This window comes from Streptomyces sp. NPDC028289 (assembly GCF_055565975.1).
On record NZ_JBVHTI010000006.1, the window covers coordinates 1 to 55,635 of the forward strand.

Genomic DNA, 55,635 nt, shown 5'->3' on the forward strand with positions numbered 1-55,635 from the left:
ATCCGCGCCAACTGCCTCAGCCCCGGCATGATCGACACCGAGGGCTCGCGGGGCGACCTGCTCGCCGCCGACCACCCCATGCGGACCATCGCCCGCCACATCCCACTCGGCCGGGTGGGCCTCCCCGACGAGGTGGTAAACGCGGCCGTCTTCCTCGCCTCCGACGAGGCCTCCTACATCACCGGCGCCAACCTCGTCGTCGACGGCGGCTGGTCGACCGTACTCCCCGGTTGAAAGGACCTGTTATGGACAAGGTCTGCGCGAGCGCCGAGCAGGCGGTCGCCGACATCCCCGACGGCGCGACGTTGGCCGTCGGCGGCTTCGGACTCAGCGGCATCCCCGCCGTGCTCGTCCAGGCCCTGTACGACCAGGGCGCAAGCGGCCTGGAGGTGGTGTCGAACAACTGCGGGGTGGACGGCCGCGGTCTGGGCGTACTGCTCGAGGTGGGCCGCATCGCGCGGGTGACCGGCTCCTACGTCGGCGAGAACAAGGAGTTCGCCCGCCAGTACCTGGCCGGTGAGCTGGAGGTGGAACTGGTTCCGCAGGGCACGCTGGCCGAGCGGCTGCGCGCCGGAGGCGCCGGCATCCCCGCCTTCTACACCCCGGCGGGCGTGGGCACCCAGGTCGCCGACGGCGGCCTGCCGTGGCGGTACGCGGCCGACGGCACTGTCGCGGTGGCCTCGCCGGCCAAGGAGGTCCGTGCCTTCAAGGGGCGTTCGTATGTCCTGGAGCACGGCATCACCACCGACTTCGCCCTGGTCCGTGCCTGGCGCGGCGACCGGCACGGCAACCTTGTCTTCCGCCGTGCCGCCGCCAACTTCAACCCGTTGGCCGCGATGGCCGGCCGGGTGACGGTCGCGGAGGTCGAGGAGCTGGTGGAGCCGGGTGAGCTGGCCCCGGACGAGGTCCACCTGCCGGGCGTCTTCGTCCAACGGGTGGTCCATCTGACAGCCGACCAGGCCATCGACAAGCACATCGAACGCCTTGCGATCTCCGCGTCTTCGACCCGAGGGACGGTATGACCATGAGCTGGACTCGCGAACAGATGGCCGCCCGGGCCGCCGTCGAACTCACCGACGGCTCCTACGTCAATCTCGGTATCGGCCTGCCCACCCTGATCCCGGGCCATCTCCCGCCCGGCGTGCATGTCGTCCTGCACTCGGAGAACGGGATCCTGGGCACCGGCCCGTATCCGACCGAGGACGAGGTCGACCCGGACCTCATCAACGCCGGGAAGGAGACCGTCACCGTCCTGCCGGGCGCCTCCTTCTTCGACTCGGCGCTCTCCTTCGGCATGATCCGCGGCGGCCACATCGACACCGCCGTGCTGGGTGCCATGCAGGTCTCGGCCGTCGGCGACCTGGCCAACTGGATGATCCCCGGGAAGATGGTCAAGGGCATGGGCGGCGCGATGGACCTCGTCCACGGCGCCCGCCGGGTCATCGTGCTCATGGAGCACACCGCCAAGGACGGCAGTCCGAAGATCCTCAAAGAGTGCACGCTGCCGTTGACCGGTGAGCGGTGCGTGCATCGGATCGTCACCGACCTGGGCGTCCTCGATGTCACACCGCACGGCCTCGCCCTCGTCGAGACCGCCCCGGGTGTGACCGTCGAGGACATCACCGCCCGCACCGAGGCCTCGCTGCACATCGACGCGGCCATCGCCGCCTGCTGACACATCGGGGACGCCGGACGAAGTCAGGACGGGATTCTCCTACGCGTTCCGAGCCTGGCGCAGGATGGGCAGCAGGGGGCCGGTGCCGACACAGGTGAGCAGCCCGCCCGCGTGCACCAGGAGCACGGCGTCGTGGCCCAGGATCATCAGCAGGAAGCCTGCTCCGCACACGCCGAAAACCGCAGGCAGCTTGCGCTGGGGACTGCCTGTCAGCGAGGCGAAGACAACGCATCCGGCCACCTGGCGGCGCTGGTGATCGCGATGACCATGCCGATGAGGCCGTGGACGTCACGCCCATGTCATTCAGCAGAATCGGCGTAGCCACCGGCACGGTGTAAGAGACCACGGCCCCGAAGACCGTCACCAGGCAGATCCCCGTCAGCCGCAGAAGGGAGAGCCGCCGTGGCTGGACGGCGGTGCTGTCTGCAGGCATGGGCGGGGCGTCGAACGGGGGCATACGGGATCTCCACGAGGGTGGCGGCGACGGTGTGCTTCTCGCCGCCACCGTGGCCGTGCCACGCCGAGGGGCATCACCGCACCCGAAGGGGAACGCCCCCTGCGCGAGCGGGCCTCAGGAAGAGGCCCGACTATGGGACACACCCCTTCCGGTGCCTATTTCCTGGGTGATAGCGATCCTTGATCGTGCTGATCCGGTCTCTGACTGCACGCGGCTACGTGCCGGGGCGCGGCATGTCCTGTTCGGTCCAGATGCACTTGCCGTCGTGGAGGTAGCGGGCGCCCAGCGTCGGGAGAGGGCAGCCACGAGTTGCAGTCCACGACCGCCCTCGTCGGTGTACGTGGTGTGGCGGATACGGGGAGTGCTGAGGCTGCCGTCGTAGACCTCGCAGATCAGCGACCGGCTGCGCAGCAACCGGAGCCGGACAGGGCCCTTCGCGTGCCGGACCACATTGCCGATCAGCTCACTGACCAGCAGCTCGGTCGTCATCACCGAGGGCCTGGTCCGCCTGGTAGCGGGTGGAGTCAGGCTCGGGGGAGCAGAACTCGGGCCGCCAGCGCGTCTCATGGAACATCGCAGGCAGCACCGAGCCGAGTGGCGTTTCCTGGGAGAAGTAGGTGACTCCGCCCACACACACGGTGCGGTACCCGTGCATGGCGAGTCCGTCGAGGAGATTCGGGGCGTCGAACACGAACGTCTCGGGGTGAACCTCCTTGAAGGCCGGCGGACGGCATTCCCACAGGCGGCTCGGCTGCTCCGGCTGTGGCAGCTTGGGCAGGAAACCGGAGAAGAACGCCATGTGCGCGGGCAGGGTGAACGTCCCGGGTGTCTGGTGTCGTTCCCACTGCCCGCCGGGCAGCAGTCCAGCGAGGCGGGGAGTGCGGCCGTTCTCCACCGCGTGTGGGCGACGTCGTGACGCAGGGAGTCGAACGTCACGAACAAGATGTTGGTGGCGGAGTCGATGATCTGCGCTGCGTCGATCACGAGCGGCCTCCGGCGGTCGGAACGGGGGTCCACGGCGCGATCGTGCCTTTGGCCTGGGAGTTCACGGGACGAGGAACGCGGTCCTTGGCGATGAGGCCGCGGATGGTCGCGAGCCCGCTGGTGTTATCCAGGAGCGTGCCCCGCGGGGTGTACAGGCTGATCCGTACGGTGGTGACGTCACCGGCGGTCTCCGAGGACAGCCACGCACCTGGGGACTCAATGGCGCTCAGTTCGGCCAGGAGTTCCTCCTCGGGCTGCCATCCGAGGTAGCGAACGGTGCAGGCGTAGTGCTGGGCGTTGATCGCGCCTTGGCGCAGGCGGTCAGCGAATTCGGGCGCTGGCCGGGTGTCCGTCGTGGGCCACAGCGAGGCGAGAGGCCTTGGCGGTGACCACCAGGCAGGCGCCGAGCCACCACCCGACGCCCTCGTGGATCTGGCCTGGGTACTGCGCGACTGCGCCGCCGTCACGGATGACGGCGGCCGTGTCGATGGGGTTAATCAAGGCGGCGCTCCAAATCGGCGGTGACCCAGTCGGCCAGCTCCGCCGGTGACTTGTCGTCGGTGTCGAGCCAGACCGAGGTGTCGTCCTTCTAGGCCACCCGGGCGAAGCTGGCGAGCAGCCGCGGGAGCCGATCGGGAACGTTGAACAGATCGGTGTGGCGGCTGCTCCAGTCCCTGGCCAAGAACGCCGGACTGCCCCCGCGCGGACCACACGGCACCAAGGGCGACGCCATCACCCACGCCCTGGCCAAGCCGGTCGCTCGCCCCGACAAGATCCAGCGCTGGGCCGACCACAAGGACTCCCGCACCACGCAGCGCTACAACCGGCGCAAGGAACTCCTCGACGACAGCCCTGGCTACAGCGTCGGCGCCGACATCGCCGGCGCCCTCGCCCACGAGGACTCCTGATCCACCATCACGGCTGGGGAGTGAGGCCACTCCGCTATGCGACGGCGGCTGGCTTCTGCGCCCCCGACCGTGCCTAAGCTGTGAATCACTCCTGGTGTTCCGTGAAGTCGGCGAACCGAGAAACGGTGTCGCAGAAGCCCGGTCCTCAGTCCTGCTAGCGGGTGAGCGGCAGGAGTCGGGCGAGTGCCTGCTTGCAGTTCGCCGCGGTCCGGGCCGCTGCTTCCTGTACTGCCCTGGCGCCTCGGTGGGGAGCTGCGCTGTTGCGTAGAACGCAAGTTCTTTCAAGGCGGCATCCCGGAGCTCCAGAGGGAGGTCGAGAACATCACGCTCCTCGACGGTGAACTCCCCGTACTGACGCTTCGCGAATTCCCGGACCATTCGCCCCTTCGGATCCTCGGCCGACATGATGTGACTGAGGATGACGTTCTTCTTCATCGTCACGGAGACGTTCGACATGTCCACGACTCAGGGCGCCTGCTTGTCCGACTTGCGCGGCTTGCCCTGATTTTCTCGGCTCATGCGCGGACCATATCGGCCCCGGAGGCTCTGCGCTGACCGTTCACTCCCAGGGGGTTGCCCGCGGGGCTCCGCACCTGCTCCGGCCTCCTGGGTAGGCTCCGGGCGCGGGTAAACGAGGGCGCCTGAGAGTGGGGTCATCATGCCGGTCAAGGACGGGTGCCCGAGCTGCGGCGCTCGGCGCGAGGGCAAGGATCGTTGGGGCGCGTGCGCGAAGTGTGGGGCTCGGCAGCGCTGAGCCGGCGGGCAGGTGTCGGTGTCGGTGTCACAAGCTTGCTTGCACAGGGGTCAGGGCTGATGCGTTCTCAGTCGGCGAGATGAGCTGATCGCCTGCGTTCCTGCAGCCGCAGGCCAGCCTGGTAGTCCCGGCGCAGTACTGCACCGGCCTCCCCTCAGAACCGTGCTGGCCCTTCGTCCGTTCAGGCGAACCCTGTCGATTCCGTGTCCTCGCCGCCACGTGTCGTCCTTGTCGAGACCGACACCGCTTGGCGCGTCGTGCGTCAGGTGCGGAAGTAGGACCCGGCGTCCAGGTCCTGGATGAGGCTGGGCCCACTTGGCGCCCAGCCGAGGAGTTCCTGTGTGCGAGTGCTGGAGGCGGGGATGTCCATAGCGAAGAAGCGGCCGATCCAGCCGAAGTGCTTCTGTGCGTCCTGCGGTGCGATCGAGGTCACGGGAACGTCGAGTCCTCGTCCGATGGCCTGTGCGATCTCCCGTGTGGGGACTCCCTCCTCGCTCACCGCGTGCAGGAGCGTTCCCGCCGGGGCCTTCTCCAGTCCCAGGCGGGTGATCTGCGCGGCATCTGACCGGTGGACCGCCGGCCAGCGGTTCGTGCCGTCGCCGACGTAGCCCGCGACCCCTTTCTCACGGGCAATCGCGACCAGGGTCGCGATGAACCCGTGGTCGCCGTCGCCGTGCACGGTCGGGGCGAACCGCACGCTGACCGTGTTCACGCGGCGATCGACGTACTCCAGCGCGAGGTTCTCGCTGCCGCCTCGGGGGGACTCCAGGCCGTGGAACGGTGACCTGTCGTCCTCGGTCGCCAGCCGGCCCTGCGCCGGGCCGGCGACGCCGGACGCCAGCAGGAACGGACGGCCTGATCCGGTCAGGACGTCGCCGATCGCCTGCACGGCGGCCCGTTCGGCCTGATTGGAGACGGCAGGGTTGTTGAAGTCGTGCTTGTTGGCGAGGTGGAGGACGGCGTCAGCGGTCGCGGCGCCCTCCCGGATGCTGTCGAGGTCGTCGAGGTCGCCGCGGCGGACCTGGGCACCCTTCGCGTCGAGGGATTCGGCCGCGGTATCGGAGCGGGCGAGCCCGACCACCTCGTGGCCGGCGGCGAGCAACTCGTCGACTGTGGCCGAACCGATCCACCCGGATGCTCCGGTGACGAAGACGCGCATGTGAATGATCTCCTTCGATACTCAAGCCTGGTGAGCGAGGCAAGCGATGTCAGTTGCTGACGTCAGTGACTGTCGTCACTGTAGCTGTCATGTCAGCTGCTGTCATCACTAGAGTGGTGGGCATGGTGCGATGGGAGCCCGGGGCGCGGGAACGACTACAGGCAGCGGCGATGGACCTCTACATCAGTCGCGGCTACGACAGGACGACCGCGGCCGACATCGCCCAGGCCGTCGGTCTCACGGAGCGAACGTTCTTCCGCCACTTCGCCGACAAGCGTGAGGTGCTTTTCAGCGGCCAGGAGCTGCTGGAGCAGGCGTTCCTGGACGGCGTAGCTGCGGCTGCGCCGGACGCGTCACCGCTCAAGATGGTCGAGTCCGCCCTGTCGGCCGCGGCGCCGTTCTTCTCGACCGAGCGCCGCGACCACTCCAGGCGGCGGCAGAGGATCATCTCCGAGAATCCCGCGCTGCAGGAACGGGAGTTGTTGAAGTTGGCGGGGCTGGCCACGGCGGTCGCTGCCGCCCTCCGATCGCGGGAGGTTCCCGAGGCGACGGCCACGCTCGCCGCGGAATCCGGGGTGACCGTGTTCGGCGTAGCCTTCGGGAAGTGGATCGCCGAGGGTGAGGAGCGGTCGTTCCTCGACATCGAGCGCGAGGTGTTGGGCGAGCTCGTGGCGATGGCCGTCGGTGCGACGTGATCAGTGTAGCGATGGACCAACCGGGTGAACTACCCGACGACGTCCTGGCCTCGCGGTAGTGATCACTACTGCGTTCGGACCTCGGCGCCGGCCCGGCATGTCGTGCGCGCTGTGGGCGAGAGGGATGGCGTCGACGAACCGGCCGCCGAGCTGATGGCGTCCGGCTATATGGCCAGCCTGCGGATGTGCGATGAGGTGAGCGCCGGCAGTGTGGCGGCCGGTTCGCAGTCCACCGGCACCTTCGGGTTCCCCAGCACGAGGCGTGCCAGATCGGCGTGGCGACCTTGCGTGGCGCCGGCACTCAGGTCGGACGATCAGGGCTGATGCGTTCTGACCTCAGTTGGCGAGATGAGCTGATCGCCTGCGTACGCGCGGTCCCGTGGGACGGTTCGCCCGGTTCGGCAACGAGAGACGCGACCCCCGATGATCAAGGTTGCTGAAGCCTTTGATCACGAACAGGGGTCGCGTTCGCGTGCTGTCCCCCTGATCAGTGTCCTGCAGCGCCACTACGAGGGCATCGACTCCGCCTGCCCGGATCCGGAACCGTCGCAGTTCGCTTCCCTGGCCCAGGTCTTGGAGCAGATACCTGATCCCCGCCGGGTCCGGGGCCGCCGCTACCGCCTGGACTCCCTGCTCGCGCTGTGTCTGGTCGCCGTCCTCGGCGGAGCCGCGTCCCTGGCCGCCATCTCCCGCTTTCCGTCGATGCCGACTCCAGTCTGCGCGAACGACTCGGACTTGACTCCAGCACACCGAACGCCTCCACGCTGGGACGACTGTCCCGCCTGGACGGCGACGCCCTGGACGACGCCGTGGGCGCTTGGCTCGCCCGGTACGCCGCCGACCCGGTCGACGAACTCGGCGACAGGCTGGTCGGCCTGGCCGTCGACGGCAAGACCGTGCGAGGATCCCGCACCGACAGCAGCGCGTCCACCTGCTGGCTGCCGCGCTGCACTCCTGCCAGACCGTGATCGCCCAGCGCCAGGTCGCCACGAAGAGCAACGTAATCCCCGCTTTCGCCCCGCTGTTGGACCGGATCGACCTGCGCGGCGTCGTCGTCACCGCCGACGCGATGCACACCCAGCGCGCCCGCGCCGAGCACGTCATCACGGCTGGCGGCCACTACCTCCTGGTCGTCAAAGGGAACCAGAAGAAGCTGCGTCGGCAACTGCGGCGCCTGCCCTGGCGGGAAATCCCTCTCCAGGCCCGCACCACTGGGGCGGGGCACGGCCGCCGAGAGGTCCGTCGCCTGAAGGTCTGCACCGTCCAGCCGGGCCTGCTCTTCCCCCACGCCGTCCAGGCCATGGAGATCAAACGCCGCCGCACCCACCGCAAGACCAGCAAGGTCGAGACGAAGACCGTCTACGCGGTTACTAACGACCTCGTGCACGGTTGGCCGTGGCACATCGAGGTGTGTGGCGTTGTTGGTGTTCACGCTCGGAGGGCGTGGTCGAGGGTGGCGGTCCGCTGGTGTGAGAGCAGACCGGCGACGGCGTGGACGATGTCACTCATGTGTTCGCGTCGGCCATGGTGGCGGGCGAGAGCCCGCCAGTTCTTCAGGTGGGCAATGCCGTGCTCGACGCGGATACGCCGTGAGGATTGCGCCTTGCGCTGTAGTTCGTGCCGCTCCTCGTACCAGGCGGGAGCGTTCGCCGTCCTCGGCAGTGGCGACGTCGATCCGAGAGGTGCTGGCGCTCCGACCGGTGCCAGCGAAGAGAACCCGCTCTTCTCGGCGCGTCCGACCTTCCCGGGTGCACCGGAGGAGGCCTGTCCCCGGCCCTGAAGGTGGCGGGTTCCGACAAACGTCTTCCGGCGGCGTTAACCGCCCCTGTCTGACCGTGTCAGCCGTCCCGCCGGGCGGGATCCGGCGTCGAACTCATCAAACTGGCGCCGCCTGTGCCGACAGCGCAGGCTGGGCAAGCTGACTCCCTGTCAGGCTGACGTGGCGTCAAGAAAGTCAGCATTAGGTCAGCATTGGTTCTGGCAAAGTCGCCCACAGATGCCCACACCTTGGAATCGAGGAAGTCCCAGGAGGTGCCGCTGAGGCACCTCCCGAGGTCCCTTGCCTCCGATGATCATCCTTAGGTGGAGGGTGGTTGCGCGGTCTTCGGCTCTTGGGGGGATAGCTGGCGTATGCGCAGGTCAGCGCGCCCGTCCGCGTGGCTTGAGCGGGGTCGGCGGCATCTCCGGCGCCGGCAGTGGGGCCCCGTCATACCCCTTCACCTCGCCGAAACGGGTGCCCTTTGCCCAGTCCTCCCGGGCCTGTACGATCTCGTCTTGGGAACGGGCGATGAAGTTCCACCACATGATCAGCTCCTCCTCGAACGGCTCGCCGCCCAGGAGCATGACAGCCGCGTCGGACTCCGCGCGCAGGGGGAGTTCGGTGCGGCCGCAGCCCAGGTAGAGCATCGAGCCCGGGAGCACCGGTACGCCGTCGACGTGCACCTCGCCGGACATCGCCAGGACGCCGTACTCGAAGTCGGGGTCGAGGGGCAGGCGGAGGTCGGCGCCCTGGGCGAGGGCCAGGTCCGCGCCGACGATGGGGGTGAACGTCGTACCGGGGGACGTCGCGCCGTCGAGGGAGCCGAGGATGACCGTGGCGGTCAGGCCGGGGGCCGTGACCGTCGGCAGGTCGGGGTGGTGTTCGAACCGCGGGTCCGTGTGCCGGTGGGAGTCCGGCAGGGCGACCCAGAGCTGGGCGCCGTGCAGGTACCGGGCGTGCGACCTGGGGCTCTCCTCGGAGTGGCTGATCGCCCGGCCCGAGGTCATCAGCCCCAGCTCGCGCGGGCGGATCGTCTGCAGGCTGCCGGTCGAGTCGCGGTGCAGCACCTCGCCCTGGTGCAGCCAGCTGACGGTCTGCAGCCCGATGTGCGGGTGCGGCGGGACCTGCATCCCCGGCTCGTCGGCGATGTCGTCGGGGCCGTAGTGGTCGACGAACGCCCAGGCACCGATCATGCGGCGGCCGAGGTTCGGCAGCAGCCGGCGCACCTCGGTCGACTCGCCGAGCTGTACGTGGCGGGGGCTCAGCAGCTCGCGGACGGGTTCGGCGACGACGAATCCGCGGCCGCCGCACACGCTCGGAACGGGCGCGCGGTCAAGGTTGCTCATGTCGGACAACTTAGCGGCCGAAGGTCCCCGTTGCCGAGCGGTCAGCCGGTCGTACGGAATCCGTCCCTCAGGTTGTCGAAGACCGGCCGGTAGGTGTTCCACCTGGCGTCCGGTGCGGACAGGTGGATGTCGTACTCCCGGCCGCCCGCGCCGCCGTAGCCGAGGTCGATGGCGCGGAAGACGCGGACCCGGCCTTGGAAGGTGAGCTCCCAGACCGCGGCCGGCTGCCCGCGGAAGGTGGTCCGCTGCATCCGCAGCCTGCGGTAGGTCGGGTAGTTGACCTTGGTGTTGGCCTCGATGTCGGCGAAGTGCGTGATCGGGTTCGCGCCGGCCGGTTCCACCATGCCGATGGTGACGCCGGCCAGGCCCGTCGGGTCCTTGTAGGTGATCTCGTCGGTGGCGCGGGTGCCGGCCGTCCAGCCGTCGGGGACCGGGAAGGAGACTCCGAGCTCCTTGTCGGTGGCGAGGTGGTAGCCCTGGGGGAGGGGAGAGGGGGCCGAGCTCGCCGTCGTCGTCGCCGATGACGCCGGATGCTTGTCGGCGGGGGCGCGCGGGAGCGTGAGGGCGGCCGTGACCGCTGCGGCCGCCGCCAGGGTGATGGCCCCGGCCGCCAGGGCGAGCCGGCCGCGCCGGGCGCGCCGCCGACGGCGTCCGGCACCGGCGGCCGCCGCCCGGACCGTGGCCGGTGGCGGCTGCATCGGCCGGCGCCGGGTCGCCTCCGTCACCGCTCCCGACCAGGTCGACAGCAGCGCCCGCTCGGTCTGCTCGGCAGAGGAGCGGTCCGCCGGGTCCTTGGCGAGCAGCAGCTGGACGAGCGGCTCCAGCGGGCCCGCCTGCTTCAGCGGCTCGACGGGGTCGGTGACGATGGCGTACGCCGTCTCCATCGCCGTGTCGCGCCGGAACGGCGGCCTGCCCTCCACCGCCTGGTACAGCGTGGCCCCCAGTGACCACAGGTCCGAGGCCGGTCCGGGGGTCAGCCCGCGCAGCCGCTCCGGGGCCATGTAGGGGATCGAGCCGACCATCTGACCGGTCTGGGTGAGGGTGGAGGACCCGGCGGTGAGTGCGACGCCGAAGTCGGTGAGGACGACCCGGTCGTCCGGGCCGAGCAGTACGTTGCCGGGTTTGACGTCCCGGTGCAGGACCCCGGCGGTGTGTGCGGCACGCAGGGCGGCGACCATGCCGAGGCCGATCCGGGCGGCCTCCTCGGGCGGGAGGGTCCGGCCGCCGTCGAGGAGGTCGGCGAGGGTGGGCGCGGGGACGTACTCCATGACGATGCAGGGGCGGCCGTCGTCGTCCACGACGTCGTGGACGACGACCACGTTGGGGTGGACGACCCGGGCGGCGCTGCGGGCCTCGCGACGGGTGCGCTCGTAGAGGGTGGCCAGCTCGTCGTCGGACAGGTGCGGACGGGGGTGCAGCTGTTTGAGCGCGACCTGCCGGGCCAGCACCTCGTCCTCGGCCCGCCATACGGTGCCCATGCCGCCGCGTCCGATCCGCTCGGCCAGCCGGTACCGCCCGGCGACCAGCCGCCCCTCGTCCGACACCGCCCGTCCTCCGCCAGCTCTGTCCGCCTTCGATGAGTTCCGACACGATAACCGCGCTTAGCTGGTCACATGTTCGGATCTGCCGGCTACCCGACCTGTGTTCCTGGGATGATGAGGACTGGCTGGCGTTTTCGACTGCAAATCGGTCGGAAAAGGCTGCGCGGGGCAACGAATGCAGGTCGTCGCCCCGCGCGGGTGTGCTCGGGTTCACGTGCGGCTCACGTCAGCGGGCGGTCAGCTTCCACAGGTGGTCGGCGGTGCCGTTGTCGTCCCACTGGAGGACCTGGGCACCGGAGGAGGTGCTCATGTTGGTCACCCCGAGCAGCAGCCCGCTGTTGTAGTTGGCGATCTTGTAGTAGCCGTCGCCCGACGGGATCAGCTGCCAGAGGTGGTCGGCGGTGCCGTTGTCGCCCCAGATCAGGGCGGTGCCGCCGTCGGAGGTACCCGCGTTGGTGATGCCGAGGAGCAGGCCGCTCGCCTGCTGCTTGATCTTGTAGAGGCCGTTGCCTGCGGCCACCAGGGTCCAGTTCTGGTCGGTGCCCGTGGTGGCGGTGGCCTGGACGACGAGGGTGCCCTGGGCCGTGCCCGCGCCGCTGGTGTCCAGGGCGAGGCCGCTGTTCTTGTTGGTGATCTGGTAGCGGCCGGCCAGCGAGGTGGCGGTGCCGCTCGGGGTGATGGTCAGGTGGTAGCCGTCGGAGGCGTTCATCGTCACCGGCACGGTGATCGAGCCGCCGCTGACCGTGTAGTCGGTGTCCGAGATCGTCACCGGCCCGGAGACGGCGGTCGTCCGGCCCTTGGACGGGGTGTACTCCAACTTGACGTGCACGGTGCTGCCGAAGGCGGAGAGCGACGACAGCCCGTTGACGGTGACGGCACACGAACCGGTGCAGCCGCCGGTGACCACGCTGATCTGGTTGCCCGCGCCGTTGCGCGAGGCGAAGCCGTCGATGCCGGTCTGTGCCGGAGGCGTCGTGACGAGCATGTTCCCGGACATGTCGCCGTACCACTTGTAGAGCCAGTAGGCACCGTTGGGCGAGCCGCCGGTGTCGGTGAGGGTGTCGCCGAGGGTGCCGTAGTGGTTCCAGAAGGCCAGTTCGGCGTCGTGCACGCCGGCCCGCTCGAACTTGGCGACATAGCTCGCGAGCGGCCCGGGGACGCCGACCTCGCTCGTGGTGCCGTACTCCTCGATGGCGATCGGCCGGGCGCTGATGCCGAGGCTGCTCTCCAGGGCGCGGTAGGCGGCGACATGGGCGGCGATGTTCTGCGAGCCCTGCAACTCGTGCCAGGAGACGATGTCGGGCACGGTGCCGCTCGCCTTGGCGTCGGTGAGAAACGTGGTCATCCAGCTCTGGTTCCACGCCGAGTAACTCGGGCCCTGGATCGGGGTGGTGGAGTCCTTGGCACGGACCTCCTTGTACGTCGTCGCCCATCCGGAGTCGAAGCTGCCGGCCGACGAGGTGTTCCAGGTCCAGTCGGGTTCGTTCCACAGCTCGTAGGCGGCGATGTTGGTGGCGCCGGAGGACTTCACCGATGCGACCTGCTTGTCCACGGCCGACAGCCAGTCGCTCCAACTCACCCATTTGTAGGGGAAGTCGGGATACCAGTCCGGCATCCGTACGACCACCTTGGCACCGGCCCTGGCCGCCTCGGGGGCGACGACCAGGGCGTCACCGCCGGGGCTGGACTCGCCGTTGGGCAGCTGGCTGCCGCCGGGCGCCATCTGCACGAAGGTGTTCGGCTTGAGCGGCTCGACCAGGCTGTCGGCCGGGACGCTCGCGGTGTCCAGGCCGTACAGGCTGCCCGTGGCCACGTGCGTGACCGAGCGCAGGGTCTGGTTCGCGTTCACCACGAGGGTGGTCGACGAGGTGGGTGCCGCGTGGGCGGGCGCCGCGGTGCCGACGGCGGCCGTGAGTATCACGGCGCCGAGAGTGGCTCTGAGGGGTGTGCGGCTCATGGCATGCGTCTCCTCGAGGAGTTGGGGGTGTCAGTCCTTCACCGCGCCCGCGGTCACGCCCGCGGCCACATAGCGCTGGGCGAGGACCAGGAGGACGGCCGCGGGGACCGACGCGACGACGGCGGTGGCCATGATCGCGTTCCACTCCTGGTTGTTGTTGCCGATGTACTTGTAGATGCCGAGCGTGATCGGCTTCCAACTGCCGCCGCCGTCGAGGGTGTTGGCGAAGACGAAGTCGGACCAGGCCCACAGGAAGCCGAACAGCGAGACGGTGACGATCGCGTTGCGGCTCAGCGGGAGGACGACCGACCGGAAGGTGCGCCAGGTGCCGGCGCCGTCGATCCGGGCGGCCGAGACGAGTTCGCCGGGGATGCCCGACATGAACGCGGTGAAGATCATGACGCCGAAGGGCACGGCGATGGTGGAGTCCGCGACGATCAGACCCCACCAGGAGTTGAGCAGGCCGAGGTCCAGGAAGATGCCGTAGAAGCCCATCGCCATGACGATGCCCGGGATCATCTGGGCGATCAGCAGGGCCAGGCTCAGGGCCCCGCCTCCGTGCGGCCGGAGCTTCGCCAGTGCGTAGCCGGCCGGGGCGGCGATCAGGAGGGTGAGGGCGACCGTGCCGATGCCGATCAGCAGGCTGGTGCCGAGGTAGGGGAGCTGGTCGTCGAGGACGGCCCGGTAGCCCGCGAAGGTCGGGTGCAGCGGGAGCAGGTCCGGCGGGTCCTTGCGCATGTCCTGCTGCGGGGTGAGGGACACGTTGAGCATCCAGTACACCGGGAACAGCATCAGTGCGGTGAGGCAGAGACCGATCAGGGTGTAGCCGCGTGACTTCACGCCTCCTGCCTCCTCTGGACGCGGATGTGGAGGAGGCCGAAGACCAGCGCGATCAGGATCAGGATGTCGCCGACTGCGGCACCGGGGCCGAACTTGGGCAGCAGCGTGCCGAAGCCCAGCTGGTACGACCAGGTCGCCAGGGTGGAGGAGGCGTCGCCGGGACCGCCCTTGGTCATGATCCAGATCAGGTCGAACACCTTGAGGGTGTAGACGAGCCCCAGCAGCAGGGTGATCGCCGACACCGGACGCAGCAGCGGGAAGGTGATCCGGCGGAACTGCTGCCAGGCGCCCGCCCCGTCGAGCGCCGCCGCCTCGTACAGCTCACCGGGGATGTTCTGCAGGCCGCTGTAGAGGATGACCAGGTTGAAGGGGATGCCGATCCAGATGTTGGCGACGATCACCGAGACCAGCGCCCAGTCCGGCGAGGTCAGCCAGCCGACGGGGCCGACGCCGAGGAAGTGCAGGAAGTAGTTCACCACCCCCGACTCGCTGTTGAACATCCATGACCACGTCGACGCCGACACGATCAGCGGCAGCAGCCAGGGGATCAGGAACAGCGCCCGCAGCATGGTCGAGAGCCTGAAGTGCCGGTTGAAGAAGACCGCGAGGGCGAGCCCGATGACGTACTGGAAGGCGATCGACACGAAGGTGAAGACCATGGTGTGCCGCATCGCGGGACCGAACGTCGGATCGTCCAGCACGGTGCGGAAGTTGGCCCAGCCGGAGAACGGTGCGTCGCCCGCGACGAAGGAGCGCACGGTGTAGTCGCGCAGGCTGAGGTCGAGGTTGCGGTAGAGCGGATAGACGTAGAAGGCGGCGAGGTAGGCGATCAGCGGGGCCACGAAGGCGAGCGCGGTCAGCCGCCGCCTGCGGCGCAGGGAGCGGGCGCCGGTGCCGCTCGCCCGCGCCGCGGCGGCCGGTGTGCGCCGCGGCCGGTCGATCCGGGCGACGGTCATGCCGGTCCTAGCCCTTCTGCGCGCTGGACTGGGCGGTCGCCAGGGCGTCCCCGGGGGACTTGCTGCCGGAGAGCGCCGCCTGGACGGCCGTCCACAGGGGCTGCGAGATCGTCGGGTACTTGGTGCCGAGACCGCCGCTGGTCCGGCCCCGCGCCGCCGCGACGGCCGCCACCCACGGCTTCAACTCCGCGTTCTTCGCCACCTGTTCGGTCTGCACGGCGGAGGTCGGCGCCACGTACATGAGCGTGGTGTCGGTGGCCAGCAGGCTGGCGTCGCTGGTCAGACAGCTGACGATCTTCTTGCTGAGGTCGTAGCGCGAGGTGTCCTTCTGCACGGGAACGGTGACGAACTCGCCGCCCGTCGGGACGGGCGCCGAACCGCCGTTCTGAGCGGGGATGTTGATGACGCCGTAGCCGAACCCGGCCTTGTCGGCGTTGCCGAGCTGCCAGGTGCCGTTCTCGCTGAACGCGTAGTCGCCGGTGGCGAACTCCTGCCAGCTGGTGGTCTGGGTGTTCTGCAGCACGTCCTTCGGGGCGTACCCCGCGTCCACCCACTGCTTCCACAGCGAGAGGGCCGCAACTCCCTTGCCGGAGTCGAGCTTGGTGAGGTCGCCGCCCGCGCCCCAGAACCACGGCAGGAACTGGAAGCTGCCCTCCTCGGTGTTGATCGCGGAGAAGGTGATCCCCTTCTTCCCGGCCGCCTTGACCTTCTTCAGCGCGGCCGTGAGCGACGCCCAGTCCTTGACGGAGGCCGGGTCGACACCGGCCGCGGAGAGGACCTTCTTGTTGTAGTAGAGCGCGAGGGTGTTGGCGCCGATCGGGACGCCGTAGGAGGAGCCGTCGATCGTGCCGGCGCCGATGATGTTCTTCTGGATCGAGGAGGTGTCGAGCCCGAGGTCGCTCGTCTTGTTGAGGATCCCCGCCTCCACCAGCGTGGAGACGACCGGGTTGTCGACCAGCATCACGTCCGGCGCGTTGCCCTGCTGCGCGGCCAGCAGCGCCTTGTTGCCCAGGTCGGTGGTGTCGTACGCGGTCCGCTTGAGCTTCACCCCGGCCGAGGTGCCGCACGAGGCCACCCGCTTGCCCCAGTCCGAGGAGGCGTCGAACTGCGGGTACGGGTCCCAGAAGGTGTAGGTCCCGCCGGCCGAGGACGACGATCCCGAGGAGCCGGAACCGCCACCGCAGGCGGTGAGAGGGAGCAGGGCGGCCGTGGTGAGGGCCATGAGAGTACGGCGGGTGGGTATCACGGGGTGACCTCGTTGTCGTAGGACGGGGGGTGTCTCAGGAAGTGGGGAGCCAGACGCGCATGCTGCCGTCCTCGCGGTTGGCCCAGACGTGGTACGGGACCGCGGTCAACTCGACCGGCTCGCCGTCGGATTCGGCCGCGGGGCCGGTCGCGGGGGCGTACGGCCACCAGCCCCGGTCGGGGAGCGGGCGCCGCCGGCCGGCGGCCACCACGGTGGTGACCCCGCCGAGCAGGTCCGGGCGGTGCTTCACGGCGAGCGGACGGGACGGGTCGAGGACGATGTCGTCCAGACCGCCGCCCGGATGGTCGGCCTGTTCCAGGCAGTGGACGAGCGGTCCGCGCTCGATCGCCACGCAGCCGCGTACGGCGTCCACGCGCGGGTCGGCCGCGGTGAGCCGGGGCTCCAGAACGAGTTCCAGGACCACGCGGTCGCCCGGCGCCCAGGTGCGTGACAGCCGCAGCCAGCCGTCGTCCACGGGCGAGTCGTAGGTCTCCTCCCCGCACCGCACCCGGAACTCCCGGCACCACTGCGGGATGCGCAGCGACAGCGTCCAGGGGGCGTCGGCCGGGGTCTCCTCGACGGTGAAGGCGACGGTGCCGTGCCAGGGATAGTCGGTCTCGGCACGTACCCGGACCCGGTCGGCCGTGTACGTTCCGGTGACGAACTGGTGGATCTGCAGGCCCTGTTCGTCGCCCGACGCCAGGTAGTGCGGCAGGCTCGCCAGCAGCCGCATCACGTTGGGCGGGCAGCAGGCGCAGCGGAACCAGCGGGTGCGGCGGGCCGACTGGTCGCCGCCGGTGTCGGTGTGGCCGTCGCGGACCTGGAGCGGGTTGACGTACAGCCACCGCTCGCCGTCCAGCGAGACCCCGGCCAGGAAGCCGTTGTAGAGGGTGCGTTCGATCAGGTCGGAGTAGCGGGCCTCGCCGGTGAGCAGGGCCATCCGCCAGCTCCACTGCACCGATGCGATGGCGGCGCAGGTCTCGCAGTAGGCGCGCTCGTTGGGGAGTTCGTACGGGTCGCCGAAGTCCTCCTTGTCGTGGTGCGCGCCGAGCCCGCCGGTGAGGTGGGTCTTGGTGGTGGTCATGGCGTGCCACAACCGCTCGCCCGCAGACCGGAGTTCGGCCTCCCCGGTCTCCGTGGCCAGGTCCGCGGCCGCCGCGAGCAGGTACAACTGCCGTACGGCATGGCCCTCGACGTTCGTCGCCTCGCGCAGCGACACCCGGTCCTGGGAGTAGGCGTCGCCGTCGAGCAGGCCATGGCCGTGCCGGTCCACGAAGTAACCGGCCAGATCCAGATAGCGGCGCTCGCCGGTCTCCCGGTACAGCTCCACCAGAGCCGTCTCGATCTCCGGATGGCCGTCGATGCCGTCGAGGGGTTTGCCGCTGCCGGGGAGGCCGAACACAGAGTCGATGTGGTCGGCGAACTTGCGTGCCACGTCGAGGAGTTCGGGACGACCGGTGGAGCGATGGTGGGCCACGGCGGCCTGGATCAGATGGCCCGCGCAGTACAACTCATGGCCCCAGCGCAGGTCCTGGTACCGCTCGCCGCCCTTGACCAGCTGGAACCAGGTGTTGAGATAGCCGTCCGGCTGCTGGGCGTCGGCCACCAGGGCCACGATCCGCTCCACCTCGGCGGCCAGCAGTTCGTCGTCCTCGTCGGCGAGTTGCCAGGCAGCCGCCTCCAGCCACTTGTAGACGTCGGTGTCGACGAACGGGTACGCGCCCCGGAACCCGCCCTCGGCCGTGCCGGCCGCAAGCCGCAGGTTGTGCAGGTTCCCGGCGGACTCCAGCAGGTCCGGGCCCTGCGGGAGGGAGACCCGGGCGTTGGTGGTGCGACGGTCGTGCCAGAAGCCCGCGTCGATGGTGGCGGCCGCCGGGCGCAGCGCGGTACGGGCGTCGGGGGTGAGACGGACCGGGCCGAAGGGGGAGGGCAGGGCGGAGCGGGTGCGGGGCATGGCTCTCCGGGGTGAGGAGGGGGCTGGGCGCCTTGACGCCAGCGCTGTCGGTATGTCGAACGCCGTCTGGAGCATCGGACGTGACGAGGCGTGGAACCACTTTGAGCAACCGTTTTCTCGCCGAGAAGTACAGGGCAGTCGGAGGGAGGGGTCAAGACACCCGGCGCAGATTTCTCAAGTTGCCTGCTGGATCTGGTGCTTCACTCGACCGGCTGCGAGGATGGCGGGCGGCTCTGTCGCCGTGCGATGGGCGACGCGGTCGAGGAACCGTCAAGGAAAAGGTTTGCCCGTGACCTCTGCTCCAGACTCTCCGCCCGCCGGCCGGGCCAGGCTCGCCGATGTCGCCGCGCTCGCCGGTGTCAGTGTGGGCACGGCGTCCAAGGCGCTGAACGGCGCCGGCCGGATGCGCCCGGAGACCCGGCAACGGGTGCTGGACGCGGTGGAGGAGCTCGGGTTCCGGCCCAACCAGCACGCACAGAGCCTGCACAGCGGCCGCAGCTGGACGGTCGGCCTGATGACGACGGACGGCATCGGCCGCTTCAGCACACCGGTCCTGCTGGGCGCCGAGGACGCGCTCGGCGCCGGGAAGATCTCCGTCCTGCTCTGCGACACCCGCGGCGACGCCATCCGCGAGCAGCACCATCTGCGCAACCTCACCGCCCGGCGGGTGGACGGCATCATCGTCACCGGCCGCCGTACCGACCCCCGCCCGCCCCTCACCGGCATCGACCCGTCGATCCCGGTCGTCTACGCCCTCTCCCCGTCCACCGACCCCGCCGACACCTCCGTCGTCACCGACGACCGCGGCGGCGCCCATCTCGCCGTGGAACACCTGCTGGCCACCGGTCGCACCCGGATCGCCCATGTCACCGGGCCCGAACACCACCAGGCCGCCCGCGACCGCGCCCGGCACACCGTCGAGCACCTGGCCGGGGCCGACCTCCGACTCGCCACCGGACGGGTGCACTTCGGGGAGTGGAGCGAGGCCTGGGGGCGGCGCGCGGCCGACGCGGTGCTGCGGACGGCGCCCGGCACGGACGCCGTCTTCTGCGGCAACGACCAGATCGCCCGGGGGGTCGCGGACGCCCTGCGCGAGCGGGGGAAGGACGTGCCGGGGGACATCGCCGTGGTCGGCTACGACAACTGGGACACCATGGCCCTCGCCTGCCGGCCGCCGCTCACCACCGTGGACATGAACCTGGCCGAGATCGGCCGGATCGCCGCGCTGCGGCTGCTCCAGGCCATCGACGCCGAGCCGGAGCCCGGGGTGCACACGGTGCCGTGCCGGCTGGTGGTGCGCGAGTCGAGCTGACGTGCGGCCGGACGTGCGGTGAATCTTCACTTCCCGCACGCACATCCTGGTTGCTTAAGTCAATCAATTGACTTACATTCGGGAGGGTCGTACAGACCCGAGCGGCCCTACGGAGGCCCGACCATGTCCCATGCACACCCCCGGCCGGCAGTCTCCGGGGACTCCGCCGCGCCGCGGGCCAACGTCATCGTCGCGGTGCTGGCCTTCGGCGGGATCGTGGTCTCGCTGATGCAGACCCTGGTGATCCCCATCGTGCCCGAACTGCCGAAGCTGCTCAACGCCTCGGCGTCCAACGCGGCCTGGGCCGTCACCGCCACCCTCCTCGCGGCCGCCGTCGCCACCCCCGTGATGGGGCGGCTCGGGGACATGTACGGCAAGCGGCTGATGCTGCTGACCAGCGTGGTCATGCTGGTCGCCGGTTCGGTCACCGCCGCGCTGAGCGACACCCTCGTGCCGATGATCATCGGGCGGGCCCTGCAGGGGCTGGCGTCCGGCGTGATCCCGCTCGGCATCAGCATCATGCGCGACGAACTCCCCGCCGAACGGCTCGGCTCCGCCACGGCGTTGATGAGCGCCTCACTCGGCGTCGGCGGCGCCCTCGGCCTGCCCGCCGCCGCGCTGATCGCCGACCACTTCGACTGGCACGTGCTGTTCTGGACCTCGGCCGCGCTCGGCGTCGTCGCCGCCCTGCTCGTGCTGTTTCTCGTCCCGGAGTCGAAGGTCCGCACCGGCGGCCGTTTCGACCTGCCCGGCGCCCTCGGTATGGCGGCCGGCCTGGTCTGCCTGCTGCTCGGCATCTCCAAGGGCGCCGACTGGGGCTGGTCCAGCGGCACCACGCTCGGCCTGTTCGGCGCCGCCGTGGTCATCCTGCTCGCCTGGGGTTTCTACGAACTCCGTACCCGGGAGCCGCTGGTCGACCTGCGCACCACGGCCCGCCGACAGGTCCTCGTCACGAACCTCGCCTCGATCGCCTTCGGGTTCTCGATGTTCGCGATGTCCCTGGTGCTTCCGCAGCTCCTGCAGTTGCCTGAGGCGACCGGCTACGGTCTGGGCAAGTCGCTGCTCGACGCCGGTCTGGTGATGGCCCCGACCGGCCTGGTGATGATGGCGATGGCGCCCCTGTCCGCCCTCATCTCCAAGAACTTCGGTCCCAAGGTCACCCTGATGTGCGGCGCGGTGATCGTGGCCGCCGGGTACGGTCTCAACATCGTGCTGATGGACGCCGTCTGGCAGCTCGTGCTGGTCTCCTGCATCATCGGCGCCGGCATCGGCTTCGCCTACGGCGCGATGCCCGCGCTCATCATGGGCGCCGTCGACCCGCACGAGACGGCCGCCGCGAACAGCCTCAACACCCTGATGCGGTCCATCGGCACGTCTACCGCGAGCGCCGTCGCCGGGGTGATCCTGGCCCAGATGACCACCGTCTTCGGCTCGACGGCCGTACCCTCCGAGAACGGCTTCAAGGTGGTCATGGCGGCGGGCTCGGGCGCGGCGCTCCTCGCGCTGCTCGTGGCCGCGTTCATCCCGCGCCGGAAGCCGGCCGCGGCGACGGGCGGAGCGCCGCAGGCCACCCCCGCTCAGGGCGCGCCGGAGCCGGTCCCCGCGGCGCCGATGGCGACGGAAGAGGCTCCGGTGGGCACGGAAGAGGCTCCGCCGAACGTCCCCGTCGTCGACGACGGCGTCCAGGTGCACGGCCGGGTGCGCGGCACCGACGGAACCGGCGTCGGCCGGGCCGCCGTCACCCTGATCTCCCCCGGCGGCCGCCAACTCGGCCGCGCGGTCGCGGACGCCGACGGCGCCTACGCGGTGGCGGCACCCGGCGAGGGGACGTACGTCCTGATCGCCTCCGCCGACGGCTGCCGGCCGCAGGCCACCACCCTCGTCGTGAGCTCCGGACCGGTCGCCCACGACCTGCTGCTCGCCGGCAGCAGTGGCCTGGGCGGAGTGGTGCGGGCCGCGGACAGCGGGGCGCCGGTCGCCGGGGCGACGGTGATCGTCACCGACGTGCGCGGGGACGTGCTCGCCACCCAGCAGACCGACGGGCTCGGCGAGTTCACGGTCGGCGACCTGGTGCCGGCCACGGTGACCCTCGCGGTCAGCTCACCCAAGCACCGGCCGCTCGCCCTGCCCGTCGAGATAGCCGGCACCGGGACCACCCGGGTCGACGTCGAGCTGCGGCCCGGCGCCCATGTACGGGGCACGGTCCGGGGAGCGGGGGGCCCGCTGTGCGACGCCCGGGTCACGCTGGTCGACGCCGCCGGCAACGTCGTCGGCACGACCACCACCGGTGACGACGGCGCGTACGCCTTCTCCGACCTGGACAGCGGCCAGTACACGGTCGTCGCGACCGGCTACCCGCCGCACGCCGCCGGGGTGGCCGTCTCCGGCGCCGACGTCCACGACCACGACATCGAACTCGCCCATCCCGGGGCGTAGTGCGCGGAAGCTGCGCAGCGGGTCCGGCGACGTGCAGTTGTGGTTCGGCAGTGCCCGAAGGGAGGGGCGGCACTTCCGGTGGAGCGCTCAGCCGTGCTCGGGCTGACGGGCCGCCCACAGGCCGCGGACGTGGCCCAGGTGGCGGGTCATGACCTCGTGCACGGCCCGCTCGTCACGGGCCAGCAGGGCGTCGAGGAGCTCCAGGTGCTCCTCGGCGGAGGTCTTCAGACGTCCGGCCGCCACCAGCGCCGTCAGCCCGTACAGCCGCGAACGGCGGCGCAGGTCCCGTACCACCTCGACGAGATGGCCGTTGCCCGCGAGGGCCAGGAGACCCAGATGGAAGGCCAGGTCGGCCTCTACGTAGGCGATCAGGTCGCCCTTCACGGCCGAGGTGACGATCTCCAGGGCGACCGGGCGCAGTGCCTCCAGGTCGTCGGGGTCGGCGGTGGCCGCGAGGGCGACGGTCGTCGGGATCTCGATCAGGGACCGGACGTGCGTGTACTCGTCGAGCTGCTGCTCGGAGAGGGCGGTGACCCGGAACCCCTTGTTCGGGACGATCTCGACCATGCCCTCCTTCGCCAGTTCCAGCATGGCCTCGCGCACCGGGGTCGCGGAGACGCCCAGGCGGGGAGCGAGCCCCGGCGCCGAGTACACCTCGCCGGGGCGCAGCTCACCGGCGATCAGCGCGGCACGCAGCACGTCCACGACCCGCTCCCGGAAGTTCGGCTTCCGGCCGCCGAGCGACGGAATGGCGGGCTTGACGCTGGGCGGGCTGCTGGGCCGGTCGGCCATGGCGGAACTCCTGGAGGGTCGTCGGGGGAATCAGAGTACGAAGCCGGCCGGGAACGGGTCGTCCGGGTCCAGCAGATACTGGGCGGTGCCGGTGATCCAGGCCCGGCCGGTGAAACTGGGCAGGACCGCGGGGAGACCCGCGACCTCGGTGGTGCCCAGGAGCCGGCCGGTGAACCGGGTGCCGATGAAGGACTCGTTCACGAACTCGGTGTCCAGCGGGAGTTCGCCGCGCGCGTGCAGCTGGGCCATCCGTGCGCTGGTGCCGGTGCCGCAGGGGGAGCGGTCGAACCAGCCGGGGTGGATGGCCATCGCGTGCCGGGAGTGGCGGGCCGTGGCACCGGGGGCGATCAGGTGGACGTGGTGGCAGCCGCGGATGGACGGGTCCTCGGGGTGGACGGGTTCCGCCTCGGCGTTGATCGCCGCCATGAGCGACAGGCCGGCCCGGAGGATGTCGTCCTTTCGGGTGCGGTCGAAGGGGAGGTCGAACTCGTCGAGGGGGAGGATGGCGTAGAAGTTGCCTCCGTATGCCATGTCATAGGTCACTGACCGCCCGTCGGCCAGCACGATCTTCCGGTCCAGCGCGGCGGAGAACGACGGCACGTTCCGCAGCGTGACGTTCTTCGCCGCGCCGTCCTCCACCGCCACCTCGGCGACGACCAGGCCGGCCGGGGTGTCGAGCCGGATGGTGGTGACCGGCTCCACGACCTCCACCATCCCGGTCTCCACGAGCACCGTCGCCACGCCGATCGTGCCGTGCCCGCACATCGGCAGATAGCCGGAGACCTCGATGTAGACCACGCCCCAGTCGCAGTCGGGCCGGGTCGGCGGCTGCAGGACCGCCCCGCTCATCGCGGAGTGCCCGCGCGGCTCGTTCATCAGCAACTGCTTGATGTCGTCGCGGTGTTCACGGAAGTACAGCCGCCGCTCGTTCATGGTCGCGCCGGGAATGGTGCCGATCCCGCCGGTGATCACGCGGGTGGGCATGCCCTCGGTGTGCGAGTCGACGGCGTGCAGGACGAGTTTGCTGCGCATGACGCTCCTGGTGGTGAGTCAGGGCCGGTCGGGTCGGCTGGGGCGGGGTCGGTCACGCCAGTCCGGCGGCCATGGCCTTCTCGGTGGCCGCGCGGACCACGGCCTCCTGCCCGGGCAGCAGCGATACGCGCGGCGGTCGGCAGGCGCCGCCGTGCCGGCCGACGATGTCCATGGACAACTTGATGGCCTGCACGAACTCGACCCTGGAGTCCCAGCGGAGCAGCGGATGCAGCTGCGCGTAGAGCCGCCCGGCGGTGTCCAGGTCCCCGCGCACCGCCGCGTGGTACAGCTCGACGGTCGCGGCCGGCAGCGCATTGGGGTAGCCGGCCACCCAGCCCTTGGCTCCCGCGATCGCCAGCTCCAGCAGGACGTCGTCGGCGCCGATCAACAGGTCCAGGTCCGGGGCGAGTTCGGCCAGCTGGTAGGCGCGCCGGACATCCCCCGAGAACTCCTTGACGGCGTGGATGCACCCCTCGCCGTGCAGCTTCGCGAGGAGTTCCGGGACCAGGTCGACCTTGGTGTCGACGGGGTTGTTGTACGCCACTACCGGCACCCCGGCCTTCGCGACCTCGGCGTAGTGCGCCAGTACCGACCGCTCGTCGGCACGGTAGGCGTTGGGCGGCAGCAGCATCACGGCCGCGCAGCCGGCGTCCCGGGCCTGCTCGGCCCAGCGACGGGCCTCGGCCGAGCCGTAGGCGGCGACGCCGGGCATGACCCGCGCACCGCCGATCGCGGCCACGGCGGTCTCGACGACCTTCGCGCGCTCGTCGGGGGTGAGCACCTGGTACTCACCGAGAGAGCCGTTCGGTACGACGCCGTCGCAGCCGTTCTCGACCAGCCAGGCGCAGTGCTCGGCGTACTTGTCGTGGTCGACGGAGAGGTCGTCGCGGAGCGGGAGTGCGGTGGCTACGAGGACACCGCGCCAGGGGCGGGGGTGGGGGGTGGACATCAGGGTTCCTCCGGGGAGTCCGAGTGATCCGGGTGGTATGTGACATGGCACTGTTCGTCGTCGTCGTCGGCGCCGCCCGCCCGCGCGAGCACCCCGAGCGGCACCGGCCGGGCGAACGGCCTGCGGGCCGCCGTCTCCGGGCAGCCGGCGAGCCCGGCGACCGCCGGCCCGCACATCCGGCCCTGGCACCAGCCCATCCCGGCCCGCGTGAGCAGTTTGACGGTCCGTAGGTCCCCGGCGCCCAGCTCGGTCACGGCCCGCCGGACCGTTCCGCCGGTGACCTCCTCGCAGCGGCAGACGACCGTGTCGTCCGTGACCTGCGCGGTCCAGTGCGCGGGCGGCGCGTACGTCTCGTCCAACGCCGTGGCGAACCGCCGCAGCCCGGCACGGGCCCGGGCGGCCCCCGCCAAGGCGTGCGGGTCCGGCTCCCGGCCGTACAGCCGTGCGGCGGCCGACCGGCCCGCGATGTGCCCCTCCGCGAGGGCGAGGACCGCGCCGCCGACGCCGGTGGCCTCGCCCGCCGCCCACACCCCCGGTACGTCGGTGCGCTGCTCGTCGTCCACGTGCACCGCGACCTCGTCGATCCGGCAGCCCAGGCCCTCGGCGAGGTCGGTGTGCGGGAGCATGCCGTGCCCGACGGCCAGGGTGTCGCAGTCGATGCGCCGCCGGGTGCCCGGCCGTACCCGGCCCGCGGCGTCCAGCGTGGCGACGGTGACGGCTTCCAGCTGCTGGTCGCGCCGGTCGCCGTGGGCCTCGACCACGGTGTGGTGGACCAGGGTTCGGACGCCGTGCCGGAGCAGCCGGGCCGCGTAGTGGGCGCCTTCGGCGAGCTTGCCCGGCTGGGCGGCCAGTGCGGGGGAGCGCCGTACGAAGGCCCGCGGGTCCGCGGACTCCACCAGGGCCGCCACCCGTGCGCCCGCCGCCGCGAGGCCGGTCGCGACCGGCAGCAGCAGCGGTCCGGTGCCGGCGACGACCGCCGTACGCCCCGGCAGTACCAGTCCGCCCTTCAGCATGGCCTGTGCCCCGCCCGCCGTGACGACACCGGGGAGCGTCCAGCCGGGGAAGGGCAGCACCTTCTCGTAGCCGCCGGTGGCGAGCAGCACGGCGTCCGCGCGTACCTCGACGGGCTGCTCCTGCTCGGGGCCGAGCAGGGCGTGCACGGTGAAACCGGACCGGCGCCGCGTCACGCACCACACGTGATGGTCCCGCAGATGCGTCACCAGCCCTGCCGCGATGAGCCCGTCCAGGCCGGCCCGCAGCCGCTCCCAGCTGCGCCACTGATGGTGCAGCGCCTGCGGGCGGCGGGCGCCGAGCCCGGCGGCGGGCTGCCGGTAGAACTGGCCGCCCGCCTCGGGGGCCGCGTCGACCAGGGTGACCCGCAGGCCGCGCCGGGCGGCGGCCAGGGTGGCGGCGAGCCCGGCGGGGCCCGCGCCGATCACGGCGAGCCGGGGCGCCGACTCCCCCTGAGGCGCGTCAGTCATCGTGCCCTGTCCCCTCTTGCGTACGGATCTCGTCGCCCGGGTGCGCGGGCACCAGACAAGCCCGCTGATTGGGGCGGCCGTTGACGGTGACCAGGCAGTCGAAGCAGACACCGATCCCGCAGAAGACCCCGCGCGGACGGCCCTCGCCCCGGGTGGTCCGCCAGGAGGTGACGCCGGACGCCCAGAGCGCGGCCGCGACCGTCTGGCCCGGCAGCGCCACGATCTCGCGCCCGTCGAAGGTGACGGTGAAGGCCGGGCCCGGCCGGGCCTGCACCAACTCCAGGGGATTCACGCGCTCTCCTCGCCGAAACGCTCGGGGCGGAACGGGGTCAGGTCGAGCTCGGGTGCCTTGCCGCTCAGCACCTGGGCGATCAACTGCCCGGTACCGGTGGCCAGTCCGATGCCCGCGCCCTCGTGCCCGCAGGCGTGGAAGAGGCCGGGCGCCCGGGGGTCGGGGCCGATGGCGGGGAGGTGGTCGGGCAGGTACGGGCGGAAACCCAGGTAGGTGCGCATCGCCCGGATCCCGGAGAGGAAGGGGAACAGCCGGACGGCGCCGGCCGCCAGCGCCCGTACGGCCGGCAGCGAGAACGACCGGTCGAAGCCGACGCGTTCCCGGGTCGCGCCGATCAGGACCGGCCCGGCCGCCGTGCCCTCGACCACCGGCGAGGTCTGCAGGGCGGCCGAGTCGCTGGCCACGTCGGCCACGTAGTCGGCGGCGTACACCTTGTGCCGTACCCGGCGCGGCAGCGGCTCGGTGACCAGGACGAAGCCGCGCCGGGGAAGGACGGGCAGGTGCACGTCCGCGAGCGCGGCGACCTCACCGCCCCAGGTCCCGGCCGCGTTCACCACGGCCGGGGCGTGGATGTCGCCGCGGTCGGTACGGACACCGCGTACGGCACCCCCCGCACCGCGCAGCATTTTCGTCACCGTGTGGCCGGTCGACAGACGGGCGCCCGAGGCCCGTAGGAGATGTGCGGCGGCCAGGGTCGGCATGACCTGGGCGTCCTGGGGGTAGTGCACCCCGCCCGCCAGACCGGGTGCCAGGTGCGGCTCGAGGTCGTGCAGTTGATCCGCGTCGACGTGCTCCGCCGTCACCCCGGCGGCCCGCTGCCCGGCAGCGAACCCCGCCAGCGCGGCCAGCCCTTCGGGCTCCGCGGCTACGACCACCCCGCCCTTGGGCTCGTACTCGATCCGGTCACCGAGCTCCCCGGCCAGACCGGCCCACAACCGGCCGGACAGCAGGGCGAGTTCGAGCTCGGGCCCCGGTTCCTTGTCGGAGACGAGCAGATTGCCCTCACCCGCCCCGGTGGTCCCGCCGGCCACCGGGCCACGATCCACCACGATGACGTCCAGCCCCGCCCGGGCCGCGTACAGGGCACAGGCGGCGCCCGCCATGCCAGCCCCGATCACTACGACGTCGCAGGTCAGTCGCATGCTCACGGCAGTAATATGTCACATGGCACAGGGCGGGGGAAGACCGCCGGCGGACAGGACGCCCGCCGGATCAACCTGGCCCGGTTCGCCTTCGACCTCGCCGTCGGCTACACGGCGGTCCGCTACGGGCGGGACGAATTCCCGTACCTGCCAAGGCGGTTGCACCTGCGATCCGGCGCCGGTGACCGCCCTGCGGGGCTGACCGGCACCCCGAATGGCGCTCCCGAGTTGACAGGAAGACGATGGAGTGGTGGACGGGAGTTCGAAGGGAGGACACCGTCATGCTGGAGATCAAGACGGTCGACAAGCCGGACGAGCGGCGTGACTTCCCCCGCGGCCACCTGGAGGCCGTGCACCTGACCGGCCTCGACTTCGCCATCGGCACCTTCGAGCCGGGCTGGCGCTGGTCGGAGTCGGTGGCGCCGATCGCGGGCACCGAGAGCTGCATGGTCCACCACAACGGCTATGTGGTGCAGGGCAGGATGCACCTCGTCATGGACGACGGCGGCGAGGGCGAGATCGGCCCCGGGGACGTCTTCGTCCTTCCGGCGGGACACGACGCCTGGGTCGTGGGGGACGAGCAGGTCATCGTGTACGACTTCGCCGGCGGCATGGCAGCGGACTACGCGAAGGCCAAGGAGGGCTGAGAGCGGCCGACGGTGCCGTCACCTTCCGTAGGTGACGGCACCCGGTGTGTCATACCGGCAGCAGCCGCGCGATCAGCCCGCCGAGCTGGCGGGCGGTGCGGCACTCGTGCATCTCCACCAGCTCCGCATAGTCCGGCGCGGCCGAGTCGCCGGTGCCCCACAGGGAGTGCGGTTCGGGGTTCAGCCAGTAGACACGCCGCGCCTGTCCGGCGATGCGGCGGACGGCGGCGAGGTTCGGGTCGAGGTTGTTGGTGCGGGCGTCGCCGAGCACGAAGACCGTGGTCCGCGGGCCCACCGCGGCTCCGTACCGCTCCGCGAACTCGCCGAGCGCGACGCCGTAGTCGCTGCTGCCGTGCCAGCCGGTGAGCGTCGCCTCGGCACGGATCCGGGCGCCCAGTCCCTCCGGATCGGCCCGGCCGTGCTCCAGGAGGCCGGTCACCTCGTCGATCCGGTTGACGAACGCGAACACCCGGACCTTGCTGAACTGGTCGTGCAGCGCCTGTACCAGCAGCATCGTGAAGTCGGAGAACCCCGACACCGAGCCCGAGACGTCGCACAGCAGCACCAGCTCGGGGCGGACCGGCCGACGCCGGCGCAGTACCGGCCGCATCGGCACCCCGCCCGTCGACAGCGAGCCGCGCAGGGTGCGCCGCAGGTCGATGGTGCCGCGCGCGGCCCGGCGGCGGCGTGCGGCCAGCCGGGTGGCCAGCTTCCGCGCCAGCGGCTGCACGGTCCTGCGCAGCTCGGTGAGCTGCTCCCGCCCGGCGGACAGGAAGTCCACCCGGTCGGCGGACGGCGCCACCGCGCGCCGGGCGATCTGATCCCGGCCGCGCCGCTCGGCCACCCGGCGCCGGGCCTCCGCCGCGACCATGCCCCGGAAGGCCTCGATCCGCCGCCGGATCTCGTCGTCGAGCAGCCGGTCCGCGAACCCCGTGCCGACGCCCCGTGCCCGGACGTCCGCCCGCACCCGCGCGAGCAGCGTCTGCGGCCGCAGCCGGTCCAGGGTCTGGTACGACGACCAGCCGTCCGAGCCCGGCGAACTCCCGTATCCGCCCAGGCCGTCCACGGCTTCGGCGGCCAACTGCCGCAGCAGCGCGCCGTCGTCGTCCGCGAGCGCGGCGGCGAGCCGCTCCCGCAGCTCCTCCCGGTCGCCGGACGGGTCGCCGGAACCGCCGGGGACGCCCACCGCGCGCGGGAAGTAGAGGTCGAAGACCTGGTCGAACACGGTCCGTTGCCCGGTGCCGTGCAGCAGCGTCGCGGCCAGCCCCTCGCGCAGCAGCTCCCGGTCCGCCAGGCCCAGCACCGCCACCGCCCGGCCCGCGTCCACGGTCTCCCCGGTGCCGATCCGCACCCCGTGCGCGCGCAGCGCGCCGACCAGCCCCGTCAGCCGCTCGGCGAGATCGGCCGGAGTGCCGGGCGGCGAGTCGGCAGGTGCGTCGGCCGGGGTGCTCACAGCGCGTCCAGGTCCAGCTTGGCGGCCGCCTTCTGGATGTCGTCCTGGTGCTTGAGGATCACGCCCAGGGAATCCCGTACCACCTGCTCGTCCAGCGTGCCGGCGCCCAGGGCCAGCAGGGTGCGCGCCCAGTCGATGGTCTCCGCGACCGAGGGGACCTTGCGCAGGTCCATCGCCCGCAGGGCCCCGACCACCCGGACCACGGACTCGGTGAGCGCCTCGGTGAGCCCCGGCACCTTCAGCCGTACGATCCGGCGCTCCAGCTCCTCGTCCGGGAAGCCGATGTGCAGGAACAGGCAGCGGCGGCGCAGCGCCTCGGACAGCTCGCGGCTCGCGTTGGAGGTGAGCACGACGAAGGGGCGGCGGGTCGCGGTGACCGTGCCCAGCTCGGGCACCGTCACCTGGAAGTCGCTGAGCACCTCCAGCAGCAGGCCCTCCACCTCGACGTCGGCCTTGTCGGTCTCGTCGATCAGCAGCACCTTCGGGTCGTCGCCCCGGATAGCGGTGAGCAGCGGGCGGGGGAGCAGGAACTCCTCGCTGAAGATGTCGGTGCGGGCCTCGTCCCAGGTCTCGTCCCGGCCGGCGCTGATCCGCAGCAGCTGCTTGGCGTGGTTCCACTCGTACAGCGCCCGGGACTCGTCCACGCCCTCGTAGCACTGCAGCCGCACCAGCCGGGCCCCGGCGACCTGGGCCACGGCCTTCGCCAGCTCGGTCTTGCCGACCCCGGCGGGGCCCTCGACGAGGAGCGGTTTGCCCAGCCGGTCGGCCAGGAAGACGGTGGTGGCGACGGCGGGGGAGGCGAGGTAGCCGGTCTCGGCGAGCCGCGCGGAGACGTCGTCGACGGAAGTGAACAACGGGGCCTCCGGCTGATCAGGGTCGTGCAACGCACAGGGCGAACAGGTCCAGGTACCTATCTAAGCGCTTGTTCAGCTCCTGGGCCACCCTGTATACCGATCGGTTTCCTCACCGCGTCCCGCGCGGTAACCTCGGCCCTATGGCCACCACAGACAAGGCGTCTCCCCGCGACCGGCTCCTCGATGCCGCAGCCGAGCTCTTCTACCGCGACGGCGTCTCCATCGGCGTCGAGGCGCTGTGCAGGTCGGCAGGGGTCTCCAAGCGCTCCATGTACCAGCTCTTCGACAGCAAGGACGAGGTGCTGGCCGCCAGCCTGGAGCGGCGCAGGCCCTGGTACGAGGCCCAGCTCAGGTCCTCGGACGCCGAGGCGGCCGGCCCGCGCGAACGGATCGGGTACGTGTTCCGGCGAGTGGAGGCGAACGCGGCGGCCCCCGGCTACTGCGGCTGCCCGTACCTCGCCGTCCTGGTCGAGCTGAAGGACAGCGAGCATCCCGCGAGCGTGGTGGCCCGGGCGGCCAAGGAACTGCTGCAGGGCTACTTCGAGGAGCAGGCCGAACAGGGCGGTGCGGCCGATCCGGCCCTGCTCGCCCGGCAGCTCATGCTGATCTTCGACGGGGCCAGCGCGCGGGCCGGCGCCCGGATCGAGCACCTCGACGACGGGCTGGTCACGGCGACGGTGACCACGCTGCTGGACGCGGCCGGCATGAAGTAGCCGCCCGGACGGATCACCACAACGCGCCGGGCCGGCCACCCACCCGATGCAATGGAGGCGTGACCGCGCCCCCGAACGACTGCCTCGCGCGCAACGAGTGGATCTGCGGCGCCTATCTGACCAGCCGCCGCCAGATCCTCCTCGACGCGGTCGGCCAGCACCTCCGGCTCACCGCGGTCTCGGTGCTCCTCGGACTCGTCATCGCCGTTCCCCTGGCCGTGCTGGCCCGCCGCTGGCGCTGGTCGGCCGGACCGGTCCTCGGCGTCACGACCATCCTCTACACCATCCCGTCCCTGGCGATGTTCTCCCTGCTCCTGCCGGTGTACGGCCTCTCGGGCACCCTCGTCGTCGCCGGCCTGGTGCTCTACTCGCTCACCCTGCTCGTCCGCAACATCCTCGCGGGACTGCGCGCCGTCCCCGAAGAGACCCGGCAGGCCGCCCGCGGCCTGGGCTACGGCCCGGTCCGCCTCCTGCTCACCGTCGAACTGCCCCTCGCCCTGCCCGCCGCGATGGCCGGCCTGCGCATCGCCACCGTCTCCGCGGTCTCCCTGGTCACCGTCGGCGCGATCGTCGGCTTCGGCGGACTCGGCAACCTGATCTACGCCGGCATGAACACCTACTTCAAAGCCCAGGTGCTCACCGCCTCCGTGCTCTGCGTGCTGATCGCCGTCGCCGCCGACCTGCTGCTGCTCGGCGTGCAGCGGCTGCTCACCCCGTGGATGCGGGCGGCCCGCGCGTGAACACCCTCGCCGACGCCTGGGCCTGGCTCACCGACTCCGCACACTGGGCCGGCGACGACGGCATCGGGCACCGGCTGCTCCAGCACCTCGTCCTCACCGTCGTCTGCCTCGTCATCAGCTGCCTGATCGCACTCCCGGTCGCGCTGGTCCTCGGCCACCTCGGCAAGGGCGGCGCGCTCGCCGTGAACATCTCCAACGTCGGCCGGGCTGTCCCCACCTTCGCCGTCCTGGTGCTGCTCCTCCTCACCCCGATCGGCAGCTGGGGCGAAGGCCCCACCGTGGTCGCCCTGGTGCTCTTCGCCGTACCGCCCCTGCTCACCAACGCCTACGTCGGCATGCGCGAGGTCGACCGAGGCATCGTGCAGGCCGCGCGGGGGATGGGGATGACCGGGCGACAGATGTTGTTTCACGTGGAACTGCCCCTTTCGCTCCCCATGGTCCTCACCGGGGTACGGATCGCCGCCGTCCAGCTCGTCGCCACCGCCACCATCGCCGCGCTCGCCGGCGGCGGCGGACTCGGCCGGATCATCACCGCCGGATTCAACCTGGCCAGCACGCCCATGGTGGTCGCCGGAGCGATCCTGGTCGCCGTGTTCGCCCTGCTCGTGGAGGGCGTCTTCGAACTCGTGGAGCGGCTCGCCCCGACATGGACGCGGGGCTCGCGATGAGACGCAGTACGGCAGCCGTCGCCGTACTGCTCACCCTCACCGCCTGCACCACCGGCCCCTCCCTGGAGACCCGCGGCGAGGTCACCGCACCCCCGGGCGACAGCAGGCACCTGACCATCGGCTCCGCCGGCTTCACCGAGAGCGACCTGCTCGCCCAGCTGTACGCGCAGCTGCTGAACCAGGCCGGCTACAAGACCTCGCTCATCACGGTCGCCAACCGCGAACTCTACGAACCCGCCCTGGAGTCCGGGCAGATCGACGTGGTGCCCGAATACGCGGCCACCTTCGCCGACTGGCTCAACGCCCGGACGAACGGAACCGACGCGCCGCCCGTGGGCTCGCCCGACCTCGCCGCCACGATGAAGGCACTGCGCCGCCTCACCACACCCCGCGGCCTGACCGTCCTCGACCCCGGCCGGGCCGTCGACCAGAACGCCTTCGCGGTCACCGCCGCCTACGCCCGCCGACACCACCTCAGGACCCTCAGCGACCTCGGCGCCTCGGGACTGAAGGTGCGGCTCGCGGCGGGCGACGAGTGCGTACAGCGGCCGTACTGCGAACCGGGGCTGAAGGAGGTCTACGGCATCGACATCACCGGCGTCGACCCCAAGGGCGTCGGGACCACCCAGGCCAAGCTGGCCGTGCAGCACGGCCAGGACCAGATGGTGCTGACCACGACCACCGACGCGACCCTCGACCGGTTCGGCCTGGTACTCCTCGCCGACGACAGGCACCTGCAGAACGCCGACTACGTCGTCCCGGTCGTCAACCGCTCCCGGGCGGGCAGCGAGCGCGTCACGAAGGCGCTCGGGAGGCTCAACGACGTCCTCACCACGGCCGATCTGGCCGCTCTGAACCAACAGGTGGACAGCTGGCGGCGGCTGCCCCAGGACGTTGCCCGGACCTATCTGCGGGACAAGGGCCTGCTGAAGTGACGGCAGGGCCCGTTGTCAGTGGCGGGCGGTACGTTCGGGGCATGGGGATCTATCTGGTGAGTGTCGGTGCGCAGGAGTGGCTCGACGGCGACGAGGACGAGGGTGGCAGGGGCGTCCTCGCCGCGGCCCTCGACGAGGAGCTGCGACGGCGCGGGCTGGCGCCGTACGAGTCGGTGCCCGAGGCGGCCGCCTTCGTGCGCGGCTCGGGGCTGTCGTTCGAGGAGAAGCTGGTGCCGTCCATGGCCGGGTTCGCCGCGCTGTGCCGGGAGCATCTCGCGCCGCGCGAGACGGAGCTGCTGCTGGGCTGGTCGGTGCTGGTGCCGCTCTCCCTCGACGAGGAGATCCGGCTGCCGCTGAGCTCCGCCTACGACGACGAGACGGTGGTCGCCGGCGCCCCCGAGGTCCTGGCCCTGGCACAACGGCTGGCGACGGCGATCGGGCTTCCCCTCGACGTGATACCGGAGGCCTGCGACAACCTCGATCTGACCATGTGGTTCCTGGAGGGTGCGGCGGAGGAAGCGGTCGCCGCCCGCCCCGGCCCCTGGGGCGAGGACCTGGACGCCGCCTTCTATGCCGCGCTGTACCTGCGGGCCGCCCAGCACTCGCTGCGACGCGGCTGCCCGATGACGTACTGCTGACGAACACCGGGCTCTGCGGCTCAGGCGTCGGAGACCGAGTCGAACGGCACCTGGCCTCGCGAGACGCCGCGCGCCTCCGCGTCCACCGAGCGGCGCAGCGCCTCGTGCAGCCTGGCCGGGGTGAGCACGCCGAGGAAGCGCGAACCGTCCAGCACCGCGACCCACCCGGCGTCGTACTGGAGCATCACACCGAACGCCTGCTTCAGCGGGGCGCCCACCGGTACCCACGCGGTCATCCGGTGGGCGAGCGCGTCGATCGTGCCGCCCGCCGCCAGTTCGTCCCGGCCCACCCAGCCGTGCAGGTCGCCGTGCGTGTCCAGGACCACCGCCCACCGGGCGCCCTCGGCCCGCAACCGCGCGGCGGCGCTCTCGGCGGACTCGCCCAGGCGGGCGACCGGCGGCTGCTCCAGGTCGTCCGGCTCGATGTCGGTCACCGACAGCCGCTTCAGCCCACGGTCCGCACCCACGAACCCGGCGACGTACGGCGTGGCCGGCCTGCCCAGCACGGCACCCGGAGTGTCGAACTGCTCGATCCGCCCCTGCCCGTACACCGCGATCCGGTCGCCCAGCCGTACCGCCTCCTCGATGTCGTGCGTGACCAGCAGCACCGTCTTGCGCACCGCGGCCTGCATCCGGAGGAACTCGTCCTGCAACTGCTCCCGCACCACCGGGTCGACCGCGCCGAACGGCTCGTCCATCAGCAGCACCGGGGGATCGGCGGCGAGCGCCCGGGCCACGCCGACGCGCTGCCGCTGGCCGCCGGAGAGCTGGTCCGGGTAGCGCGGCCCGTACGTCTTCGGGTCCAGGCCGACGAGGTCGAGCAGTTCGGCGGCGCGGGCCCGGGCCCTGGCCCGTTTCCAGCCGAGCAGGGCCGGGACGGTCGCGGTGTTGTCGAGGACGGTGCGGTGCGGGAACAGGCCCACCTGCTGGATGACATAGCCGATCCGCCGCCGCAGCCGCACCGGGTCGACCCCCGCGACGTCCTCGCCGTCGACGAGGATCCGGCCCGAGGTCGGTTCGACGAGCCGGTTGACCATCATCATCGTCGTGGTCTTGCCGCAGCCGGACGGGCCGACGAGCGTGACGAGTTCCCCCTCTGCCACCTCGAAGGAGAGCCCGTCCACCGCGGTCGTCCCGTCCGCGTACCGCTTGGTGACCTGCTCGAACCGGATCATTCCCTCACGTTAACCGCGACGGTTACGAATCGCCCGCGTTGACCTCGGGGCTCTGCGGGGCGCCGCCGACGAGCACCACCTCCAGGGTGCGCGGTCCGTGCACGCCCTCGACCCGGTCCAGCTCGATGTCACTGGTCGCGGAGGGGCCGGAGATCCAGGTCAACGGGCGGGCCGGGTCGAGTCGTTCGAGGGCCTGGGGCACGGACGACACGACCTGGTCCGGGACCCGTACGACGCAGATGTGGTGATCCGGGACCAGGGTGATCCGGCGGCGGCCCTGGTCCGGGCCGCCGTCCAGCACGATCGTTCCGGTCTCGGCGATCGCCACCGCGCAGCCGGTGACCACGCTGGCGACCCGGTCGAGTTCGTGCGGGGTGCTGTCGGCCCGGTCCGCAACCTGCTCGGCCTCGGTCGCCGCGAGCCACTCCGGGGGGAGCCCGGTGGGCACGGCCACTGTTCCCGAACCGCGCAGGGCGATCAACCGTCCGATCGTGGCGGTCAGTTCGGCCTCCGTGCACCGGTGCACGAGCGCCCGGTAGTCCGCCAGGTTCTCGGCGAGCAGATCCACCGTCTCCGCGACGCTCCGCGTCCCGTGCTCCCGCAGATACGCCCGCTCGACGGGCGTGTCCTCGTCCCGTACCTCGGCCAGCGCCCGCCGCACCCGGCCCAGGATCCGTTCCCTGCTGCTCACTTCGCCCCGTCCTTTCCTCCGCCGGTCCGCTGCCACCAGTCCCGGAACGGCGCCGCCGGTACGGCGGGCAGGTCCCGGGTCCCGGTCCACGCCTTGCCGGGGCCCGGCAGCGTACGGGGATGCAGGCGGCGGCTGCGGGAGGCGAGCCGCTGGCCGGTGCGCAGGGCGGCCGGGTGCGAGAACGCCCAGCGGGCCGCGCGCATCGCCGCCCGCTCGGCCGCGTGTCCCTTGGCCGGTTTGAGCAGCACCTTGTTGCCGTTCCGGGTCGCCTCGCCGCCCTCCACGACCCGTTCGCGCAGGTGCACGAGTACCTCGGGGATGTCGATGGCGACCGGGCAGACCTCGTAGCAGGCCCCGCACAGCGAGGAGGCGAACGGCAGGGAGGCGTCGATCTCGCTCTGCGTGCCGCGGAGTTGCGGGCTGAGGATGGCGCCGATCGGGCCCGGGTAGACCGAGCCGTAGGCGTGGCCGCCGGCCCGCTCGTAGACCGGGCAGACGTTGAGGCAGGCCGAGCAGCGGATGCAGCGCAGGGCCTGGCGGCCGACCTCGTCGGCGAGGGTGTCGGTGCGGCCGTTGTCCAGCAGTACCAGGTGGAAGGTGCTCGGGCCGTCGCCGTCCGTGGTGCCGGTCCATGTCGAGGTGTACGGGTTCATCCGCTCGGCGGTGGAGGAGCGGGGGAGAGTCTGCAGGAAGACCTCCAGGTCCTGCCAGGTCGGCACGGTCTTCTCGATGCCGACGACCGAGATCAGCGTCTCGGGGAGGGTGAGGCACATCCGCCCGTTGCCCTCGGACTCGACGACGACCAGGGTGCCGGTCTCGGCGACCATGAAGTTGGCGCCGGAGATGCCGACCTTGGCGCGCAGGAACTTCTCGCGCAGGTGGAGCCGGGCCGCCTCGGCGAGTTCGGCGGGGGTGTCGGTCAGGCCCTCGGGTGCGGGGCGCCCCCACTCGCCCATCTCCCTGCGGAAGATGTCCCTGATCTCGCCCCGGTTGCGGTGGATGGCCGGGACGAGGATGTGCGAGGGCCGGTCCTTGCCCAACTGCACGATCAACTCGGCCAGATCGGTCTCGTAGGCCCGGATGCCCGCGGCCTCCAGCGCCTCGTTCAGCCCGATCTCCTGGGTGGCCATCGACTTGACCTTCACGACCTCCGACTCGCCGGTCTGCCTGACCAGTTCGGTGACGATCCGGTTCGCCTCGTCGGCGTCGGCGGCCCAGTGGACCGTACCGCCCGCCGCGGTCACCGCTTCCTCCAACTGGACCAGATAGCGGTCCAGGTGAAGGAGCGTGTGGTCCTTGATCCGCTTGCCCGCCTCGCGCAGCGCGGCCCAGTCGGACACCTCGGCGACCGCCTTGGCCCGCTTGGCACGGATGGTGTGCGTGGCGTGCCGCAGGTTACCGCGCAGCGTCTCGTTTCGTACGGCCTCGTGTGCGGCTTCCGGGAAGGCCGGCATTCCTACGAACGTCCCGCTCATGCGGCCGGGTCCTCCTCCGTGCTCGCCAGGATCTCCGCGATGTGCACCGGCCGCAGCCCGCTGCCGAGCCGGGTCATGGTGCCGCCGATGTGCATCAGGCAGGAGTTGTCGGCCGCGCACAGCACCTCCGCGCCGGTCGACTCTGCGTTGCGCACCTTGTCCGTGCCCATCGCCGCCGACACGTCGGAGTTCTTCACCGCGAACGTGCCACCGAACCCGCAGCACTCCTCCGCGCCCGGCAGCTCCACCAACTCCAGGCCCTTGACGGCCTGGAGGAGACGGCGGGGGCGGTCGCCGAGCCCCAGGCTCCGCAGCCCGTGGCAGGTCGGGTGGTATGTGACATGGTGCGGATAATATGCCCCGACGTCCGTCACCCCCAGGACGTCCACCAGGAACTCGGTCAGCTCGTACGTCTTCGGCACCACCGGTGCCAGCGCCGCCGCCAGCCCGCTCCCGCGTCCTTCCGCCCGCGCCCGCTCACCCATCCGCGGATACAGCTCCCGCACCATCGCCCCGCAGGACCCGGACGGTGTCACGATCGCCTCGTACTCGCCGAATACATCGGAGAAATGCCGGGCCAGCGGCTCCGCCTCATGGCGGTATCCGGTGTTGTAGTGGGCCTGCCCGCAGCAGGTCTGGCCCATCGGGAAATCGACGTCAACGCCAAGCCTGGTCAGGAGTTTCACCACGGCGCGGCCGGTGTCCGGATAGAGCGTGTCGTTGACGCAGGTCAGGAAGAGAGCGACACGCATCGCGGCTCCTAGAGGTCGATCATCGGATGAGTGCAGGGTAATGGTCCGCTGGGATCAGCGGGAGACCCGGTCGCGGTGCGGCGCGTCGGGAGCCGTCACCGGGCGCCCGGTGACGCTGGGTCACCGCGGGGCCAGCCGCGCCTCGGCGGCCTCCCAGCGGGCGGTGCCGCCGCGCGGCGTGTACCGGGTCAGCGGCTGGGTGCGGGTGAGCAGCCCCCGCATGTCGGCGAGGTCGCCGACGAGACCGTGCGTACGGGCCTGGACCAGCACGTTCCCGAGGGCCGCCGCCTCCGTCGGACCCGCAACCACCGGCAGCCCGCAGGCGTCGGCGGTAAGCTGGCAGAGCAGTGCGTTGCGGGTGCCGCCGCCCACCACGTACACCGTGTCCACCGGATGGTCGGCGAGCCGCTGCGCCTGGGCGACGGCCCGCCGGTGGGCGAGCGCCAGCGAGTCGAGAATGCACCGGGTGATCTCACCGGGCGTCCGCGGCACCGGCTGCCCGGAGGCACGGCACGCCTCGGCGATCCGCTCCGGCATCCGCCCGGGTGCCAGGAACCCCGCATCCCCCGCGTCCACCACCGACCGCAGCGCCGGCACGTCGGCCGCCGCCCGCAGCAACCCGCCCAGTTCCGGGTCGCCCCAGGCGCGTACGCACTCCTGGAGCAGCCACAGCCCCATGATGTTGCGCAAATATCGGACCGTGCCGTCGAGCCCCAGTTCGTTGGTGAAGTTGGCGGCCCGGCTCTCCTCGGTCAGCACGGGCGCCGTCAGCTCAAGGCCGGCCAGCGACCAGGTGCCGGTGCAGATGTAGGCGAACCGTTCGCCGACCGCCGGTACGGCGGCCACCGCCGACGCGGTGTCGTGCGAGCCGACGGCGGTCACCCGCACCGGTCCGGTCAGCCCCGTCTCCTCCAGCACCTCGGGGCGCAGCACCCCGGCGGGATCCCCGGGCCGCCGCAGCGGCGCGAACAGGCCGAGGTCGATCCCCAGCCGGTCCGCGACCTCGTACGACCAGTCGCGCGTCCGGGGGTCGATCAGCTGGGTGGTGGAGGCGTTGGTCAGCTCGGTGCCCTGCTCGCCGGTCAGCCAGTACGACAGCAGGTCCGGGACGAGCAACAGCCGCTCGGCGTGCGCGAACCGGGCAGTGGACCGCGCGGCCACCAGCTGGTAGACGGTGTTGAAGGGCGCGTACTGGAGCCCGGTGCGGGCGTACAGCTCCGCGGCCGGCAGGGTGGCCCACACCTTCTCGGCGATACCCTCGGTCCGCGCGTCCCGGTAGTGCACCGGGTTGCCGAGCAGCGCCCCGTCGGCGTCCAGCAGGCCGTAGTCCACGGCCCAGCTGTCGATGCCGACGGAGTCCACCTGCCCTGCCACACGGAGCCCCTCCAGCACCCCGGCGTACAGGGCGAGTACGTCCCACCGCAGTCCCTCCGGAACGCGCACCGGCCGGTTCACGAACCGGTGCGCCTCGGTCAGCTCCAGCGAGTCCGGGCCCACCCGGCCGACCATGACCCGCCCACTGGACGCGCCGAGGTCGACCGCGGCGTAGGACTTGGGCGCGGTCATCGCAGGAACGCGGCCGCCACACCCGCGTCGACGGGCACGTGCAGCCCGGTGGTGTGGGTCAGCTCCCCACCCGTCAGGGCGAACACCGCGTTCGCCACATGCTCGGGCAGCACCTCACGCTTGAGGATGGTCCGCTGCGCGTAGAACTCGCCCAGCTTCGACTCCTCCACCCCGTAGACGGCGGCCCGCTGAGCCCCCCAGCCGCCGGCGAAGATCCCGGACCCCCGGACCACCCCGTCCGGGTTGACCCCGTTGACCCGGATCCCGTGTTCCCCCAGCTCGGCGGCGAGCAGCCGCACCTGGTGCGCCTGGTCGGCCTTGGTCGCGGAGTAGGCGATGTTGTTGGGCCCGGCGAACACGGCGTTCTTGGAGGCGATGTAGACGATGTCACCGCCCAGACCCTGGGCGGTCATCACCCGCGCGGCCTCCCGCGACACGAGGAAGGACCCGCGGGCCATGATGTCGTGCTGGAGGTCCCAGTCCTTGGCCGAGGTCTCCAGGAGCGGCTTGGAGATCGAGATCCCCGCGTTGTTGACGACGAGATCCACCCCGCCGAAGGCGAGCGCGGCGGCCCGGAACGCCTCCGCGATCTGCTCCTCGGACGTCACGTCCACGGTGACCGCGACGGCCTTGTCGGCCCCGCCGAGCTCCCGCGCCACCGCGGCCGCGCCCTCGGCGTTGAGGTCGGCGACGACGACACACGCCCCCTCGGCCGCCAGCCGGTGCGCGATGGCCCTGCCGATCCCGCTGCCGGCCCCGGTCACCAGCGCCACCCGCGTGGCCAGTGCCTTCGGCTTCGGCATCCGCTGGAGCTTGGCCTCCTCAAGGGCCCAGTACTCGATCCGGAACTTCTCCGACTCCTCGATCGGCGCGTAGGACGACACCGCCTCGGCCCCGCGCATCACATTGATCGCGTTGACGTAGAACTCACCCGCGACCCGGGCGGTCTGCTTGTCCTTGCCGAAGCTGAACATGCCGACGCCCGGCACGAGCACGATCGCCGGGTCCGCGCCGCGCATGGCGGGGGAGTCCGGCAGGGCGTGCCGCCGGTAGTAGGCGGCGTACTCCTCGCGGTACTCGGCGTGCAGCTCGCGCAGCCGGGCCACGGCTTCCTCCAGCGGCGCGGTCGGCGGCAGGTCGAGCACCAGCGGCCGGACCTTCGTCCGCAGGAAGTGGTCGGGGCAGGAGGTGCCCAACGCGGCGAGCCGCGGATGCTCCGCCCGCGCCAGGAAGTCGAGGACGACGTCGGAGTCGGTGAAGTGCCCGACCTGCGCCTTGTCCTGGGAGGCGACCGCCCGGACGTACGGCGCGAGGGCCGCGGCCCGCTCCCGCCGTTCGGCCTCCGGCAGTGCGCCGTACCCCTCGACGACGGGCCCGAAGGGCTCAGCTTTCCCGCGCTCCGCGAGGAAGGCCTCGGCGGTGCGGATGATGTGCAGCGAGTTGGCCTCGCACTCCTCGGAGCTGTCGCCCCAGGCGGTGATCCCGTGCCCGCCGAGCACACACCCGATCGCCTGCGGGTTGGCGGCCTTGATCGCGGCGATGTCCAGCCCGAGCTGGAACCCGGGCCGCCGCCACGGCACCCACACCACGCTGTCCCCGAAGCACTCGGCGGTCAGCTTCTCCCCGTCGGCGGCACACGCCAGCGCGATCCCGGAGTCCGGGTGCAGATGATCGACGTGCGGGGCGTCGACGAGCCCGTGCATGGCGGTGTCGATGGAGGGAGCGGCCCCGCCCTTGCCGTGCAGGCAGTAGTCGAAGGCGGCGACCATCTCGTCCTCGCGGTCGACCCCCGGGTACACCCCGGCCAGCGCCCGCAACCGGTCCAGGCGCAACACGGCGAGCCCGCCCTCGGTGAGCGTGCCGAGGTCACCACCGGACCCCTTCACCCACATCAGCTCGACATCACCACCGGTGACGGGGTCGGCGGCGGTGCCCTTGGCGGACGTGTTCCCGCCGGCGTAGTTCGTGTTGCGGGGATCGGCACCGAGCCGATGGGACCGGGCGAGGAGAGCGGCGGCTTCGGGATGGGTGGACATGAGGTTCCTTACTTGTCGACAGAGGGTCACTGCATTCCCTGGGGGCGCGGGGCTGCATTTGATACGCGGCTACCGCCGCGCGGGCGCGACCAGCCACAACCGGCCCGCATCCCGCGACGAAACAGCTCAGGGCAGACGCTTACGCACCCCACCCCGCCTGTTCCCCTCCGACCCGCTCGGCGACGATCTTCTCGGCCCATCCCGACCGCCGGTACGCCGCGATCGGGTCGGGGTCCAACCCCATCTCGTCCCGCACCTCCCGCAGCAACGGCCGTACATCCGTGTTGTAGGCATCCATCAGTACCGCGTTCGCCTCCAGCACGTCCCCGGCCCGCTGGGCCGCGGCCAGCGCGTCACGGTCGACGAGGAGCGCCTTGGCGGTGGCTTCCTGCACGTTCATCACCGACCGGATGATCGCCGGGATCTTCGCCTCGATGTTGTGGCACTGGTCGAGCATGAAGGCCACCTCGGCCGTGAGCCCGCCGCCACGCACCACCTCGTACATGATCCGGAACAGCTGGAACGGATCCGCGGCCCCCACCATGAGGTCGTCGTCCGCGTAGAACCGCGAGTTGAAGTCGAACCCGCCGAGCTTCCCCTCCCGCAGCAGCGTCGCGACGATGAACTCGATGTTGGTGCCCGGCGCGTGGTGACCGGTGTCGACCACGACCTGTGCCTTCGGCCCCAGCTTCAGACAGTGGGCGTAGGCCGTGCCCCAGTCCGGCACGTCGGTCGTGTAGAAGGACGGCTCGAAGAGCTTGTACTCCAGCAGCATCCGCTGCCCGTCACCCAGCCGCGCGTACACCTCGGCGAGCCCCTCGGCCAGCCGGTCCTGCCGCGCCCGGATGTCGTCCTGACCGGGGTAGTTCGTGCCGTCGGCGAACCACAGCTTGAGGTCCTGCGACCCCGTCGCGTCCATGATGTCGACGCACTCCAGCAGGTGATCGACGGCCTTGCGGCGCACCGCCGCGTCCGGGTGGCAGATGCTGCCCAGCTTGTAGTCGTCGTCCTGGAAGGTGTTGGAGTTGATCGCCCCCAGCCGCAGCCCGCGCTCCTCGGCGTGCTTGGCCAGGTCCGCATAGTCGTCCACCTTGTCCCAGGGGATGTGCAGGGCGACCGTCGGCGCCACCCCGGTCACGGCGTGGACCTGCGCGGCGTCGTCCAGCTTCTCCTTCGGCGAGCGTGGCACGCCCTGCTGGGCGAACACCTTGAAGCGGGTTCCCGAGTTTCCGTACGCCCACGACGGCGTTTCGACGGCCTGGGTCTTCAGCGCGGCCTTCACCGCGGCGAGGTCGGTCACTTCGGGGCTCCTGAGGGATCGGAACAACTGAGTGGTGAAACGATTCAGAACGGCAAAGTATGAGGCCCTCGCGGGGGTGTCAAGCATTCCGACCAACCATGTTCTCCGTGACTCCGCCGTGACCTTTGGCTATCGAAATTTTTTCGACACGGACCCATTGACGTGACATGCCCGTGGTGCCTACGGTCCCGGCAATCCAGTTGAAACCTTTCACGACGCCGTGAGAGCCGGTACCCACCGTCTCGCCGGTGTCGTCGAGGAGCCCTCATGACCCACCCGTCCGACACGGGACCGGCCCCGGTGCTGGCGCTGAAGGACGTCTCCAAGTCCTTCGGCGCCGTGCGCGCCCTGCGGGACGTCTCCCTGGAGCTGTTCCCCGGCGAGGTGCACGCCCTCGCCGGGGAGAACGGCGCGGGCAAGTCGACGCTGATCAAGACCCTCGCCGGAGTGCACCGACCGGACGCCGGCCAGGTGCTGCTCGACGGCGAGCCCGTCGTCTTCCACGGCCCCGGCGACGCCCGCGACGCCGGAATCGCCGTGATCTACCAGGAACCCACGCTCTTCCCCGACCTGTCGATCGCCGAGAACATCTTCATGGGCCGCCAGCCCAGGCGCGCCCTCGGCCGCATCGACCACAAGGCCACCCGCGCGGCCACCGCCGCCCTGATGAAGCGGCTCGGCGTCGCCCTCGACCCCGACCGCCCCGCCCGCGGCCTGTCCATCGCCGACCAGCAGATCGTCGAGATCGCCAAGGCGCTCTCCTTCGACGCCCGGGTCCTGATCATGGACGAGCCGACGGCCGCCCTCACCGGCAGCGAGGTCGCCCGCCTCTTCGGCGTCGTCCGCACCCTGCGCGACCAGGGCGCCGCCGTGCTGTTCATCTCGCACCGGCTCGAGGAGATCTTCCAGATCTGCCGGCGGGTCACCACCCTCCGGGACGGCGCCTGGATCGCCAGCGAGCTCGTCGACGGCATGACCGAGGACGACCTCGTCCGCCGGATGGTCGGCCGGGACCTGGACGAGCTCTATCCCAAGCAGGACGTCAGCCCCGGCGAAGTCGCCCTGAGCGTACGGCGGCTGACCCGCGAGGGCGTCTTCACCGACGTCTCCTTCGAGGTGCGGTCCGGCGAGATCGTCGGCCTCGCCGGACTGGTCGGCGCCGGCCGAACCGAGGTCGCCCGCGCCGTGTTCGGCGTCGATCGCTGGGACGCCGGTGAAGTCGAGGTCAGGGGACGGAAACTGACCAACGGCGCACCCTCCGTCGCGATGTCCGCCGGCCTCGCCCTCGTCCCCGAGGACCGGCGTGCCCAAGGCCTCGTGATGGACATGTCCATCGAGCGGAACATCGGCCTGACCGGCCTGCGTACGACCGTGAAGGCGGGCCTCGTCGACCGGGGCGCCGAACGCAGCCGCTCCCTCGACTGGGCCGTCAGGCTCCAGGTGAAGTACGCCCGGATCGTCGACACCGTCTCCACCCTCTCCGGCGGCAACCAGCAGAAGGTCGTCCTCGCCAAATGGCTCGCGACCGGCCCGAAGGTACTGATCGTCGACGAGCCGACCCGCGGTATCGACGTCGGTACGAAGGCCGAAGTCCACCGGCTCCTCGGCGAGTTGGCCGCCGACGGGGTCGCCGTCCTGATGATCTCCTCCGACCTGCCCGAGATCCTCGGCATGGCCGACCGCGTGCTGGTGATGCACGAGGGCCGGATCACCGCCGAGATCCCGCGCTCCGAAGCCAGCGAGGAAACCGTGATGGCCGCAGCCACCGGGAGGGCCGCCGCATGACGGTGACCACCTCCGAACCGACCCCCGTCGCCGAGGCACCCGGGTCCGCCGGGACCCGGCTCGTCGACCGCGTCTTCAAGATGCGCGAACTCGCCATCCTGATCGTCTTCCTGGTGATGATCGCCGTCACCCAGGCCGGCAACAGCGAGTTCCTCTCCGAGCAGGGCATCAAGGACCTGCTGCTCAACGCCACCATCCTGGTGCTGGTCGCCACCGGCCAGTCACTGGTGGTGATCACCCGCAACGTCGACCTGTCCGTCGGCTCCACCCTCGGCATCACCGCCTTCGCCGCCGGCGACTACCTGCACGGCGGCGGCAACCCGGTCGTCGCGATCCTGCTCGCCGTGCTGCTCGGCATCGGCTGCGGACTGCTCAACGGCCTGCTGGTGAGCCTCGGCCAGGTACCCGCCCTCGTGGTCACCCTCGGCACGCTGTACATCATCCGGGGTGTCGACTCCATCTGGGTCGGCTCCCGGCAGATCACGGCCGCCGACCTCCCCGGCTCCTTCGTCGACTTCGGCTCCGGCGGTCTGTCGGCGATCCCCTGGCTGGCCCTCATCGCCCTCGCGGTGCTGGTCGCCACCGCCTACTACCTCAAACACTTCGGCAGCGGGCGGGAGTTGTACGCACTCGGTTCCAACCCCGAGGCCGCCCGGCTGGCCGGCATCCCGGTCCGCAAGCGGATTCTCACCGCGTACACCTTCTGCGGCGCCCTCGCGGGACTCGCCGGCGCGATGTACCTGGCCCGGTTCGGGAACGTCGACTCCGGCACCGGCACCGGCTACGAACTCACCGTCGTGAGCGCCGTGGTGGTCGGCGGCGTGGTCTTCACCGGCGGCTCCGGGAGCGTGTACGGCGCCGCGCTCGGCGCACTGCTGCTCACCTCCATCAACAGCGTGCTGCCGGCCCTCGGGGTCAGCTCCGTGTGGGTGCTCGCCATCAACGGCTTCCTGCTGCTGCTCGCCATCGCCGTCGACCGGGTCGTGGCGCTGCGGGTGGCCTCCGCACTGAAGAAGAGGAGCGCCCGCCATGCCTGACTCCCTGACCCGCGCGGTCCGCTGGGACACGGTCGTCGGCACCCTGCTGATCGTCCTCCTGCTGCTGTCGTTCGGCTTCGTCGACGGCTTCGGCAACTCGCTCAACCTGTCGTTCCTGATCGGCAACACGCTTCCCATCGCGCTGATCGCCCTGCCGATGACACTGCTGGTCGTCGCCGGCGAGATCGACCTCTCGGTCGCGTCGACCGCCGGGCTCTCGGGCGCCGTCATGGGCAAGCTGTGGAACGAGGGCATGGCGATCGAGACGATCATCCCGCTGTGCCTGCTGCTCGGTGTGGTGTGCGGGCTGGTCAACGGCCTGCTGGTGACACGGCTGGGCCTGCCGTCGCTGGCCGTCACCATCGGCACGCTCGCCGCCTACCGGGGCATCGCGCAGATCGTCCTCGGCTCCGACGCGGTGACCGACTTCCCCACGCAGTACCTGGACTTCGCGGCGGGGCGGCTCGGTGACACGTTCCTGCCGCGGGCTTTCCTGCCGTTCCTGGTGCTGCTGGCGATCGCGGTGGTGGTGCTGCATGCCACGCCGTTCGGGCGGTCGCTGTTCGCCGTCGGGGCGAGCGAGGAGGCGGCGCGGTTCGCCGGGATCCGCGTCAAGCGCCACAAACTGATCCTGTTCGTCGCCACCGGCTTCATGGCCTCGCTCACCGGGATCTTCTGGGCCCTGCACTACGCGAGTGCGCGGTACGACAACGCGACGGGGCTCGAACTGAGCGTCGTGGCGGCGGTGTTGCTCGGTGGCATCGACTTCGACGGGGGTCGTGGAACGCTCGGTGGGGCGATCGCCGGGGTGTTCCTGCTCGGGGCGCTGCAGAACGTGATGAGTCTGCTGAACGTGTCGGCGCAGTCGCAGATCGTCGTGACCGGTGTGTTGCTTGTCGTCTCGGTGCTTGGGCCGAAGGTTGCCCGGCAGGTCTCGCTCGCCAGGCACAGGGGTGCGAAGGCCGTCTGAATGCTGCGGGTTGTGTGTGGTTGACCGCGCAGTTCCTCCCCCAGCCTTCGGCCGGGGGTACCCCCAGCGCCCCCAGGAGGGGGCGCTTCCAGAGCCGTTACTGAAAAAGGAACCGTCATGCGTAAGTCGTCCCTCCGGCGTGTCTGTGTCGCCGTTGCCGCCGTCTCCTCCCTCGCTCTCGCCGCCACCGCGTGCGGCGGCACCACCAAGAACAACTCCAGCAGTGACGAGTCGTCCGCCGCGACCTCCACCGCCAAGGCCGACCCGAACGCGGCGCTGAAGAAGGGCCTGACCGTCGGGTTCCTGCCCAAGCAGGTCAACAACCCCTACTTCACCTCCGCCGACAAGGGCGGCGAGAAGGCGCTCACCGAGCTGGGCAGCAAGTACAAGGAGGTCGGGCCGTCCAGCGCGACCGACACCTCCGGGCAGGTCAGCTACGTCAACACCCTGACCCAGCAGCAGGTCAACGCCATGGCCGTGTCCGCCCAGGACCCGGGCGCCCTGTGCACCGCGCTCAAGCAGGCCATGAGCAGCGGTATCAAGGTCGTCACCTACGACTCCGACACCAACGCCGGCTGCCGCAACGCCTTCGTCTCGCAGGCCAGCGCCGAGGACCTCGGCCGCACCGAGGTGCAGCTGCTCGCCGAGCAGATCGGGTACAAGGGCGAGATCGCGATCCTGAGCGCCGCGCAGACCGCGACCAACCAGAACACCTGGATCGGGTTCATGAAGGACGAGCTGAAGGACCCGAAGTACAAGAACGTCAAGCTGGTCAAGATCGCCTACGGCAACGACGACGCCCAGGCGTCCTTCCAGCAGACCCAGGGCCTGCTCCAGCAGTACCCGAACCTGAAGGGGATCATCTCCCCGACCACGGTCGGCATCAAGGCCGCGGCCCAGTACCTGTCCGGCTCCAAGTACAAGGGCAAGGTCAAGCTGACCGGCCTCGGCACGCCCAACGACATGCGCCAGTACGTCAAGAACGGCACCGTCGACGCCTTCGAGCTGTGGGACCCGGCCAAGCTCGGCGACCTCGCCGCCCGTACCGCCGTCGCGCTGGTCTCCGGGCAGATCACCGGCAAGGAGGGCGAGACCTTCAAGGCCGGCGACACCACCTACACCATCGGCAAGGACGGCGTGATCAACCTCGGCAAGCCGACCGTGTTCGACGCGAAGAACATCGACCAGTTCAACTTCTAGCGCGGGAGCGGTACTTATGCAGCGCGTCTGTTTCCTCCTCAAGGTCCGGCAGGACCGCCTTGCCGAGTACCGCGAACGCCACGCCGCCGTGTGGCCGGAGATGCGCGCGGCGCTCTCCGCCACCGGCTGGCACAACTACTCGCTCTTTCTGCGCGACGACGGCCTGCTGGTCGGCTATCTGGAGACCGAGGACTTCGAGGCCGCCCGCGCCGGCATGGAGGCCACCGAGGTCAACGCCCGCTGGCAGGCCGAGATGGGCCCCTTCTTCGAAGCCCTCGACGGCGCCCGTCCCGACGAGGCGATGAAACCGCTCACCGAAGTGTTCCACCTCGCCTGAACCACGACAGGAGCCGCTCGTGAGAAGACGTACCGTACTGGGGGCCGCCCTCCTCGGCGCCGTGGCCACCCCCGCCCTCGCCGCCGGCACCGCCCGCGCGGCCGACCCCGGACCGTCGGTGAACAAGCAGCAGAGCACCCAACTGGACGCCCAGGCCATCTTCTTCGTCTCCTACGACGGCCTGGTCAACAACAACTCCTTCCAGAAGAACGGTCTGTTCACGTACAAGGGCTACCAGTACGCCGGCTGGTACACCTCGACCGGCTCCGCGGTGATCGGGCGCCGGGTGCTCGGCGGGGCGTCCTGGTCGACCGTCACCCTCGCCCACCAGCTCAAGTCCAGCGACTCGCACAACGTCATCTCCATGGGCGTTTCGAAGGCCGACGGCCGCCTCCACATCAACATGGACTCGCACAGCGACGGCTTCTTCTACGTGAAGTCGGTCGCCGGGCTGCTCGACAACCCCGGCACCACCGCCTGGACATCGGCCGTCTTCGGCGCCGTACAGACCTCGCTGGACGGGCTGTCGCTCACCTCGCAGTTCACCTACCCGCAGTTCATCTCCACCCCAGAGGGGAAGCTCCAGCTCAGCTACCGGGTGGGGATCTCCGGCAACGGCCGTAACGCCCTTGCGGAGTACGACGGTTCGAGCTGGACCGCGCTGGGGGAGTGGAGCAGCTCCACCGGGACGTACACGAGTACGCACGGTTCGTCGACCGCCCGCAACATGTACCTGCACGGGATCGACTACGACGTCAACGGGCGGCTGCACGCCTTCTTCACCTGGCGTGAGCAGTCGGCGTCCGTCATGTGCAACAGCGGCGGCATCACCAACCACGACACCGGCTACGTCTACTCCACCGACCGCGGCCGCACCTGGCGCAACGACGCCGGCACCCTGGTCGCGACCACCGGCACCTCGGACACCGTCGCCGTCACCGACTCCGGGCTGGTCGTCGACTCCCTCAACCCCGACCACTCCCTGATGAACCAGGAGAGCCAGTGGACCGACTCCGCCGGCCTCCCGCACGCGATCATCAGCTACGTCCCCGGCCGCTTCGGCCAGTGCACCACGAACTACGTCAGCGACCGCACCGCCAACGGCCGCGCCTTCCATCTCCGCAAGAACTCGGCCGGCACCTGGCAGAAGACCGAGATACCCGTCGTACTGAACTCCAGCCAGCGCACCAAGCTGGTCCTGGACAAGTACGACAACGCCTACGCGGTCTTCCCCTACGGCAGGATCGCCGGCGCGTCGAAGGCCTCCGGCTACACCGACTGGGCGCTGCTCCACGACGGCAGCGGCCTGAACGCCTTCGGCGAGGTCGTCATCGACGAGTTGCGGGTCAAGGCCGACAATGTGCTGTCGTTCATGTACCAGGAGACGTCGAGCGGTACGACACCCTCCGCGCTCCATGTCGTCGACTTCGCCCTGCCCGCTTGACCCGGACCGGTGCGCGAGTCATGTCGTAATGTGAAGCCCTTCCCGATGTGCCCTTCCGTGCCGTGAAGGCGCCGTCCATGTTTTCTGGAGGTCTCGACCGATGGCCCAGTCGGTGGGTATCAAGGACGTCGCCCGCGCCGCCGGAGTCTCGGTGGGCACGGTCTCGAACGTCATCAACCGCCCGGACACCGTCGCCGGCGAGACCCGGGCGCGGGTGCAGTCGGCGATCGACCGGCTCGGCTACGTCCGCAGCGAGTCCGCGCGCCAGTTGCGCGCGGGCCGCAGCCGGATCATGGGCCTGCTCGTCCTCGACATGGGCAACCCCTTCTTCGTGGACGTGGCCCGGGGCGCCGAGCGGGCGGCCCGGGACGCCGGACTCGGCGTGATGGTCTGCAACAGCGCGCAGAACGCCGGCGAGGAGGCCGAGTACCTCTCGCTCTTCGCCGAACAGCGGGTGCGGGGCGTCCTGCTCACCCCGGCGGACGCCACCGGCCGCAACATCGAGACCTTCCGCCGGCACGGCATCCCCTTCGTGCTGGTCGACCGGGTCGCCGAGGGCACCACCGAGTGCTCGGTCAGCGTCGACGACGTGGCGGGCGGCGCGCTGGCCGTCCGCCACCTCGTCGACGCCGGTCACCGGTCCATCGCCTACGTCAGCGGACCGCCCGGGTTCAACCAGGTCCGCGACCGCCGCACCGGCGCCCTGAACGCCCTCGCCGAGGCCGGACTCGGCCCCGACGCGTTGCGCGAGCTGCCGACCGAGCGGCTCGACGTGGCCGCCGGACGGGACGCGGGCGCCCGCCTGCTCGGTCTCGCCGACCGGCCCACCGCCGTGTTCTGCGCCAACGACCTCCTTGCCCTCGGCGTCCTCCAGGCCATGTACGCGGCCGGGGTGGTCGTCCCGGACGACCTCGCGATCGTCGGCTACGACGACATCGAGTTCGCCGCGGCTGCCGCCGTACCGCTGACCTCCGTCCGCCAGCCCGCCGTCACCATGGGGGCGATGGCCGCGGACCTCCTCCTGGAGGAGACCGAGGAGCGGGAGGGACAGGCCGCGCACGAACACCGCCGGGTGGTGCTCCAGCCGGAACTGGTGGTGCGGCGCTCCAGCCTCGCCGCCCGCTGACCTGTTGTTCAGTAACGATTTCATGATCCCGGGGGCGGATCCGCCCGGGACATGTGCTGAACTGGGACGCGACCGTCCGTCCGTCCCGGGAGAAACGTTGAGCATCAGCTACCGCCAGCCCGGCGTCGTCCTCACCGACCGCCGCTTCACCGTCCCCCTCGACCACGCGGACCCGGACGGTGAGACCGTCGAGCTGTACGCCCGGGAAGCGGTCGCGAGCGACAAGGCGGACCAGGAGCTGCCCTGGCTGCTGTACCTCCAGGGCGGCCCGGGCTTCGGAGCGAATCGTTTCGTCGGACGGCAGGCCTGGCTCGACCGGGCCCTGGCGGACTACCGCGTCCTGCTCCTCGACCAGCGCGGCACCGGCCGCTCCACCCCGGTCAACCGGCAGACCCTCCCGCTCCGCGGCGGCCCCGCCGCCCAGGCCGACTACCTCGCCCGCTTCCGCGCCGACTCGATCGTCCGGGACTGCGAGGCGATCCGCCCGCAGGTCACCGGCGGTGCCCCGTGGACGACCCTCGGGCAGAGCTTCGGCGGCTTCTGTACGGTCACGTACCTGTCGTTCTTCCCGGAGGGCCTCAAGACCTCCGTGATCACCGGCGGCCTGCCCTCACTGGACGCGCACGCCGACGACGTCTACCGCGCCGCCTACCCGCGCATCGAGCGCAAGGTCACCGCGCACTACGACCGCTACCCGCAGGACGTCGAGCGGGCCCGGCGGATCGCCGAGCACCTCCTGGAGCACGAGACCCTGCTGCCGAACGGCTACCGGCTCACCGTGGAGGCCTTCCAGTCCCTCGGCCTGATGCTGGGCATGAGCGACGGCAGCCACCGCCTGCACTTCCTCCTGGAGGACGCCTTCGTCCGCACCCCGTCCGGTCCCGAACTCTCCGACGCCTTCCAGGAACAGGTCCAGGGCCTGCTGTCGTACGCGAGCAACCCGCTGTACGCCCTGGTCCACGAGCCGGTCTACGGTCAGGACGCCCGCCCCACCGACTGGGCGGCCGAGCGGGTCCGCGCCGAGTTCCCGCAGTTCGACGCGGCCAAGGCGCTCGCCGGCGACGCCCCGGTGCTGTTCACCGGGGAGACCGTGCACCCCTGGATGTTCGAGACCGACCCGGCCCTGCGGCCCCTGAAGGCGACGGCCGACCTGCTCGCCGCCCGCACCGACTGGCAGCCGCTGTACGACCCGGCCCGGCTGGCCGCCAACGAGGTCCCGGTCGCCGCCGCCGTCTACCACGACGACATGTACGTCGACGCCGGGCACTCGCTGGCGACCGCCCGGGCCGTCCGCGGCCTGCGCACCTGGGTGACCGACGAGTTCGAGCACGACGGACTGCGCGTCGGCGCCCCCCGGGTCCTGGACCGGCTCCTCGCGCTCGCCCGCGACGAGGTGTGAGCCCCTGCCGGCAAAAGAGGTTGCGGGCGTGGCGGGTCCGCATAGTCTGCGGCCGTGGAGGAACGGGGGACATGACCATGGACACGGAACTGCTGGCCGACCGCTTCCAGGAACACCGCGGTCAACTGCGCGCGGTGGCCTACCGGATGCTCGGCTCGCTCGCCGAGGCCGACGACGCCGTCCAGGAGGCGTGGCTCAGGCTGGGGCGCGCGGACGCGGACGAGATCAGGAACCTGGGCGGCTGGCTGACCACGGTGGTCGGCCGGGTCTGCCTCGACATGCTGCGCTCCCGTACGGCGCGCCGCGAGCAGCCCATCGACGAGACCTTCGTCCCGGACCCGTTGATCAGGCCGTTGTCGAGCATCGACCCCGAACAGGAGGTGCTGGAGGCGGACTCCGTCGGGCTCGCCCTCCTCATCGTCCTGGAGACCCTGGAGCCCGCCGAGCGGCTGGCGTTCGTCCTGCACGACCTGTTCTCGGTCCCCTTCGACGACATCGCGCCGATCGTGGAGCGCAGTTCGGCGGCCACCCGCCAGCTGGCCAGCCGGGCCCGCCGCCGGGTCCAGGGGGCCTCCCCGTCGGCCGACCCGGACCTGGGCAGGCAGCGCCAGGTCCTCGACGCCTTCCTGAAGGCCTCCCGCGGCGGCGACTTCGAGGCGCTGGTCGCGCTGCTCCACCCGGACGTGGTGCTGCGCGTCGACTCGGGCGCGCTGGTGCGCGGCGCCGCCGCCTCCAAGGTGCTGCGCGGGGCGCGGACGGTGGCCGAGCAGGCCCTCGCCTTCCGGCAGTTCGCCGACGCGGCACACCTCGCGCTGGTCAACGGCACCGTCGGCATGGTCACCGCGCCCGAGGGACGCCCGCTCTCCGTCATGGCGGTCACCGTCGCCGACGGCCGGATCACCGAGATGTACATCCTGGCCGACCCCGAGCGGCTGGACCGCCTGGACTTCACCGCCGGGGACGACGACTGACGGCCACTCAGCCGGCGGCGGCCGGGGGCCGACGGGGGCTCACGGTCCGTCCGTCGGGGAGGAGTTCACCGGTGTCGTCGAAGACGATCGTGCCGTCGCACAGCAGGCTCCAGCCCTGTTCGGGATGGGCCGAGACGATGACGGACGGGTGGTCGTCGGGGTGGTCGGCGGCACCGGGGCACGGGGGTTGATGCCTGCGCATGGTCGGTCTCCTGTCCTGCGGGTGGTTCCTCTCTCCGTGGTAGCCGAGTTTGTTTTCGGCCGGATGAAGAGGACCCCCACAGGGCCGGAAACCCAGCGGTGAGTTCGTGGTGCGCGGCAGACTCCTGATCAGTAGCGGGCGGTGCTCGCCAGCAGCGGCGGGTACACCGCGCTCGGCACCCCGTCGACCGTGGCGCCCGCGTATTTGAGCATGGTGCCGACCCGGTGGTTGAGGTCGTGCGGGAAGTTGAGGGCCGGGGCCGACACCTCGTCCAGCCGGGCCGTCTGTTCCGGTGCCAGGCGGAGGTCGAGGGCGGCGACGTTGGCCTCCAGGTGGGCGAGGGTGCGCGGGCCGATGAGGGTGGAGGTGACGCCGGGGCGGTTCTGTACCCAGGACAGGGCCACGGCAGCCGGGCTCGCGCCGGTCTCCTCGGCGACCGCGACGAGCGCCTCGATCACGGCGAACTGCTCGTCCGAGGGCTGCCCGAGGAGGGCTGCCCGCTTCGCGTCGGTGGGTGCTGACCGGTCCCTGCGGTACTTCCCGGAGAGGTAGCCGTTCTTGAGCGGGGACCAGGGCAACAGCCCCATCCCGGCGTCCTGCGCCAGCGGGACCAGCTCGCCCTCGATGGTGCGCTCCAGCAGCGAGTACTCCATCTGCAGCGCCGTCACCGGTGTCCAGCCGCGCAGCAGGGCCGTGGTGTGGGCCTTGGCGGTGAACCAGGCCGGGGTGTCGGAGAAGCCGACGTACCGGATCTTGCCGGCCGTCACCAGGTCGTCGAGCGTCCGCAGGGTCTCCTCGACCGGGGTGGACCGGTCGTGGTTGTGCAGCCAGTACAGGTCGACGTAGTCGGTGCGCAGCCGGCGCAGCGAGTCCTCCAGCTGGCCGACGATCGCCTTGCGGCCGGCGCCGCCGCCGTTGGGGTCGCCGAGGTGCAGGTTGCCGAAGAACTTGGTGGCCAGCACCAGGCGGTCGCGGCGACCGGGGCGGGCGGCGAGGAAGTCGCCGAGGATCGCCTCGGAGTGGCCGTTGGTGTAGAAGTTCGCGGTGTCGACGAAGTTGCCGCCGAGGTCGAGGTAGGTCTGGAGGATCTTCTCCGACTCCTCGACCGAGCAGCCGAAGCCGCCGTCCTCGCCGAAGTTCATCGCGCCGAGGCAGAAGGGGCTCACCTTGAGCCCGGACCGGCCGAGACCGACGTACGAGTCGAGTGCCATGAAATGCTCCGTGGAAGATGCGTGGGGAATGCGACTCCTCGAGCAAACCAGGCTGAGCTGCGGGAACGTTAGAGTGATCGCACCGTCGGCTTGCACGATCCTGTCGCGTTTCCGGGGGAGGGCGTTGCGGCCGTCCCCGGCCGGCGTTTGAATCGGGAGCGTGTCCCTCGACGAACTGTGCTCCCTGATCGACCGGCACGCCCCGCGCGACGCCGACGCCGTCCCCGCGATCGACGGCCTCATGCTGACCCGCGCCGAACGGCCCACCGGGCCCCGCTCGGGCATCGTGGACCCCGTCCTCGCCCTGATCGCCCAGGGCGCCAAACGGCTGACGCTGGGCGGCCGGATCTACGACTACGAGGTGGGCCAGTACCTGGTCGTCTCGGTCGACCTGCCGGTCAGCGGGCAGTGCACCCGGGCCACCGCCGAGCGGCCGTTCCTCGGGTTCGGCTTCCGGCTGCGGCCCGCGCGCATCGCCGCGCTGCTCCTCGAGTCCGGCACCGACCCGCACGCGGCCGGGATGCGCCGCCGCACCGATCTGCCCGCGCTCGCGGTCGGCGAGGCGCCCGCCGACCTGGTCGACGCCGCCGTCCGGATGGTCCGGCTCCTCGACCGGCCCGCCGACACCGCGGTGCTCGCCCCG

At 71.1% G+C, this 55,635-nt stretch carries 54 protein-coding genes and 2 pseudogenes (1 of these 56 only partly in view); 27 read left to right on the forward strand and 29 right to left on the reverse strand.

The window, feature by feature from the left end:
- The 3 genes from ACZ4UV_RS29210 to ACZ4UV_RS29220 form a co-directional block, all read left to right on the forward strand.
- Positions 1-234 (forward strand): SDR family NAD(P)-dependent oxidoreductase (locus ACZ4UV_RS29210; RefSeq protein ID WP_467841844.1); only part of this gene is annotated, 234 nt, incomplete at its 5' end.
- An 11-nt stretch (positions 235-245) separates the two neighbouring features.
- Positions 246-1,022, forward strand: a complete 777-nt coding sequence (locus ACZ4UV_RS29215) for a CoA transferase subunit A (protein WP_467841847.1) — start codon at positions 246-248, stop codon at positions 1,020-1,022.
- A gap of 2 nt (positions 1,023-1,024) precedes the next feature.
- Positions 1,025-1,675, forward strand: coding sequence for a CoA transferase subunit B (locus ACZ4UV_RS29220; RefSeq protein WP_467841850.1), 651 nt, complete (start codon positions 1,025-1,027; stop codon positions 1,673-1,675).
- A gap of 39 nt (positions 1,676-1,714) precedes the next feature.
- Here the strand turns inward: ACZ4UV_RS29220 and ACZ4UV_RS29225 are convergent, their stop codons facing one another.
- The 4 genes and pseudogenes from ACZ4UV_RS29225 to ACZ4UV_RS29240 all read right to left on the reverse strand — a co-directional run bounded on the left by ACZ4UV_RS29225 (position 1,715) and on the right by ACZ4UV_RS29240 (position 3,617).
- A complete protein-coding gene (locus ACZ4UV_RS29225; RefSeq protein ID WP_467841852.1) occupies positions 1,715-1,846 on the reverse strand; it encodes a hypothetical protein in 132 nt (43 codons plus the stop codon).
- Between the two features lie 500 nt (positions 1,847-2,346).
- A pseudogene (locus tag ACZ4UV_RS29230) lies at positions 2,347-2,621 on the reverse strand (ATP-binding protein); the annotation flags it as partial.
- Positions 2,596-3,027 carry a hypothetical protein gene (locus tag ACZ4UV_RS29235; RefSeq protein WP_467841855.1) on the reverse strand — a complete coding sequence of 144 codons (432 nt, stop codon included), beginning with the start codon at positions 3,025-3,027 and terminating at the stop codon, positions 2,596-2,598. The gene ACZ4UV_RS29235 and the pseudogene ACZ4UV_RS29230, both read right to left, overlap by 26 nt.
- A 410-nt stretch (positions 3,028-3,437) precedes the next feature.
- A complete protein-coding gene (locus tag ACZ4UV_RS29240; RefSeq protein WP_467841858.1) occupies positions 3,438-3,617 on the reverse strand; it encodes a hypothetical protein in 180 nt (59 codons plus the stop codon).
- 140 nt (positions 3,618-3,757) lie between these two features.
- On the opposite strand from ACZ4UV_RS29240, the gene ACZ4UV_RS29245 reads away from it, so the two are divergent.
- Positions 3,758-4,024 carry a site-specific integrase gene (locus ACZ4UV_RS29245; protein WP_467841861.1) on the forward strand — a complete coding sequence of 89 codons (267 nt, stop codon included), beginning with the start codon at positions 3,758-3,760 and terminating at the stop codon, positions 4,022-4,024.
- A gap of 1,016 nt (positions 4,025-5,040) precedes the next feature.
- Here the strand turns inward: ACZ4UV_RS29245 and ACZ4UV_RS29250 are convergent.
- Complete coding sequence (locus ACZ4UV_RS29250) at positions 5,041-5,937, reverse strand: SDR family oxidoreductase (RefSeq protein WP_351712101.1); 897 nt, start codon at positions 5,935-5,937, stop codon at positions 5,041-5,043.
- 122 nt (positions 5,938-6,059) lie between these two features.
- On the opposite strand from ACZ4UV_RS29250, the gene ACZ4UV_RS29255 reads away from it, so the two are divergent.
- The 5 genes and pseudogenes from ACZ4UV_RS29255 (at position 6,060) to ACZ4UV_RS29275 (ending at position 8,412) form a co-directional block, all read left to right on the forward strand.
- Positions 6,060-6,632 (forward strand): TetR/AcrR family transcriptional regulator, encoded by a 573-nt coding sequence (locus tag ACZ4UV_RS29255; RefSeq protein ID WP_351712209.1) that lies wholly within the window; start codon positions 6,060-6,062, stop codon positions 6,630-6,632.
- A 24-nt stretch (positions 6,633-6,656) separates the two neighbouring features.
- A complete protein-coding gene (locus tag ACZ4UV_RS29260; RefSeq protein ID WP_351712099.1) occupies positions 6,657-6,956 on the forward strand; it encodes a macro domain-containing protein in 300 nt (99 codons plus the stop codon).
- Positions 6,957-7,055: 99 nt separating this feature from the next.
- A pseudogene (locus ACZ4UV_RS29265) lies at positions 7,056-7,316 on the forward strand (transposase family protein); the annotation flags it as partial.
- 125 nt (positions 7,317-7,441) lie between these two features.
- Positions 7,442-7,600 carry a hypothetical protein gene (locus ACZ4UV_RS29270; protein WP_351712097.1) on the forward strand — a complete coding sequence of 53 codons (159 nt, stop codon included), beginning with the start codon at positions 7,442-7,444 and terminating at the stop codon, positions 7,598-7,600.
- Entirely contained in the window at positions 7,597-8,412 is an 816-nt protein-coding gene (locus tag ACZ4UV_RS29275) for an ISAs1 family transposase (protein WP_467841866.1), read from the forward strand. Before ACZ4UV_RS29270 ends, ACZ4UV_RS29275 begins: the two co-directional genes overlap by 4 nt.
- Before the next feature lie 359 nt (positions 8,413-8,771).
- On the opposite strand, the gene ACZ4UV_RS29280 is transcribed toward ACZ4UV_RS29275, so the two are convergent.
- The 7 genes from ACZ4UV_RS29280 to ACZ4UV_RS29310 form a co-directional block, all read right to left on the reverse strand.
- Positions 8,772-9,737: a pirin family protein gene (locus ACZ4UV_RS29280; RefSeq protein ID WP_467841869.1), complete on the reverse strand. Its 966-nt coding sequence runs from the start codon at positions 9,735-9,737 to the stop codon at positions 8,772-8,774.
- A 41-nt stretch (positions 9,738-9,778) separates the two neighbouring features.
- Entirely contained in the window at positions 9,779-11,281 is a 1,503-nt protein-coding gene (locus ACZ4UV_RS29285; protein ID WP_467841871.1) for a serine/threonine-protein kinase, read from the reverse strand.
- A gap of 223 nt (positions 11,282-11,504) precedes the next feature.
- Complete coding sequence (locus ACZ4UV_RS29290; protein WP_467841874.1) at positions 11,505-13,235, reverse strand: RICIN domain-containing protein; 1,731 nt, start codon at positions 13,233-13,235, stop codon at positions 11,505-11,507.
- 30 nt (positions 13,236-13,265) lie between these two features.
- Positions 13,266-14,027, reverse strand: a complete 762-nt coding sequence (locus ACZ4UV_RS29295) for a carbohydrate ABC transporter permease (RefSeq protein WP_390036565.1) — start codon at positions 14,025-14,027, stop codon at positions 13,266-13,268.
- Positions 14,028-14,071: 44 nt separating this feature from the next.
- Positions 14,072-15,031, reverse strand: a complete 960-nt coding sequence (locus ACZ4UV_RS29300; protein WP_467841877.1) for a carbohydrate ABC transporter permease — start codon at positions 15,029-15,031, stop codon at positions 14,072-14,074.
- Positions 15,032-15,038: 7 nt separating this feature from the next.
- Positions 15,039-16,253: a sugar ABC transporter substrate-binding protein gene (locus tag ACZ4UV_RS29305; RefSeq protein WP_451022689.1), complete on the reverse strand. Its 1,215-nt coding sequence runs from the start codon at positions 16,251-16,253 to the stop codon at positions 15,039-15,041.
- A gap of 58 nt (positions 16,254-16,311) precedes the next feature.
- Positions 16,312-18,231 (reverse strand): glycoside hydrolase family 127 protein, encoded by a 1,920-nt coding sequence (locus ACZ4UV_RS29310; protein ID WP_467841880.1) that lies wholly within the window; start codon positions 18,229-18,231, stop codon positions 16,312-16,314.
- A 289-nt stretch (positions 18,232-18,520) separates the two neighbouring features.
- Here ACZ4UV_RS29310 and ACZ4UV_RS29315 point away from each other — a divergent pair, with 289 nt between their 5' ends.
- Together ACZ4UV_RS29315 and ACZ4UV_RS29320 are read left to right on the forward strand one after the other, a co-directional pair.
- Entirely contained in the window at positions 18,521-19,543 is a 1,023-nt protein-coding gene (locus tag ACZ4UV_RS29315) for a LacI family DNA-binding transcriptional regulator (RefSeq protein ID WP_467841883.1), read from the forward strand.
- Between the two features lie 123 nt (positions 19,544-19,666).
- Positions 19,667-21,979, forward strand: coding sequence for an MFS transporter (locus ACZ4UV_RS29320; RefSeq protein ID WP_467841886.1), 2,313 nt, complete (start codon positions 19,667-19,669; stop codon positions 21,977-21,979).
- An 87-nt stretch (positions 21,980-22,066) separates the two neighbouring features.
- Here the strand turns inward: ACZ4UV_RS29320 and ACZ4UV_RS29325 are convergent, their stop codons facing one another.
- Genes ACZ4UV_RS29325 through ACZ4UV_RS29350 form a run of 6 tightly spaced genes read right to left on the reverse strand, consistent with a single transcriptional unit; the run spans position 22,067 to position 27,673 of the window.
- A complete protein-coding gene (locus tag ACZ4UV_RS29325) occupies positions 22,067-22,771 on the reverse strand; it encodes a GntR family transcriptional regulator (protein WP_451022303.1) in 705 nt (234 codons plus the stop codon).
- Positions 22,772-22,801: 30 nt separating this feature from the next.
- Positions 22,802-23,803 carry a proline racemase family protein gene (locus ACZ4UV_RS29330; RefSeq protein ID WP_467841888.1) on the reverse strand — a complete coding sequence of 334 codons (1,002 nt, stop codon included), beginning with the start codon at positions 23,801-23,803 and terminating at the stop codon, positions 22,802-22,804.
- Positions 23,804-23,855: 52 nt separating this feature from the next.
- Positions 23,856-24,752, reverse strand: coding sequence for a dihydrodipicolinate synthase family protein (locus tag ACZ4UV_RS29335; RefSeq protein WP_451022301.1), 897 nt, complete (start codon positions 24,750-24,752; stop codon positions 23,856-23,858).
- Positions 24,752-26,233: an FAD-dependent oxidoreductase gene (locus tag ACZ4UV_RS29340; RefSeq protein WP_467841891.1), complete on the reverse strand. Its 1,482-nt coding sequence runs from the start codon at positions 26,231-26,233 to the stop codon at positions 24,752-24,754. Before ACZ4UV_RS29340 ends, ACZ4UV_RS29335 begins: the two co-directional genes overlap by 1 nt.
- Positions 26,226-26,525, reverse strand: coding sequence for a (2Fe-2S)-binding protein (locus ACZ4UV_RS29345; RefSeq protein ID WP_451021959.1), 300 nt, complete (start codon positions 26,523-26,525; stop codon positions 26,226-26,228). Before ACZ4UV_RS29345 ends, ACZ4UV_RS29340 begins: the two co-directional genes overlap by 8 nt.
- Complete coding sequence (locus ACZ4UV_RS29350) at positions 26,522-27,673, reverse strand: NAD(P)/FAD-dependent oxidoreductase (protein WP_467841894.1); 1,152 nt, start codon at positions 27,671-27,673, stop codon at positions 26,522-26,524. Before ACZ4UV_RS29350 ends, ACZ4UV_RS29345 begins: the two co-directional genes overlap by 4 nt.
- 275 nt (positions 27,674-27,948) lie before the next feature.
- On the opposite strand from ACZ4UV_RS29350, the gene ACZ4UV_RS29355 reads away from it, so the two are divergent.
- On the forward strand, positions 27,949-28,314 hold the full coding sequence (locus ACZ4UV_RS29355) for a cupin domain-containing protein (protein ID WP_390036319.1): 366 nt from the start codon (positions 27,949-27,951) through the stop codon (positions 28,312-28,314).
- Between the two features lie 49 nt (positions 28,315-28,363).
- On the opposite strand, the gene ACZ4UV_RS29360 is transcribed toward ACZ4UV_RS29355, so the two are convergent.
- A complete protein-coding gene (locus tag ACZ4UV_RS29360; RefSeq protein ID WP_467841897.1) occupies positions 28,364-29,767 on the reverse strand; it encodes a VWA domain-containing protein in 1,404 nt (467 codons plus the stop codon).
- On the reverse strand, positions 29,764-30,621 hold the full coding sequence (locus ACZ4UV_RS29365; RefSeq protein ID WP_351486680.1) for an AAA family ATPase: 858 nt from the start codon (positions 30,619-30,621) through the stop codon (positions 29,764-29,766). Before ACZ4UV_RS29365 ends, ACZ4UV_RS29360 begins: the two co-directional genes overlap by 4 nt.
- 140 nt (positions 30,622-30,761) lie before the next feature.
- Here ACZ4UV_RS29365 and ACZ4UV_RS29370 point away from each other — a divergent pair, with 140 nt between their 5' ends.
- The 5 genes from ACZ4UV_RS29370 to ACZ4UV_RS29390 are packed head-to-tail and all read left to right on the forward strand — an operon-like array spanning position 30,762 to position 34,315.
- Entirely contained in the window at positions 30,762-31,334 is a 573-nt protein-coding gene (locus ACZ4UV_RS29370) for a TetR/AcrR family transcriptional regulator (protein WP_467841901.1), read from the forward strand.
- Positions 31,335-31,393: 59 nt separating this feature from the next.
- On the forward strand, positions 31,394-32,074 hold the full coding sequence (locus ACZ4UV_RS29375; protein ID WP_467841904.1) for an ABC transporter permease: 681 nt from the start codon (positions 31,394-31,396) through the stop codon (positions 32,072-32,074).
- Complete coding sequence (locus tag ACZ4UV_RS29380) at positions 32,071-32,742, forward strand: ABC transporter permease (RefSeq protein ID WP_467841907.1); 672 nt, start codon at positions 32,071-32,073, stop codon at positions 32,740-32,742. Before ACZ4UV_RS29375 ends, ACZ4UV_RS29380 begins: the two co-directional genes overlap by 4 nt.
- The gene (locus tag ACZ4UV_RS29385) at positions 32,739-33,677 is read left to right on the forward strand and encodes an ABC transporter substrate-binding protein (protein WP_467841909.1); all 939 of its coding nucleotides are present in this window, start codon (positions 32,739-32,741) and stop codon (positions 33,675-33,677) included. The genes ACZ4UV_RS29380 and ACZ4UV_RS29385 overlap by 4 nt, the downstream gene beginning before the upstream one ends.
- Before the next feature lie 41 nt (positions 33,678-33,718).
- A complete protein-coding gene (locus ACZ4UV_RS29390; RefSeq protein ID WP_451021952.1) occupies positions 33,719-34,315 on the forward strand; it encodes a hypothetical protein in 597 nt (198 codons plus the stop codon).
- Positions 34,316-34,335: 20 nt separating this feature from the next.
- Here the strand turns inward: ACZ4UV_RS29390 and ACZ4UV_RS29395 are convergent, their stop codons facing one another.
- The 7 genes from ACZ4UV_RS29395 to rhaI all read right to left on the reverse strand — a co-directional run bounded on the left by ACZ4UV_RS29395 (position 34,336) and on the right by rhaI (position 43,310).
- On the reverse strand, positions 34,336-35,490 hold the full coding sequence (locus ACZ4UV_RS29395; RefSeq protein WP_451021951.1) for an ABC transporter ATP-binding protein: 1,155 nt from the start codon (positions 35,488-35,490) through the stop codon (positions 34,336-34,338).
- Between the two features lie 22 nt (positions 35,491-35,512).
- Positions 35,513-36,181, reverse strand: a complete 669-nt coding sequence (locus tag ACZ4UV_RS29400) for a LutC/YkgG family protein (protein WP_390036303.1) — start codon at positions 36,179-36,181, stop codon at positions 35,513-35,515.
- The gene (locus tag ACZ4UV_RS29405) at positions 36,178-37,656 is read right to left on the reverse strand and encodes a LutB/LldF family L-lactate oxidation iron-sulfur protein (protein WP_467841913.1); all 1,479 of its coding nucleotides are present in this window, start codon (positions 37,654-37,656) and stop codon (positions 36,178-36,180) included. The genes ACZ4UV_RS29400 and ACZ4UV_RS29405 overlap by 4 nt, the downstream gene beginning before the upstream one ends.
- Positions 37,653-38,408, reverse strand: a complete 756-nt coding sequence (locus ACZ4UV_RS29410) for a (Fe-S)-binding protein (RefSeq protein ID WP_467841916.1) — start codon at positions 38,406-38,408, stop codon at positions 37,653-37,655. The genes ACZ4UV_RS29405 and ACZ4UV_RS29410 overlap by 4 nt, the downstream gene beginning before the upstream one ends.
- Before the next feature lie 120 nt (positions 38,409-38,528).
- Positions 38,529-39,974: a rhamnulokinase gene (locus ACZ4UV_RS29415; protein WP_467841919.1), complete on the reverse strand. Its 1,446-nt coding sequence runs from the start codon at positions 39,972-39,974 to the stop codon at positions 38,529-38,531.
- Complete coding sequence (locus ACZ4UV_RS29420; RefSeq protein WP_451021780.1) at positions 39,971-42,010, reverse strand: bifunctional aldolase/short-chain dehydrogenase; 2,040 nt, start codon at positions 42,008-42,010, stop codon at positions 39,971-39,973. Before ACZ4UV_RS29420 ends, ACZ4UV_RS29415 begins: the two co-directional genes overlap by 4 nt.
- 139 nt (positions 42,011-42,149) lie before the next feature.
- A complete protein-coding gene (gene rhaI, locus ACZ4UV_RS29425; protein ID WP_451021781.1) occupies positions 42,150-43,310 on the reverse strand; it encodes an L-rhamnose isomerase in 1,161 nt (386 codons plus the stop codon).
- Positions 43,311-43,577: 267 nt separating this feature from the next.
- On the opposite strand from rhaI, the gene ACZ4UV_RS29430 reads away from it, so the two are divergent.
- The 9 genes from ACZ4UV_RS29430 to sigJ all read left to right on the forward strand — a co-directional run bounded on the left by ACZ4UV_RS29430 (position 43,578) and on the right by sigJ (position 53,579).
- Positions 43,578-45,095: a sugar ABC transporter ATP-binding protein gene (locus ACZ4UV_RS29430; protein WP_467841923.1), complete on the forward strand. Its 1,518-nt coding sequence runs from the start codon at positions 43,578-43,580 to the stop codon at positions 45,093-45,095.
- Positions 45,092-46,132 carry an ABC transporter permease gene (locus tag ACZ4UV_RS29435; RefSeq protein WP_451021783.1) on the forward strand — a complete coding sequence of 347 codons (1,041 nt, stop codon included), beginning with the start codon at positions 45,092-45,094 and terminating at the stop codon, positions 46,130-46,132. The genes ACZ4UV_RS29430 and ACZ4UV_RS29435 overlap by 4 nt, the downstream gene beginning before the upstream one ends.
- Positions 46,125-47,102, forward strand: coding sequence for an ABC transporter permease (locus tag ACZ4UV_RS29440; RefSeq protein WP_467841925.1), 978 nt, complete (start codon positions 46,125-46,127; stop codon positions 47,100-47,102). Before ACZ4UV_RS29435 ends, ACZ4UV_RS29440 begins: the two co-directional genes overlap by 8 nt.
- A gap of 117 nt (positions 47,103-47,219) precedes the next feature.
- Entirely contained in the window at positions 47,220-48,302 is a 1,083-nt protein-coding gene (rhaS, locus tag ACZ4UV_RS29445; protein ID WP_351486650.1) for a rhamnose ABC transporter substrate-binding protein, read from the forward strand.
- Between the two features lie 16 nt (positions 48,303-48,318).
- Positions 48,319-48,639 (forward strand): L-rhamnose mutarotase, encoded by a 321-nt coding sequence (locus tag ACZ4UV_RS29450; RefSeq protein WP_351486648.1) that lies wholly within the window; start codon positions 48,319-48,321, stop codon positions 48,637-48,639.
- Between the two features lie 19 nt (positions 48,640-48,658).
- Positions 48,659-50,083: a BNR repeat-containing protein gene (locus ACZ4UV_RS29455; RefSeq protein WP_467841929.1), complete on the forward strand. Its 1,425-nt coding sequence runs from the start codon at positions 48,659-48,661 to the stop codon at positions 50,081-50,083.
- Between the two features lie 100 nt (positions 50,084-50,183).
- Positions 50,184-51,209, forward strand: coding sequence for a LacI family DNA-binding transcriptional regulator (locus ACZ4UV_RS29460; RefSeq protein ID WP_351486645.1), 1,026 nt, complete (start codon positions 50,184-50,186; stop codon positions 51,207-51,209).
- Positions 51,210-51,306: 97 nt separating this feature from the next.
- Positions 51,307-52,608, forward strand: coding sequence for an alpha/beta fold hydrolase (locus ACZ4UV_RS29465; RefSeq protein WP_451018822.1), 1,302 nt, complete (start codon positions 51,307-51,309; stop codon positions 52,606-52,608).
- A 71-nt stretch (positions 52,609-52,679) separates the two neighbouring features.
- Positions 52,680-53,579: an RNA polymerase sigma factor SigJ gene (sigJ, locus tag ACZ4UV_RS29470; protein WP_451018821.1), complete on the forward strand. Its 900-nt coding sequence runs from the start codon at positions 52,680-52,682 to the stop codon at positions 53,577-53,579.
- A 7-nt stretch (positions 53,580-53,586) separates the two neighbouring features.
- Here sigJ and ACZ4UV_RS29475 read toward each other — a convergent pair whose 3' ends face one another.
- Both ACZ4UV_RS29475 and ACZ4UV_RS29480 read right to left on the reverse strand, forming a co-directional pair.
- The gene (locus tag ACZ4UV_RS29475) at positions 53,587-53,781 is read right to left on the reverse strand and encodes a DUF5999 family protein (RefSeq protein WP_451018820.1); all 195 of its coding nucleotides are present in this window, start codon (positions 53,779-53,781) and stop codon (positions 53,587-53,589) included.
- A 128-nt stretch (positions 53,782-53,909) separates the two neighbouring features.
- The gene (locus tag ACZ4UV_RS29480; protein WP_467841934.1) at positions 53,910-54,992 is read right to left on the reverse strand and encodes an aldo/keto reductase; all 1,083 of its coding nucleotides are present in this window, start codon (positions 54,990-54,992) and stop codon (positions 53,910-53,912) included.
- Positions 54,993-55,152: 160 nt separating this feature from the next.
- On the opposite strand from ACZ4UV_RS29480, the gene ACZ4UV_RS29485 reads away from it, so the two are divergent.
- On the forward strand, positions 55,153-55,635 hold the 5' portion of the coding sequence (locus ACZ4UV_RS29485; RefSeq protein ID WP_451018818.1) for an AraC family transcriptional regulator. It continues 432 nt past the right edge of the window; only the first 483 of its 915 coding nucleotides appear in the window; the start codon lies at positions 55,153-55,155; its stop codon lies beyond the right edge, outside the window.

Excerpts from the sequence above, each read along its gene's own strand:
- ACZ4UV_RS29330 (WP_467841888.1), bottom strand. The coding sequence starts at position 23,803 with ATGCGCAGCAAACTCGTCCTGCACGCCGTCGACTCGCACACCGAGGGC.
- ACZ4UV_RS29415 (WP_467841919.1), bottom strand. The coding sequence starts at position 39,974 with ATGACCGCGCCCAAGTCCTACGCCGCGGTCGACCTCGGCGCGTCCAGT.
- ACZ4UV_RS29480 (WP_467841934.1), bottom strand. The coding sequence starts at position 54,992 with ATGGCACTCGACTCGTACGTCGGTCTCGGCCGGTCCGGGCTCAAGGTG.
- ACZ4UV_RS29340 (WP_467841891.1), bottom strand. The coding sequence starts at position 26,233 with ATGACTGACGCGCCTCAGGGGGAGTCGGCGCCCCGGCTCGCCGTGATC.
- ACZ4UV_RS29305 (WP_451022689.1), bottom strand. The coding sequence starts at position 16,253 with ATGGCCCTCACCACGGCCGCCCTGCTCCCTCTCACCGCCTGCGGTGGC.
- rhaS (WP_351486650.1), top strand. The coding sequence starts at position 47,220 with ATGCGTAAGTCGTCCCTCCGGCGTGTCTGTGTCGCCGTTGCCGCCGTC.
- ACZ4UV_RS29385 (WP_467841909.1), top strand. The coding sequence starts at position 32,739 with ATGAGACGCAGTACGGCAGCCGTCGCCGTACTGCTCACCCTCACCGCC.
- ACZ4UV_RS29295 (WP_390036565.1), bottom strand. The coding sequence starts at position 14,027 with ATGCTGTTCCCGGTGTACTGGATGCTCAACGTGTCCCTCACCCCGCAG.
- ACZ4UV_RS29300 (WP_467841877.1), bottom strand. The coding sequence starts at position 15,031 with ATGACCGTCGCCCGGATCGACCGGCCGCGGCGCACACCGGCCGCCGCG.
- ACZ4UV_RS29215 (WP_467841847.1), top strand. The coding sequence starts at position 246 with ATGGACAAGGTCTGCGCGAGCGCCGAGCAGGCGGTCGCCGACATCCCC.
- ACZ4UV_RS29320 (WP_467841886.1), top strand. The coding sequence starts at position 19,667 with ATGTCCCATGCACACCCCCGGCCGGCAGTCTCCGGGGACTCCGCCGCG.
- ACZ4UV_RS29355 (WP_390036319.1), top strand. The coding sequence starts at position 27,949 with ATGCTGGAGATCAAGACGGTCGACAAGCCGGACGAGCGGCGTGACTTC.
- ACZ4UV_RS29290 (WP_467841874.1), bottom strand. The coding sequence starts at position 13,235 with ATGAGCCGCACACCCCTCAGAGCCACTCTCGGCGCCGTGATACTCACG.
- ACZ4UV_RS29390 (WP_451021952.1), top strand. The coding sequence starts at position 33,719 with ATGGGGATCTATCTGGTGAGTGTCGGTGCGCAGGAGTGGCTCGACGGC.
- sigJ (WP_451018821.1), top strand. The coding sequence starts at position 52,680 with ATGACCATGGACACGGAACTGCTGGCCGACCGCTTCCAGGAACACCGC.
- ACZ4UV_RS29410 (WP_467841916.1), bottom strand. The coding sequence starts at position 38,408 with ATGCGTGTCGCTCTCTTCCTGACCTGCGTCAACGACACGCTCTATCCG.
- ACZ4UV_RS29255 (WP_351712209.1), top strand. The coding sequence starts at position 6,060 with ATGGTGCGATGGGAGCCCGGGGCGCGGGAACGACTACAGGCAGCGGCG.
- ACZ4UV_RS29335 (WP_451022301.1), bottom strand. The coding sequence starts at position 24,752 with ATGTCCACCCCCCACCCCCGCCCCTGGCGCGGTGTCCTCGTAGCCACC.
- ACZ4UV_RS29250 (WP_351712101.1), bottom strand. The coding sequence starts at position 5,937 with ATGCGCGTCTTCGTCACCGGAGCATCCGGGTGGATCGGTTCGGCCACA.
- ACZ4UV_RS29220 (WP_467841850.1), top strand. The coding sequence starts at position 1,025 with ATGAGCTGGACTCGCGAACAGATGGCCGCCCGGGCCGCCGTCGAACTC.
- ACZ4UV_RS29460 (WP_351486645.1), top strand. The coding sequence starts at position 50,184 with ATGGCCCAGTCGGTGGGTATCAAGGACGTCGCCCGCGCCGCCGGAGTC.
- ACZ4UV_RS29435 (WP_451021783.1), top strand. The coding sequence starts at position 45,092 with ATGACGGTGACCACCTCCGAACCGACCCCCGTCGCCGAGGCACCCGGG.
- ACZ4UV_RS29430 (WP_467841923.1), top strand. The coding sequence starts at position 43,578 with ATGACCCACCCGTCCGACACGGGACCGGCCCCGGTGCTGGCGCTGAAG.
- ACZ4UV_RS29405 (WP_467841913.1), bottom strand. The coding sequence starts at position 37,656 with ATGAGCGGGACGTTCGTAGGAATGCCGGCCTTCCCGGAAGCCGCACAC.
- ACZ4UV_RS29310 (WP_467841880.1), bottom strand. The coding sequence starts at position 18,231 with ATGCCCCGCACCCGCTCCGCCCTGCCCTCCCCCTTCGGCCCGGTCCGT.
- ACZ4UV_RS29280 (WP_467841869.1), bottom strand. The coding sequence starts at position 9,737 with ATGAGCAACCTTGACCGCGCGCCCGTTCCGAGCGTGTGCGGCGGCCGC.
- ACZ4UV_RS29475 (WP_451018820.1), bottom strand. The coding sequence starts at position 53,781 with ATGCGCAGGCATCAACCCCCGTGCCCCGGTGCCGCCGACCACCCCGAC.
- ACZ4UV_RS29420 (WP_451021780.1), bottom strand. The coding sequence starts at position 42,010 with ATGTCCACCCATCCCGAAGCCGCCGCTCTCCTCGCCCGGTCCCATCGG.
- ACZ4UV_RS29395 (WP_451021951.1), bottom strand. The coding sequence starts at position 35,490 with ATGATCCGGTTCGAGCAGGTCACCAAGCGGTACGCGGACGGGACGACC.
- ACZ4UV_RS29440 (WP_467841925.1), top strand. The coding sequence starts at position 46,125 with ATGCCTGACTCCCTGACCCGCGCGGTCCGCTGGGACACGGTCGTCGGC.
- ACZ4UV_RS29370 (WP_467841901.1), top strand. The coding sequence starts at position 30,762 with ATGGCCACCACAGACAAGGCGTCTCCCCGCGACCGGCTCCTCGATGCC.
- ACZ4UV_RS29325 (WP_451022303.1), bottom strand. The coding sequence starts at position 22,771 with ATGGCCGACCGGCCCAGCAGCCCGCCCAGCGTCAAGCCCGCCATTCCG.
- ACZ4UV_RS29450 (WP_351486648.1), top strand. The coding sequence starts at position 48,319 with ATGCAGCGCGTCTGTTTCCTCCTCAAGGTCCGGCAGGACCGCCTTGCC.